This is a genomic window from Streptomyces sp. CB02959, assembly GCF_002803155.1.
Classification (GTDB): Bacteria; Actinomycetota; Actinomycetes; order Streptomycetales; family Streptomycetaceae; genus Streptomyces.
Genome location: NZ_NNBP01000041.1, coordinates 1 through 57,671 on the forward strand (window position 1 = coordinate 1; position 57,671 = coordinate 57,671).

At 68.6% G+C, this 57,671-nt stretch carries 51 protein-coding genes and 8 pseudogenes (1 of these 59 running past the window's edge); 33 read left to right on the forward strand and 26 right to left on the reverse strand.

The window, feature by feature from the left end; translation table 11 throughout:
* A partial coding sequence (locus CG747_RS48935; RefSeq protein WP_219621623.1) for a hypothetical protein occupies positions 1–275 on the reverse strand: 275 nt, incomplete at its 3' end.
* On the opposite strand from CG747_RS48935, the gene CG747_RS41660 reads away from it, so the two are divergent.
* Positions 274–1,449, forward strand: coding sequence for an acyltransferase (locus CG747_RS41660; protein ID WP_100607112.1), 1,176 nt, complete (start codon positions 274–276; stop codon positions 1,447–1,449). The genes CG747_RS48935 and CG747_RS41660 overlap by 2 nt on opposite strands.
* 171 nt (positions 1,450–1,620) lie before the next feature.
* On the opposite strand, the gene CG747_RS41665 is transcribed toward CG747_RS41660, so the two are convergent.
* Entirely contained in the window at positions 1,621–1,929 is a 309-nt protein-coding gene (locus CG747_RS41665) for a hypothetical protein (protein ID WP_100607113.1), read from the reverse strand.
* Between the two features lie 519 nt (positions 1,930–2,448).
* Here CG747_RS41665 and CG747_RS41670 point away from each other — a divergent pair.
* Positions 2,449–3,654: an aromatic acid exporter family protein gene (locus tag CG747_RS41670; RefSeq protein ID WP_180985944.1), complete on the forward strand. Its 1,206-nt coding sequence runs from the start codon at positions 2,449–2,451 to the stop codon at positions 3,652–3,654.
* A 1,214-nt stretch (positions 3,655–4,868) separates the two neighbouring features.
* Here CG747_RS41670 and CG747_RS41675 read toward each other — a convergent pair.
* Genes CG747_RS41675 through CG747_RS50845 form a run of 3 tightly spaced genes read right to left on the reverse strand, consistent with a single transcriptional unit; the run spans position 4,869 to position 7,675 of the window.
* Positions 4,869–7,115, reverse strand: a complete 2,247-nt coding sequence (locus tag CG747_RS41675; RefSeq protein WP_100607162.1) for a GH92 family glycosyl hydrolase — start codon at positions 7,113–7,115, stop codon at positions 4,869–4,871.
* Positions 7,116–7,146: 31 nt separating this feature from the next.
* The gene (locus tag CG747_RS50840) at positions 7,147–7,299 is read right to left on the reverse strand and encodes a hypothetical protein (protein WP_219621624.1); all 153 of its coding nucleotides are present in this window, start codon (positions 7,297–7,299) and stop codon (positions 7,147–7,149) included.
* A complete protein-coding gene (locus CG747_RS50845) occupies positions 7,277–7,675 on the reverse strand; it encodes a D-arabinono-1,4-lactone oxidase (protein WP_308303842.1) in 399 nt (132 codons plus the stop codon). Before CG747_RS50845 ends, CG747_RS50840 begins: the two co-directional genes overlap by 23 nt.
* Before the next feature lie 236 nt (positions 7,676–7,911).
* Here CG747_RS50845 and CG747_RS41685 point away from each other — a divergent pair, with 236 nt between their 5' ends.
* Both CG747_RS41685 and CG747_RS41690 read left to right on the forward strand, forming a co-directional pair.
* Positions 7,912–8,670, forward strand: a complete 759-nt coding sequence (locus CG747_RS41685; RefSeq protein WP_100607116.1) for a heparin lyase I family protein — start codon at positions 7,912–7,914, stop codon at positions 8,668–8,670.
* Positions 8,671–8,909: 239 nt separating this feature from the next.
* Positions 8,910–10,442, forward strand: coding sequence for a lyase family protein (locus CG747_RS41690; RefSeq protein WP_100607117.1), 1,533 nt, complete (start codon positions 8,910–8,912; stop codon positions 10,440–10,442).
* A gap of 647 nt (positions 10,443–11,089) precedes the next feature.
* Here CG747_RS41690 and CG747_RS41700 read toward each other — a convergent pair.
* The gene (locus CG747_RS41700; RefSeq protein WP_100607119.1) at positions 11,090–15,010 is read right to left on the reverse strand and encodes a DUF6531 domain-containing protein; all 3,921 of its coding nucleotides are present in this window, start codon (positions 15,008–15,010) and stop codon (positions 11,090–11,092) included.
* The gene (locus CG747_RS41705; RefSeq protein ID WP_100607120.1) at positions 15,007–15,732 is read right to left on the reverse strand and encodes a WXG100 family type VII secretion target; all 726 of its coding nucleotides are present in this window, start codon (positions 15,730–15,732) and stop codon (positions 15,007–15,009) included. The genes CG747_RS41700 and CG747_RS41705 overlap by 4 nt, the downstream gene beginning before the upstream one ends.
* A 487-nt stretch (positions 15,733–16,219) precedes the next feature.
* On the opposite strand from CG747_RS41705, the gene CG747_RS50290 reads away from it, so the two are divergent.
* The 6 genes from CG747_RS50290 to CG747_RS41740 all read left to right on the forward strand — a co-directional run bounded on the left by CG747_RS50290 (position 16,220) and on the right by CG747_RS41740 (position 22,218).
* Entirely contained in the window at positions 16,220–16,429 is a 210-nt protein-coding gene (locus CG747_RS50290; protein ID WP_257981079.1) for a hypothetical protein, read from the forward strand.
* Between the two features lie 480 nt (positions 16,430–16,909).
* Positions 16,910–18,262: a molybdopterin-dependent oxidoreductase gene (locus CG747_RS41720; RefSeq protein WP_100607121.1), complete on the forward strand. Its 1,353-nt coding sequence runs from the start codon at positions 16,910–16,912 to the stop codon at positions 18,260–18,262.
* 2 nt (positions 18,263–18,264) lie between these two features.
* On the forward strand, positions 18,265–18,768 hold the full coding sequence (locus tag CG747_RS41725; RefSeq protein ID WP_100607122.1) for a hypothetical protein: 504 nt from the start codon (positions 18,265–18,267) through the stop codon (positions 18,766–18,768).
* The gene (locus tag CG747_RS41730) at positions 18,765–19,442 is read left to right on the forward strand and encodes a bifunctional 2-polyprenyl-6-hydroxyphenol methylase/3-demethylubiquinol 3-O-methyltransferase UbiG (RefSeq protein ID WP_100607123.1); all 678 of its coding nucleotides are present in this window, start codon (positions 18,765–18,767) and stop codon (positions 19,440–19,442) included. The genes CG747_RS41725 and CG747_RS41730 overlap by 4 nt, the downstream gene beginning before the upstream one ends.
* 261 nt (positions 19,443–19,703) lie before the next feature.
* Positions 19,704–21,548, forward strand: coding sequence for a glycoside hydrolase family 15 protein (locus CG747_RS41735; RefSeq protein WP_100607163.1), 1,845 nt, complete (start codon positions 19,704–19,706; stop codon positions 21,546–21,548).
* An 85-nt stretch (positions 21,549–21,633) separates the two neighbouring features.
* Complete coding sequence (locus CG747_RS41740) at positions 21,634–22,218, forward strand: YbhB/YbcL family Raf kinase inhibitor-like protein (RefSeq protein WP_100607124.1); 585 nt, start codon at positions 21,634–21,636, stop codon at positions 22,216–22,218.
* Between the two features lie 384 nt (positions 22,219–22,602).
* Here the strand turns inward: CG747_RS41740 and CG747_RS41745 are convergent.
* Positions 22,603–23,180, reverse strand: a pseudogene (locus CG747_RS41745) (solute carrier family 23 protein); the annotation flags it as partial.
* A gap of 920 nt (positions 23,181–24,100) precedes the next feature.
* On the opposite strand from CG747_RS41745, the gene CG747_RS41750 reads away from it, so the two are divergent.
* Positions 24,101–25,294 (forward strand): VCBS repeat-containing protein, encoded by a 1,194-nt coding sequence (locus tag CG747_RS41750; protein ID WP_180985945.1) that lies wholly within the window; start codon positions 24,101–24,103, stop codon positions 25,292–25,294.
* A gap of 555 nt (positions 25,295–25,849) precedes the next feature.
* Here CG747_RS41750 and CG747_RS41755 read toward each other — a convergent pair.
* Both CG747_RS41755 and CG747_RS41760 read right to left on the reverse strand, forming a co-directional pair.
* Complete coding sequence (locus CG747_RS41755; protein ID WP_100607126.1) at positions 25,850–26,272, reverse strand: RidA family protein; 423 nt, start codon at positions 26,270–26,272, stop codon at positions 25,850–25,852.
* Positions 26,273–26,319: 47 nt separating this feature from the next.
* Complete coding sequence (locus CG747_RS41760; protein ID WP_100607127.1) at positions 26,320–26,994, reverse strand: HD domain-containing protein; 675 nt, start codon at positions 26,992–26,994, stop codon at positions 26,320–26,322.
* 71 nt (positions 26,995–27,065) lie between these two features.
* Between CG747_RS41760 and CG747_RS41765 the strand changes: the two genes are divergently transcribed.
* Positions 27,066–28,046: a GlxA family transcriptional regulator gene (locus tag CG747_RS41765; protein WP_100607128.1), complete on the forward strand. Its 981-nt coding sequence runs from the start codon at positions 27,066–27,068 to the stop codon at positions 28,044–28,046.
* A gap of 91 nt (positions 28,047–28,137) precedes the next feature.
* On the opposite strand, the gene CG747_RS48550 is transcribed toward CG747_RS41765, so the two are convergent.
* Positions 28,138–28,308, reverse strand: a complete 171-nt coding sequence (locus tag CG747_RS48550) for a hypothetical protein (RefSeq protein ID WP_180985946.1) — start codon at positions 28,306–28,308, stop codon at positions 28,138–28,140.
* A gap of 378 nt (positions 28,309–28,686) precedes the next feature.
* Here CG747_RS48550 and CG747_RS41770 point away from each other — a divergent pair, with 378 nt between their 5' ends.
* Positions 28,687–29,307, forward strand: coding sequence for an ROK family protein (locus CG747_RS41770; protein ID WP_257981080.1), 621 nt, complete (start codon positions 28,687–28,689; stop codon positions 29,305–29,307).
* Between the two features lie 2 nt (positions 29,308–29,309).
* Here the strand turns inward: CG747_RS41770 and CG747_RS48555 are convergent, their stop codons facing one another.
* Entirely contained in the window at positions 29,310–29,543 is a 234-nt protein-coding gene (locus tag CG747_RS48555) for a hypothetical protein (RefSeq protein ID WP_180985953.1), read from the reverse strand.
* Here CG747_RS48555 and CG747_RS41775 point away from each other — a divergent pair.
* From CG747_RS41775 to CG747_RS41785, 3 genes and pseudogenes are all read left to right on the forward strand, one after another.
* Positions 29,523–29,660, forward strand: a pseudogene (locus CG747_RS41775) (IS5/IS1182 family transposase); the annotation flags it as partial. The gene CG747_RS48555 and the pseudogene CG747_RS41775 sit on opposite strands and share 21 nt — an antisense overlap.
* Positions 29,661–29,824: 164 nt before the next feature.
* Positions 29,825–30,538 (forward strand): SDR family NAD(P)-dependent oxidoreductase, encoded by a 714-nt coding sequence (locus CG747_RS41780; RefSeq protein ID WP_257981081.1) that lies wholly within the window; start codon positions 29,825–29,827, stop codon positions 30,536–30,538.
* 109 nt (positions 30,539–30,647) lie between these two features.
* Positions 30,648–31,061, forward strand: coding sequence for a hypothetical protein (locus CG747_RS41785; protein WP_100607130.1), 414 nt, complete (start codon positions 30,648–30,650; stop codon positions 31,059–31,061).
* 11 nt (positions 31,062–31,072) lie between these two features.
* Here the strand turns inward: CG747_RS41785 and CG747_RS48560 are convergent, their stop codons facing one another.
* Positions 31,073–31,243 (reverse strand): hypothetical protein, encoded by a 171-nt coding sequence (locus CG747_RS48560; protein WP_180985947.1) that lies wholly within the window; start codon positions 31,241–31,243, stop codon positions 31,073–31,075.
* Positions 31,215–31,406 (reverse strand): annotated as a pseudogene (locus CG747_RS50295) (IS701 family transposase); the annotation flags it as partial. The gene CG747_RS48560 and the pseudogene CG747_RS50295, both read right to left, overlap by 29 nt.
* Positions 31,407–31,539: 133 nt before the next feature.
* Here CG747_RS50295 and CG747_RS41790 point away from each other — a divergent pair.
* Both CG747_RS41790 and CG747_RS41795 read left to right on the forward strand, forming a co-directional pair.
* Complete coding sequence (locus CG747_RS41790; RefSeq protein ID WP_257981082.1) at positions 31,540–32,133, forward strand: lipoprotein; 594 nt, start codon at positions 31,540–31,542, stop codon at positions 32,131–32,133.
* A gap of 99 nt (positions 32,134–32,232) precedes the next feature.
* Positions 32,233–32,373: pseudogene (locus CG747_RS41795) on the forward strand (IS5/IS1182 family transposase); the annotation flags it as partial.
* 40 nt (positions 32,374–32,413) lie between these two features.
* On the opposite strand, the gene CG747_RS41800 reads toward CG747_RS41795, so the two are convergent.
* The 5 genes and pseudogenes from CG747_RS41800 to CG747_RS41820 all read right to left on the reverse strand — a co-directional run.
* Positions 32,414–33,574 carry an ISAs1 family transposase gene (locus tag CG747_RS41800; protein ID WP_308303843.1) on the reverse strand — a complete coding sequence of 387 codons (1,161 nt, stop codon included), beginning with the start codon at positions 33,572–33,574 and terminating at the stop codon, positions 32,414–32,416.
* A 115-nt stretch (positions 33,575–33,689) separates the two neighbouring features.
* Complete coding sequence (locus CG747_RS41805) at positions 33,690–33,887, reverse strand: hypothetical protein (protein WP_374701887.1); 198 nt, start codon at positions 33,885–33,887, stop codon at positions 33,690–33,692.
* A gap of 100 nt (positions 33,888–33,987) precedes the next feature.
* Complete coding sequence (locus CG747_RS51180) at positions 33,988–34,203, reverse strand: hypothetical protein (protein ID WP_374701888.1); 216 nt, start codon at positions 34,201–34,203, stop codon at positions 33,988–33,990.
* A 230-nt stretch (positions 34,204–34,433) separates the two neighbouring features.
* Complete coding sequence (locus CG747_RS41815) at positions 34,434–35,303, reverse strand: alpha/beta fold hydrolase (protein ID WP_100607132.1); 870 nt, start codon at positions 35,301–35,303, stop codon at positions 34,434–34,436.
* Positions 35,304–35,582: 279 nt separating this feature from the next.
* A pseudogene (locus tag CG747_RS41820) lies at positions 35,583–35,891 on the reverse strand (histidine kinase); the annotation flags it as partial.
* A gap of 141 nt (positions 35,892–36,032) precedes the next feature.
* Here CG747_RS41820 and CG747_RS51185 point away from each other — a divergent pair.
* The 3 genes and pseudogenes from CG747_RS51185 to CG747_RS41835 all read left to right on the forward strand — a co-directional run.
* A pseudogene (locus CG747_RS51185) lies at positions 36,033–36,189 on the forward strand (DNA cytosine methyltransferase); the annotation flags it as partial.
* A gap of 11 nt (positions 36,190–36,200) precedes the next feature.
* Positions 36,201–36,698 (forward strand): annotated as a pseudogene (locus CG747_RS41830) (potassium-transporting ATPase subunit B); the annotation flags it as partial.
* Between the two features lie 19 nt (positions 36,699–36,717).
* Positions 36,718–36,939, forward strand: a complete 222-nt coding sequence (locus CG747_RS41835) for a potassium-transporting ATPase subunit C (protein WP_100607133.1) — start codon at positions 36,718–36,720, stop codon at positions 36,937–36,939.
* Here the strand turns inward: CG747_RS41835 and rpiA are convergent.
* A complete protein-coding gene (gene rpiA / locus CG747_RS41840; RefSeq protein ID WP_100607134.1) occupies positions 36,872–37,420 on the reverse strand; it encodes a ribose 5-phosphate isomerase A in 549 nt (182 codons plus the stop codon). The genes CG747_RS41835 and rpiA overlap by 68 nt on opposite strands.
* A gap of 69 nt (positions 37,421–37,489) precedes the next feature.
* Complete coding sequence (locus CG747_RS41845) at positions 37,490–38,293, reverse strand: Cof-type HAD-IIB family hydrolase (protein ID WP_100607135.1); 804 nt, start codon at positions 38,291–38,293, stop codon at positions 37,490–37,492.
* Between the two features lie 324 nt (positions 38,294–38,617).
* On the opposite strand from CG747_RS41845, the gene ppgK reads away from it, so the two are divergent.
* From ppgK to CG747_RS41905, 12 genes and pseudogenes are all read left to right on the forward strand, one after another.
* Positions 38,618–39,358, forward strand: a complete 741-nt coding sequence (gene ppgK / locus CG747_RS41850; RefSeq protein ID WP_257981084.1) for a polyphosphate--glucose phosphotransferase — start codon at positions 38,618–38,620, stop codon at positions 39,356–39,358.
* 53 nt (positions 39,359–39,411) lie between these two features.
* On the forward strand, positions 39,412–41,478 hold the full coding sequence (gene tkt, locus CG747_RS41855) for a transketolase (protein ID WP_257981085.1): 2,067 nt from the start codon (positions 39,412–39,414) through the stop codon (positions 41,476–41,478).
* Positions 41,475–42,548: a transaldolase gene (tal, locus tag CG747_RS41860; RefSeq protein ID WP_100607137.1), complete on the forward strand. Its 1,074-nt coding sequence runs from the start codon at positions 41,475–41,477 to the stop codon at positions 42,546–42,548. The genes tkt and tal overlap by 4 nt, the downstream gene beginning before the upstream one ends.
* A gap of 47 nt (positions 42,549–42,595) precedes the next feature.
* Positions 42,596–44,224 carry a glucose-6-phosphate isomerase gene (gene pgi / locus CG747_RS41865; protein WP_100607138.1) on the forward strand — a complete coding sequence of 543 codons (1,629 nt, stop codon included), beginning with the start codon at positions 42,596–42,598 and terminating at the stop codon, positions 44,222–44,224.
* Positions 44,225–44,234: 10 nt separating this feature from the next.
* Entirely contained in the window at positions 44,235–45,266 is a 1,032-nt protein-coding gene (gene gnd / locus CG747_RS41870) for a phosphogluconate dehydrogenase (NAD(+)-dependent, decarboxylating) (RefSeq protein WP_100607139.1), read from the forward strand.
* 5 nt (positions 45,267–45,271) lie between these two features.
* Entirely contained in the window at positions 45,272–45,769 is a 498-nt protein-coding gene (locus tag CG747_RS51190; RefSeq protein ID WP_180985948.1) for a 6-phosphogluconolactonase, read from the forward strand.
* Positions 45,661–47,100: a glucose-6-phosphate dehydrogenase gene (zwf, locus tag CG747_RS41880; protein ID WP_257981086.1), complete on the forward strand. Its 1,440-nt coding sequence runs from the start codon at positions 45,661–45,663 to the stop codon at positions 47,098–47,100. The genes CG747_RS51190 and zwf overlap by 109 nt, the downstream gene beginning before the upstream one ends.
* Before the next feature lie 104 nt (positions 47,101–47,204).
* A pseudogene (locus CG747_RS50300) lies at positions 47,205–47,552 on the forward strand (helix-turn-helix domain-containing protein); the annotation flags it as partial.
* 17 nt (positions 47,553–47,569) lie between these two features.
* Positions 47,570–48,151 carry a hypothetical protein gene (locus CG747_RS50305; protein ID WP_257981087.1) on the forward strand — a complete coding sequence of 194 codons (582 nt, stop codon included), beginning with the start codon at positions 47,570–47,572 and terminating at the stop codon, positions 48,149–48,151.
* Positions 48,152–48,331: 180 nt separating this feature from the next.
* Entirely contained in the window at positions 48,332–51,430 is a 3,099-nt protein-coding gene (gene ileS, locus CG747_RS41895; protein WP_100607142.1) for an isoleucine--tRNA ligase, read from the forward strand.
* 19 nt (positions 51,431–51,449) lie between these two features.
* A complete protein-coding gene (locus tag CG747_RS41900) occupies positions 51,450–53,048 on the forward strand; it encodes an amino acid adenylation domain-containing protein (protein WP_100607143.1) in 1,599 nt (532 codons plus the stop codon).
* Positions 53,045–54,085, forward strand: coding sequence for a GNAT family N-acetyltransferase (locus tag CG747_RS41905; protein WP_100607144.1), 1,041 nt, complete (start codon positions 53,045–53,047; stop codon positions 54,083–54,085). Before CG747_RS41900 ends, CG747_RS41905 begins: the two co-directional genes overlap by 4 nt.
* A 99-nt stretch (positions 54,086–54,184) precedes the next feature.
* On the opposite strand, the gene CG747_RS41910 is transcribed toward CG747_RS41905, so the two are convergent.
* The 5 genes in view from CG747_RS41910 to CG747_RS41930 are tightly spaced (at most 56 nt apart) and all read right to left on the reverse strand, a layout consistent with a single transcriptional unit that may run on beyond the window.
* Positions 54,185–55,189 carry a class I SAM-dependent methyltransferase gene (locus tag CG747_RS41910; RefSeq protein WP_100607145.1) on the reverse strand — a complete coding sequence of 335 codons (1,005 nt, stop codon included), beginning with the start codon at positions 55,187–55,189 and terminating at the stop codon, positions 54,185–54,187.
* A gap of 43 nt (positions 55,190–55,232) precedes the next feature.
* Positions 55,233–56,015: a class I SAM-dependent methyltransferase gene (locus CG747_RS41915; RefSeq protein ID WP_100607146.1), complete on the reverse strand. Its 783-nt coding sequence runs from the start codon at positions 56,013–56,015 to the stop codon at positions 55,233–55,235.
* Positions 56,016–56,071: 56 nt separating this feature from the next.
* Entirely contained in the window at positions 56,072–57,034 is a 963-nt protein-coding gene (locus CG747_RS41920) for an LLM class flavin-dependent oxidoreductase (protein ID WP_100607147.1), read from the reverse strand.
* A 44-nt stretch (positions 57,035–57,078) separates the two neighbouring features.
* Positions 57,079–57,336 (reverse strand): acyl carrier protein, encoded by a 258-nt coding sequence (locus tag CG747_RS41925; RefSeq protein ID WP_100607148.1) that lies wholly within the window; start codon positions 57,334–57,336, stop codon positions 57,079–57,081.
* A 50-nt stretch (positions 57,337–57,386) separates the two neighbouring features.
* Positions 57,387–57,671, reverse strand: partial view of an aldose epimerase family protein gene (locus CG747_RS41930; RefSeq protein ID WP_100607149.1) — the 3' portion only. It continues 720 nt past the right edge of the window; the window shows 285 of its 1,005 coding nt (coding positions 721–1,005); the start codon falls outside the window, past its right edge; the stop codon is at positions 57,387–57,389.

Genomic DNA, 57,671 nt, shown 5'->3' on the forward strand with positions numbered 1-57,671 from the left:
CCTGACCAGCCGAAGTCAGTACTGTTGCTCCGTCCCGGCAGGTACGCCGGATGGCGGTCACGATTTTCGGGACATGAATTCCTGGCGTCAGCTGCCTGGCCCAGCTGTCTGGTGGAATTTTTCAGCGAGCCGAAGGCTTCATCGCAGAGTAACGTCGCGGAGAGTGTTCCGGCAGTAGTCGCGAGATGGTCGGCCTTTTTGTGGCTGGCTGGGCCGTCTCCGCTGGGCCTTGCAATCGTCGAGGTGGGGGATTTCGCGCGCCTGAGGAGCCTCATGCAGATCTCCCTCGTCTCGTTCACCCGGCTTCCTTCGCTCACCGGGCTGAGGTTTTTTGCGGCGCTAGGTGTGTTCGTATGCCACGCCGCGCTCTTGACAGCCAGAGACGAAGGTGGCTGGCCTCCGCCTGTCCTCTTCCTCTTGGGGGCGGTGGGGGTCTCGCTCTTCTTCGTGCTCAGCGGTTTCGTGCTCACCCTCTCGGCGCAGTCGACAGACACGGCTCGGTCCTTCTGGCGGCGGCGAATAGCGAAGATCTACCCCAACCATCTCGTGGTATGGGTGGCGCTCATATCGCTCTTCCGGTGGGCGGGAATGCCCAGGCAGGATAACGAATTGCCGCATCCTGCGCCTTCGTGGCTGGGTGACCTGGCTAACGCCCTGCTCATCAATAACCTGATCCCGCTGCCGAAGTTCCTCTTCGCCGGCAACCCTGTGACCTGGTCCCTGACATGCGAGTTGGTCTTCTACCTCTTGTTCCCGCTACTGATTCCGATGGTGATGCGGCTCCGTCAGCAGTGGCTCCTCATCGCGGCGATTGGCGCTGTGGCGGCCACCTGGGTGATCCCGCTGATCTCGCTGGGACTGCACGGGCAGCTACTTCCCCATGGCTTCATGAATGGCAGACTCACTGCGCCTCAGTTTGGACTCGTTTATGGGTTCCCGCTAAGCCGATTGCCTGAATTCATCTTGGGAATGACCCTCGCCCGGATGCACGCGAACGGGTCCGTAGGTCGAATCGGAGTCATTCCCTCCGTCACCCTGTTGGCGGTCTGCCTGCCGTTGGGCATCGCAGTACTCCCCGCGCCCTTCTACTTCAGTGCGATCACGATCATCCCGGTCGCATTGACCGTGCGGGCTGTGGCTTCGGGAGACGCACACGGCGCAAGGTCCCTGCTCCGCACGCCAGGAATGGTGCTGCTGGGTAACGTCTCCTACGCCTTCTACCTGGTCCACGCAATGATATTGGCCGTCACCCTCTACTACTGCAGTGGGTGGGGAGCGGTGACCTCCGCGTGCGTCGCTTTCCTTGTGGCCCTGGTGGCGTCCTGGCTGCTGTACACACTTATTGAACGTCCCTGCTTCCAGCGCTTGACCACCGTAAATCACCGACCCAGCAGCCAACCCAAACAAATTGCACAGTCACCCATCACCGAACCCTCTTCACAGGGTTGATCGACGCCGAGGGCACCCGCCACGCCACTGGCGGAACTCCCAAGAAGGGTGGGCGCGGCATCGGGCAGGCGACTGCAGCCATCACCGCGCCCGCCATCGCCCACCGAGCCCGCCGTCGCCGAGACCTCCCTCGGAGTTGATCTGGTGCGGTCAGCGGTCAGTGGGGGTCGCCTATCCGGCCTGGTGGCTGGTGCCTGATTGGCGCTTCGGCCGGCCGGGCGGCTTCCGTACCTCCGCGCACAGACTGAGGGCTGCGCCGGCGAGGGCTGTGGTGTCCAGGAGGGGGCCGGTTGCGGGTGGGAGGTATCCGGCGGTGAGGGAGTTGTAGGTGAAGTGGGCTGTGGCGAAGGCGGCGACGACTGGGGCGGGCAGTGCGCGGGGGAGCCAGCGGGGCAGTGTGGCGGCGTCGCCGGTGAGGCAGATCCAGAGCGCGGCAACGGTGGAGAGGCCGAAGGCCGCGCGGTAGCCGCCAACGACCACCAGCCCGGCGCGGCGGGGGAACGGGGCGACCTCACGCAGCGAGAGCGCCTTGAGGTGTGCATGCTCTCCGAGGATGACACGAGCCCGTGCCGCAACACTTTTGCCGCGAAGACCCCAAAGAGGCTTACCCGCAAATGAATTGCTGCCTCGCAACCAGGTTGCGGATGTGTCTGTGCGGACGGCGGTTGACTCTTCTCACGTCGCCGGGGGCGCGTAAGGCCGGCCACTCCTCGCGCCGGGCGGCGGTGGTTGAACCCCCGCTTTCGAGGAGTCGCATCATGGGAACCACCCCGACCGCCCTGTCCACGCCATCCGCGGGTACTGGTGGTGACCATCTCCAGGCCGGCATCGCCGCTGCACTGTGCACCAAGGCCACGCTGCCGGCGTATGACGAAGTCCTCCGGCTGATCGACACCCAGGCTCACTCCCGGCTCACACCTGAGCCCCCGCTCGGCATTGACAGTGACGGGCGGGCGCGACAGCAGCGAAGACGGTGCGCCGGGGGGTACCACGGTGACCGTGGCCGACGTCACCCGTTCAAAACGGACAAACGATGCCATCATCGATGTCGTGCAATATTCAACCATTCGACTGAGGTGCGCGCCAGTGACGACGACAGGGCCGCCACCTCGCCTCGCCGGCCGGCTCGGCGCCAAACGGGCCGACCATGTGGTTCACGGCGCCAAAACCCTCATCGCGGCACTGCTCACCTGGGGCATCGTGGGCCCATGGTCCCCCGAGGGTCGGCCCTACATGGCGGTCGCCACCGCTCTGCTCATGGTCAACGCCTCCACTGTGTACCAATCCGTGACCAAGGCGACACAGAATGTTGTGGCCAGGGTGGCCGGGCTGGTCCTCGCCCTCGCGACGGCCCGGCTGCTGGGACCGACCGCGGGCGCCGTCGCGGTCATCGCAGTCATCGCGGTCCTGGCAGGACCCCGCCGCACCGCTGACGACCGTCTCCAGATCGCCTCCACCGCAGTCATCGCACTGGCCGCCACCGCAACCAATCCCATGGGCAGTCTCGTGTCCCCCGCGCTCCAGACACTCACCGGCGCGGCCGTGGGCATCGCGGTGAACGCCCTCGTCCTGCCACCGCTCTACCTGAACGAGTCCGATTCCGCCGTACGCGATCTCGCCCGGTCCATGGGACTCCTGTTGCAGGACATGGGTGGCGGCCTCTCTCGGCGGCAGCTCACCCCGAAGGCCCACAACTGGCTGCACCAGGCGCGCAACCTGGACAAACACCTCACTCGCGCAGAGGAACAGGTGCGACAGGCCGACGAGAGCCTGCGGTGGAACACACGCTGCGTCGCGCGCACGCGACGCAAGGAGACGAACTTCAACGACACATTCATGGCCTTGCGCGGCATGTCGATGCAGGTACGCGGAATTGCACGGACCCTGGCCGACAACGCACATGACAACCACGCCGATCACCACCTGGGGCACCAGTTCCTTGATCAGTACGCCGAAACCCTCCAACTGGCGGGAGCCGCCGTCCAGGCATTCGCCGAACCGGGCCCGGCGAGCGGCTCACCGGACGCATCTCCCCGTGAACGCTTGCGCGGAGCGATCGACGGCACGCTGGCCTGGCACGACACCATGACCGACATGATCGCCCGGGGCACCCTCGCCGAGCCGGGCGCCTGGCACGTCTACGGCTCACTCATGACCGACGCGGAAAGGCTGCTGGCCGACCTCGACCGCGCGGACGCGCACTGACCGAGGTTTTCACCGGTCCGCGCGGCCTTCGACGCGCCGGACTTTCAGGTCGGATCCGCAAATGCACCTGGTGTCGCCCCGTAGCGGATCAGTCACCCCGCATCCCGCCCCACCGGCACCCTCACGCCCCCTGCCCCACGCAGGGGCCCAAGGAGTCATGAGCCGAGGGCTACCGGCGCGCCCTGACGGGCAGGAGCTCCTGGGTCGCACCGCGACTTGCCCGACCGGGTGGTGGCGCCGTGAACGCCATCCGGCCGCTGGCCGTCGCACAGGCCTGCATCGCCCACTGGAGCCGGAGGGAAACAAGGCGTCACCTCCGGCCGCAGCCGTCGTCGATCAGGCATGGCGGCTCGGAGTAGTGTGCGGTCAACCGACCGCGCGTTTGGTGGCGTTGTGCTGCTGCCCTTGAGCGAGGGGCAGCATCGGCCGGCGCCGGAGACCGGGGCGGCGCTGCTCGGGTGCGACGGTGTACAAGCCGTTGCCCATGTCGCCGCGGCGAGCGAGTACGGCGGCCGGGCCGGGGCGCAAGCTCGCCGAGGAGCTGATCCGTCGGGGTCGCCCGTCTCGGCGGTCGCGGCCGGTCGGTCGGTGAAAGGGGTACGGCTTCAGCCTCAGGCGAGGCCAGGACCCTGGAGGGTCAGCAGCACCCGGACCGCAACACCCCGTTCCACTCCATCAACGGGCAGGTCACGTAGCGCCAAGTCGACGGCGAGCCGGTCGTCAGCATCGGCGCGAAGAAGAAGGAGCCGCTCCGCCAACCACTCGGCCCCGCGCGGCAGTCGACCGATGAAGCCACTGCAAATATTCCGACGCGACGGCTCTTCGGGGCATGGCGCACCTCACCCTCCAGATGGTTCATAATTCAACCACTTCCGTGTGCTGTCGTCAGTGCTTGACCGAAGGCAAGCCCCCGCGGCCTGTTGCGCAGGTCATGCGGTAAGCAAGGAGGAAAGATCACGGCATTCAGGATTACGCGACGCGCTGCTGTCGCGGCTGCTTCTGTGACGGTCGCAGCAGCCGGGCTCCTCGCGACGGGTGGTCCCGCCTCGGCAGCGGCCCCCCCGACCGACGACCGGACAGCCCCGTCTCCTGCCCTCGAACGAACGGGGTGCAGGCACGGGCCCGGTGACCATGAGGGTGTCGAATCCCATGAGTCCCGAGCGAGCCCGTGCCTGCCTCTCCTTCGCCTCCTGCCTCGTTCGCGCCGGCGCCGGTCAGGAGCCCCAGCTCTGCCGGGTGTCGCTCATCGTGAAGCGCAGCTTGCCGCCCTTCAGGAGGTCGGTGTGGCTCAGTACGGGCTGGTTGACGCTTCGGCCGTTCAGGGACAGTGACTTGATGTAGGGGTTCTTCGCCGCCCCCTTGGCGGTGATCACCAATGGGCGTTCAGCGGCCGGTAGTTGAACTTCGGCACGGTCGAAGAACGGACTGCCCACGGCGTACTTCGCCGATGCGGGGTTGACCGGATAGATGCCCAGCGAGGACAGCACATACCAGGCGGACATCTGCCCGCAGTCCTCGTTGCCGCTGAGGCCGTCCGTGCGGTTCGCGTAGTTCGCCGCGGCGATCTCGCGCACCTTCGCCTGGGTCTTCCACGGCTGGCCCGCGTCGTCGTACAGGTAGGCGGCGTGGTGGCTCGGCTCATTCGTGTGGTTGTTGTGTCCGCCGGCGAAGTAGCTGTCCAGCCACGACGCGAACTTCTTCTTGCCGCCCATCAGATCGATCAGGCCCGGCACGTCGTGCAGGACGTCGAGGGTGTAGACCCACTTGTCGCCCTCGGTCCAGCCCGACTCGTCGCCGGCCCAGGAGCCGTCGAGGTTGCGGGCCTGCATGAAGCCGGTGGCCGGGTTGTAGAGCTTCTTGTAGTTGGCGCTGCGCCGGAGGAACATTTTTGCGTCGTCGGTCTTGCCGACCGCCTTGGCGACCTGGGCGACCGCCCAGTCCTCGTACGCGTAGTCAAGCGTGCGGGACGCGGATTCGGCGGTGTGGTCGGCGGCGACCCAGCCGTTCTGCTTGTACGTGGTCAGGCCCGCCCGCGCTTCGACCGGAGTGCCCTCCTGGCGGTCGTAGTAGGCGAGTTCGGTGTCCTTGTCCGGCGGGGATGTCGCGTCCTTGTGCACCGCCTCGTACGCGAGCTTGCGGTCGAAGCCGGTGAAGCCCTTGGCGATGTCCTCGGCGATCACCGAGTCGGCGTTGGTGCCGACCATGATGTTGGTCTCGGTGAGGTTCTTCCACATGGGCAGCCAGCCGCCCTCCCGGTAGTCGTGGAGCATCGACGTGACCATGCCGTTGATCCGCTCGGGGGCGAAGAGCGTGAGGAAGGCGTTCTCGGCACGGTAGGTGTCCCACAGTGAGTAGCCGGTGTAGCTGACGCCGGAGTGGACCTGGTCGTCGTACGCGCTGTAGTAGCGGCCGTGTTCGGAGTTCTCCGACGGGTACTGCAGGGCGTGGTACATCGACGTATAGAAGATCGCCCGCTGATCGGCGGTCGCGCCTCGCAGGTTGACCCGGTTGAGCTTCTCGTTCCACTGTGCCCGGGTCTTTCCGGCGATCTGCTCGAAGGGCCGGTCGTCCGGGGCCTCGGCGGCCAGATTGGCGCGTGCCTGCGGCAGCGAGATGAACGATGTCGCGATGCGCACCTGGACGGTCCGGGTGCCGGAGGGGAAGCGTACGTACGCGGACAGGTCGCCGTCGGTACGGTCGTCCTGGCCCTCATGCAGCGCCGCTCCGGTGGCGGTGCCGTAGCTGTCGAAGGCGGTGTCGAAGCGGGCGACGAAGTAGCCCTTGAAGTGCGACGCCTTGAACGGGCCGAGGTTGCTGTCCTGGCGGTCGGGGTTGTAGCCGGTGATCTCCCTGGCGGCCGGATCGACGTGCACGTTGCCGGTGATGCCCGAACGGGTCGCCTGTAGAACGAAGTTGGTGTCCGTGCCCTCCGGATATGTCGTACGCAACATGCCCACGCGCGACGTCCCGGTCAACTCCGCCTTCAGCGTCCGGCCCGAACCGGCCTGCAGGAGAACCGAGTAGCGGTCGGGGGCGGCGTGCTCGTCGGCGTGGCTGAACGGCAGTGCCCGGTCGTCGACCGACGTCTTCACCGACCCGACGCCGGGCATTCCCGTCACGTAGCCGGAGTCGCCCATCCAGATCGCGGGCTGGTGGGTGCCGATGAAGCCGCTGATCTTTGTGTCGCTGTAGTGGTACGGGGTGTGGCTGACGTAGTTCTGCCGGGTCATCGGCGACCAGCGGGTCATGGCGAACGGCGGGGCGGTGCTCGGGATCATCCCGCCGTACTCGGTGTCGCTCTCGCCCGATGTGCCGATGAACGGGTTGACCAGGTCCACATTGGACCGCCCGGTGTCCGTCCGGTCGGCGACGGCGGACGACGGCGGGGCGAATGCCGCCACCAGCGCCATCGCCACAACAAAGGCCCACGCCAAGGGGATTGGGGGTCTGCCGTTGCGCATGAAGAATTCCTTCACTGGGTTGACATCGTTGTCAATTGCTCCTACGAGGGTGTGACGCGCCGGGATAGCCGACGATGGGTGTTGCCTCCAGGACGAGGACGAGGACGAGGACGAGGACGAGGACGAGGTCGAGGTAAGGGTTGGCGAAGAGGCCGGTCGGGTCAAGGGGGTCGCGCAGGGCCACGAAGTCGTCGAAGTGGGGGAGCGGGGCGCAGGGCCGCGGCGTCGAGGGCGTGCATCTTGCCCCAGTGGGGGCGGCCGCCGTAGGAGCCGAGGATGTCCTCGCAGGCCCGTCCCGGTCCGCGTCCCTGACGGCTTCGGCCACCTCGGCCGTGCTCTCCGGCCGGCGGACGAGCGCGGGCCGGGCCTCTTCGTTGCCGGTCCAGTTGCGCCATGTCTCGGTCGTGCCGGGGAGTCCGCTCTTGTGGTCCGACGGCTGCGGATGAGTGCATGCCCGCAACGCTGGCCGAACGCGAGGAACTGAAGAAGCACGAGCCAGCCACTGCCGCACCCGACGCAACCGACAGTGACACCACCGGCTGTAGTACTAGTCTGCTCATCTGCTCACCTGTCACGATAGGCACCGTTGCAGTACTAGGCGCGGGCGGGCCGCCGTGCGGCTCCCGAACCGGGCCTGAGACGAACGCAGTTCGCCAGATGCCCTCGTCGGGTGAACCATCGCCTTCAATGCGGAACGCACGACCGGCGCAAGCGCAGTGCGCAGCAGGAGGACACCGATCCTGTATGCCAGCGCCAACAGACCGCTCCCGTAAGGGAGTCACACAAGGAGGAATTAGTGATACGACGCCCTCGTTCCACCGCCGGCCGACTCTGTACGGCGGCGCTGCTGGCCGGCGTGCTCGGCGGCGCGACCGTGCTCGCTTGGCCCGTCCAGGCCGTCCCCGCCCGCACCACTGTGACCGTGGGACCCAGCCCCAAGGGACTGCTGTGGTCAGCTGACCCGCACGAGGGGGCGAGTGAGTTTTCGTCCGTCGAGTGCCCTACCAACGACTTCACCACGAAGACCGACACCGAAAAGGGTCTGGTGTGGCAGGCGAAACAGCGGGCGAACGTCGAACGTTGTGAACCGGTCGGCCCAACGGTGGCTTCGGGCAGCACCTACTACCTGGGCTGGTCGTCCAAGTTCCACATCACCGATTCGACCAGCCGTTACATCTTCCAGCTCAAGTGCAGTCCGAGCGACGGGACCGCGAACCACCCCGTCGTACTGGAGGTGAACCGCGGCTCCATCCAGCTTCAGAGCTGGACCCACCAGCACACGCGCATCGTTTTGTGGAGCACCAAGGCAGTTAACGACCGATGGAACGATTTCGCGTTGCGGATCTCCGAGGACCGGAAAAACGGCTCGATCCAGTTCTGGTTCAACGGCGTGCCACAGAAGCTGTCCAACGGGTCGTTCACCTTCACCGGAACGACCTACGACGGCACCCGCGATTACCTCAAATGGGGCCTGTACCACCCGGCACCAGAGACCGCGACCCAGTGGCTCACCACCATCAAGATGGGGCACACGCTGGCAGATGTGACGGGCTGACAGGGCGGTCGTCGGATTCGGTTTCCTCAACCGGCTGGCCTCCGCCTTTCAGGGCCTTCGGTGGTGGGGACGAGCGGGTGGGGCATGAGGTTATCCTGCAGTGCGCGGGTGCGCCATCAGGTGGGTGGTGCTGGATCAAGCGGCACGCACGGGGTCAGCGTCGGAGTGGGTGGGTGTTGTCGGGTTCGTCGCCCGCCCGGTGGCGGCGGGGCGGGTCTCATCGCTTCACCGCAATTCCGATGGCAAGGCACGCAACGACGAAGATCCGCGACATCCCCATCGGACTGCACGCGACCGGCACCCGCCGGGAGACCGACTCCATGGGGGCCATCGACGTCCCCGCGGACCGCAACTGGGGCGCCCAGACCCAACGCTCCCTGATCCACTTCTCCATCGGGGACGACCGGATGCCCAAAGCGGTCTACCGCGCCTACGGCTACGTCAAGAAGGCCGCCGCCTCCGTCAACGGGCGCGCCGGACGGCTACCGGCCTGGAAGTCCGACCTGATCCAACGGGTGGCCGACGAAGTCATCGCGGGCGAACTGGACGATCACTTCCCGCTCTACGTGTGGCAGACGGGCTCCGGGACGCAGTCCAACATGAACACCAACGAGGTGATCAGCAACCGCGCCATCCAACTGGCCGGCGGGGAACTGGGCAGCAAGTCCCCGATACACCCCAACGATCACGTCAACACAGGGCAGTCCTCCAACGACACCTTCCCCACCGCCATGCACATCGCCGCGGTCAAGGAGATCCACGAGCACCTGCTGCCCAGCGTGCAGGCGCTCCAGCACGCCATCGAGAACAAGGCCCGGCAGTGGCACGACGTAGTGAAGATCGGCCGCACCCACCTGGAGGACGCCGTACCCCTCACCGTGGGACAGGAATGGTCCGGCTACGCCCACCAGCTGCAACAAGCCATCGACCGGGTGACCAGCGCCGCCGCGGGCCTGTACGAGCTCGCCATGGGCGGCACCGCAGTGGGGACGGGGCGCAACGCCCCACCCGGATTCGGCGAGGAGGTCGCGGCGGAGATCGCCGACGCGACCGGCTACCCGTTCACCACCGCGCGGAACAAACTCGCCGCCCAGGGCGGTCTGGACGCCATGGCCGGCGCCGGCTGTTACGCGACGGCCCATCCGGGTACGCGTCTGCGCACTGAACGGACAAGTGCGCGGATCAGTCCTCACGACTGCGCAGAAAAGAGTTCAGTTCCCAGGCCAGAGGCTCGGGTACTGAACTCTGACTCCCATCCCTCCAGCAGATGGAGAATCAAACCTCTCTTCTGCGACCCCGGCTGCTCAGACCTGCACGCGCTGCCAGTGGCCCCGCCGGCGCCACTCGCCGTCGTCCTGCGCCCAACTCGTCACGAGGGCCGCGACCTCGTCGTGGCCCTTCATGGCGTAGGGCGGCGCCACGATGGTGCGGAAGTGCTGGTCGGGTCCGCCGTCGCGGTACTCCACGAGGCAACTCCCGTCCTCCGCGAGGTGGACCTGGATGTAGTGCTGCTCCGGATCGCGGCCGTCGGCGCGTTCCACGACGAGGAACGGAAGTGCCAGATTCAGTTCACTGAGGAGGTCGTAGAGGGTTTCCGGGGTGGGGTTGTCGTGGACGGCCCCGGTGGCGGTGTGGGCGCGGGTGGCGGTCACGAGGCTTCCTCCGGGCGCAGCACCGACTGCTCGGCCAGCGTGACGAGGTCGTCTCCGGTCGTCCGGCTCGATCCGTCCGGTCCGTGCACCGTCAGGTCGTCCCCGCACTCGGCCCGGTAGACGGCGCCGAGGCGGTTTTCCCACTCGACGTGGCTGCCGGGGGAGCCGGGCAGGAGGGACAGTTCGTGCCGCAGGATGTCCAGGGTCGCCAGGCCGCGGTCCGGGCCTTCGCTGTGGCTGCCGGTGCGCTCGTTGCGGTAGCGCATGCGCAGGAAGGGGACCGGGTCGCGCCGCAGTCGCGTCGGCTGGAGGCCGCGGTCGAATTGGTGGCGGGCCTCCGCGAGGGTCTCGGAGCCCGAGAACTCCTGCCGCCAGGCGGGAAAGAGCGCCACCGTCGCCTTGTGCAGGTCGGTGTCCTCCTGGCCGTGGTACTCGTGCACCTCCGGTCCGACGGCGGCGACCGTGTCGAAGTCCCACCCGGGGCAGGTGAGTCCGTCCAGTGTCACGAGCGGACGGTCGCCGCCGATGACCTCTTCTGCGCGGTCGCGGGCGAGTTCCAGCACGGCGCGGGCCAGTGCCGGGTCGTACTCGCCCATGACGCGCATCTCCAGTACGCGGTCCCCCGCGACGGTGGCGTCGAACGCGAAGATCATGCGTGACCAGTGCCAGGCGTCCGACACGCCGGGTACGGGCTCGGCGCCGGGCTGGGCGGCCAGCTTCGACGTCAGGTCCATGGTGGGTGGCTCCTCTGGGGGTGGGGTTCGTGCTCAGGTGCAGGAGTAGTTCGGGCCGGTGTTCTGGGTGTAGGTGGACGTCATCTTGCCTCCGCCGCTGGAGTTGTTCTTGCGGGACATGGGCTCCATGTTATTGGCGTCGTTGTAGAAGTCATTGCGGGTGGCGCGGTCGGAGTTGTAGCCCGTTTTGTTCCAGTGGTCGACGACCGGGTGCAGGTGCTCGTAGGTGAGCTGGTCCTTTCCGGCGGGCACCGACTCGCCCTTGGAGTTGAACCAGGTGAGCTGGTCCCTCGGGATCCGCTGGCCGGCCTCTGGGTGCCCGGCGGGGAAGCGCGGGACGCCGCCCTGTGCCTGGCCCTCGACCGTCCACTTGCTCGTCATGGCGTCGTGGGTCGACTGCCGGTAGCTGCCGGGGTATTCGGTGTCGCGGTTGTGGTTCGCCGGGCCGTTCGGGTTCGGGAGGAAGCGGCCGTTGGGCCCCCGCTGCGGCGTCAGTCCGAGGGGGTCGGCGACAGTGAGCGGGTTGTCGACGTAGGCGTAGTGGTTGGGGGCTGCCACCAGCCCCAGCGGGTCGGAGGTGAGGTACCGGGCCGTCTCCGGGTCGTAGTGGCGGAAGTAGTTGTAGTTCCACCCGGTTTCGGGGTCGGCGTACTGGCCGGGGAACCGCAGGGGGCAGGTGTCCGCCGGCCCGTCGCCGACCGGCATGCCCCAGGCGGTGGTGCGCAGCCGCCAGGTGATCCGTCCGTCCGGGGTGACCAGTTCCGTCGGGGCGCCCGAGACGTCGGTGACCACGGTGTGGAAGTCGACGCGGCCCCCGGCGTGGACGACGGTCTGGGTGAGTGGCCGGTGGGTGCCGGAGTGGTAGTCCCAGGTGGTCGCGGTGCCGTCCGACGTCACCTGCTCCGCGAGGCGGGTGCCGTCCCAGACGAAGCGGATCTCCTCGACCGCGTGCCCGTCGTCGTCGAGGCGGCGCTTGGCGGTGCGCCGGCCCGCCGTGTCGTACTCGTATGTCCAATGCGTGCCGTCGGCCAGTACGGCGTCGGTGAGCTGGTCTGCCGTGTTCCACGTGAAAGACGCGGTGCGGGTCTGGCCGTTGAGGAGCCGCGTGATGCGGCGCACCATGCGGCCGTCCTCGTCGTACGCGTAGGTGTGACGTCCGCACCGCTCAAGGCGGTTGCCGGTGAACGTGCGCTCCGTGCCGGCGTTCTCGTCGCCGGGGACCTCGGCGTGGGTGAGGTTGCCGGCGCTGTCGTAGGCGTAGGTCTCGGTCCAGTCCTGGGCGCGCACGGCGGTGACCCGGCCCTCAGGGTCGAGTTCGAAACGCCGTGTGCCGCCCGCCGAGTCCGTGATGCCGCGGAGGTGGCCGTCCGCGCGGTAGGCGTAGGCGCGGTGCTGGAGGGTGTCGGCACCGCGGGTGACGGCCTGCAAGCTGAGCCGGCCGACGGCGTCCCACTCCTGGGACAGGACGAGGTCGGGGCCGATGAGCCGCCGTACCTCCCGGTCGGCGTCGTCGAAGGTGAAGCCCACCTGGTCACCGCCGACGTCGAGGGCGGCCGGCCGGCCCGCGGCGTCGTACGACCACGTGGAGAGCACCCCGCTGGGGGTGCGCCGGCTGGTGCGCCGTCCCAGCGCGTCGTAAGTCCAGCTCGTCGTACGGCCGTTGATGTCCTCGGAGAGCTTGCGGCCGAGGACGTCGTAGGTGTGGGCGACGGTGGTGGTCGCGTTGGCGGACCCCAACAGGCAGCCGGCCGGGTCATACGCGAAGGTGGCGATGCCGTCGGGCGAGTGCTCCTCGACGGTGCGGCCCAGCTCGTCGCGGACGAACACGGTGGTGCGGCCGACAGCGGTGGTGCGGGCGGCGAGTTCGCCGGTGGGGTCGGGCCGGTACTCCACGGCCCGGCCCTGGAAGTCGCTCTCCCGGACAAGGTGGCCGAGCACGTTGTAGGTGTAGTCCCAGGTGTGGCCGCGCGGATCGGTGACGCTGGTGAGCCGCAGCTCGGTGTCGTGCGCGAAGGTGTGCGTGGTTCCGTCGGGAGCGGTGCGCGTGAGGGGGAGGCCGAAGTGGGTGTAGCTGAACCGGGACTCCTGGCCCAGGCGGTCGGTGTGGGCCACCATGTTGCCCTCACCGTCCCACTCCCATGTCTCGGTGGCGCCGTCGGCGAACTCCCGCCAGGCGGGCTTGCCTTCAGCGGTCCAGCCGAAGCGTTCGGTGCGGCCGCAGGCGTCGGTGTAGGAACCCACCCGGCCGAACGCGTCGCGCTCGACGACCGTGGTGTGGCCCAGCGGATCGGTGACGGTCAGCGGCAGGCCGGCCGCGTTGTTCGCCACCGTGCGGGTGTGACCGAGGGCGTCGGTGATCGCGGACAGCCGTCCGTCGTCGTAGGCGAAGCTGGTGACGGCGCCGGCCGGATCCGTGGTACGGACCTGGTTGCCGCGGGCGTCGTACTCGTGCCGCCAGGTCGCGCCGTCCACCTCGACGATCTCGACGGGCAGGCCCAGTGCGTTGTAGGCGGCACGGGTCGAGTGGCCGTCCGGGCGGGTGACGGTGGTGAGGTTGCCGTCGTCGTCGTAGGTGTAGCTGCTGGTGTGGCCGAGCTCGTCGGTGACCGAGGCCAGCAGGTCCGGGCCGGTCCAGGTGCGGTGCGTGCGGTGGCCCTCGGCGTTGGTCCAGCCAGTGAGGCGCCGCTGCTCGTCGTAGTGGTAGACGGTGGTGCGGCCGAGGGAGTTGGTGTAGTGGTTGGTGCGGTTGAGCGGGTCGTAGGTGAGGGTGCAGGACAGGTAGCCGTCGGATCCGGTGCCGCGCACGCAGCGGTCGGCGCCGTCGTACTCCCAGCGGTACCAGCCGCCGTTGCGGTCGACGCGTTCGAGGATGCGGCCCGTCTCGTCGTAGTGGAAGCGCGCGGTGTGGCCGAGCGCGTCGGTGACCGCGGTGAGTTGGCCGTCTTCGTAGCCGTAGCGGCGCAGCACGGTGCCGGCCTCGCCGTCCTCGGTACCGAGGAGGCGGAGTGCCGTGACGCGGTCGCTGTCGGTGTCGACGGCGATGCGGTACCCGCCGCTGTGCCGGATCTCGAAAGGGGTGCCGTCGTCGTCGCGCCAGATGTCAACCCGCTGGCCGTTGCGGTCGGTTATCGCCTGGAGGGGGAGGGTTACCCGGCCGGCCGCGGCCTGTGCCGGGGTCACGGTCGCCGGCAGGAAGTGCAGGGTGTGCCCGGTGCCGGGGTCGGTGACGAGGATCTCGCCGGCCGGTGTCCCGTCCCAGCGCAGCTCCCGGCGCGGGCCGCGGTCGGGGAGGACCGCGGTGTCCGGGGACGGGACGTCGTACGAGAGCAGCATGCCGTCGGCAGTGGCGAGCACGAGACCCCGCTCATCGGCCTCCAAGCGCTGGTCCAGGGTGGAGGCCCAAGAGCCGCCGAACCACTGGCCGTACCGGTAGGACGACAGGTGGGTGCGCTCGACGACGAGATCGAGCAGACCGGGCAGGCGGACGTCGGTCTCGGTGAGGATCATCTCGCCCGACACCAGGTCGATGGGGTCGCCGCCCTTGCAGCGCCCGCCCGCGGGTTTGGACGATCCGACCCCATCCCGATTCGCCCCGTCCCGCAGTGGTGCGGGGCCGGAGGAGTTCGGCCGACCCGATCCGGACCCCTTCACAGGCCCCTTGGGGCCCTTCAGAGGATCCTTGGGGCCCCCGCCCCCAGGCCCACCCGACGTGTGCGGTGACGAGGAGGGGGATACATGGGGACCCTTGGGCATGTCACCGTGCCGGCCCTTGAGGATGCCCTGCATCGCCGACGCGTGCTTGGCATCCGTTTCGGCGTGGTTCTTCGCCACCTGCCGCAGGCGGTCGCCGGTGTCGTGGTAGAGGTTCTTGACCGACTTGCCGGCGTCTTCGCCGAGGGTCTTGCCGAGCCGCTTCGCGCCGTCCTCCAGCGCCTTGACGATGCGGTTCGTCATGCGAAGCTCACCCCGCTCAGCTTGCTCTTGAAGTCCTCGGCGTGCGCCGACACCGTCTCGGCGTGCTTGGTCAGTGCCTGCGAGCGAGCGTGCAGTTCCTCGGGATGGACGCTGAAGCTTTCTCCCGCACCCCCGCCGGCGGGCGCACCGAGGGCCTTGGTGGTGCCTTCGTAGACGAGCCCGCTCACCGCGTTGCCGACCACTTCGACGAGCGGGGTGATGGCGGCCTCGATCACCTGGCCGATGACGTACTGCTCCAACTGCTGTTCCAGATAGCTCGTCGCCTTGCGGGCCGCCGCGATGATGCCGGCCTCCGCGACCTCGGCCAGACCGAAGGTGAAGGCCGCGGCGGCCTGGTCCGCGACGAACGACACGGCGAGCACGACCAGTTCGGCGATGGCCGCCGCCTTCATGCCCACGATGACACCGGCCGCGACGTCCAGGGCGGTCGCCACCGTATGGCACCCGGTCACCAACTCGTTCATGTGACTCGACGACATCTGGCCCCACTTGGCCATCAGAGCGTCGTAGGACGCGCCCTGGTAGACCGCGGACAACTGCTCCACCGACGAGGTGGCATCCTGGTGGCTCTGCTGGATGTTGTTCGCGAAATCCCTTACGTGGCCGCCGAATTCCCGGACCTTGTCCTCGTTGACATTCGGCCACTGGACGCCGATGAAGTCCAGAAGCGACACCACCGCGTCGGGTAGTTCAAGTGCCACCGCATTGCCCCCAGGTGAGAACCCGTCAGCTCCGTCGTCGCAACGTATCGCCGCCGGTCAAAGGGGAGGCAAAGCAAGGGTCAGTTTTGGTCCAGGCCCGTGGTGGAGCGGGTCGGGCGTGCCGAGCGAGACGCAATGCGGCCATCACCCCTGCGTGGTCTGCGCCGAGGACGACAACAGCGACGAGGGAGAGGGGCTGTGCCGGAGGGGAGTTCTGGTCCTACGCCACTGACCGTCTCGGTGCCCATCTGGAACGGCCGGACCGCAAGGACGAACCGGCCCGACGGCGTCCGGCGCGGCACCCCCACGCACCGTTGCCGAACCATCCCGATCGCTCCGCTATCGGGATGGTTCGGCGTCTTGCGCTCCGCCTGGGCCCTTTGGCAGGTCACCGGAAGCCGCGCTGCACCGCATGAGACGCTGCGGTCTTCCGACCCTGACCCATCGGGCAGGCCTCGGCGCCAGCCTGCGCGCCCCGGCGCACTCCATGGCCAAGCACATGCTCACCGCCCTCACCCGCGTGCTCGCCCGCGCACTGGAAGACACCCCGATCCTCGTCAACGCAGTCGACCCCGGAAGTACCGCCACCCACCCCGTGCCGTCGGTGGCCGAGACGGCGCAGCGGATTCTGCTGCGGCCTCCGCCCCGCCGGATCGGGCCGTTGCGGGTGGCCTGGCTGAATCTGGCCGCGGAGTAGGAGGCCCAGATCGGGGGCGACCTGTTGGCGGTCGCCCGCGCCGCTCATCCCTGCACTCGGGTGCTCATCGCCTGCCGCCCCCGGCCCGGCACTCCCATCGCGGCGGTACACACCGCCGCCGCCCTTGCAGCGGTCCGTACGGTCACGGTGATCGGCCGCTTGCTCGGCGCGGCCGTCGTCGGGGCGCGCATGGGGCATGCCCGGCAGTCGTCAAGGCTCCTACGGCGCCGGTGCCGAACCGGGGCCGGGTGCCACCGTTCGGCTGGCTAGGTACGTGCAATCGGTCGAGGAGTAGATCTTTGTGACTGTTCCTGTGGTTATGTGCTGAAGGCGTGACGGTGGCTGCCTGCTCCCCTCCAGGGGGGAGTGGCCCTGAGATGGAGGAGACGGCTGATGGGCAGTGGCGGACAGCCGTCAGCTCCCGGCCCGGCCGGGGGACCAAGGCGCCCGGCCTCGGACGAGGCGCACGCGCGGGGCCTCATGAAGCAGATCGCCACCGCGGCGGCCGCACGTGCCGCCGCGGTCGCCGCTCGCCTCCGGGCTGTTGCGCAGCGGGTCAGGGAAGTGCCTGCGCCTCCGGGGCCGTTCCGCCCTGGGTTCTGGCGTAGTCCGATCCGCGGGCCGTGGCTGACGTCGGTCTTCGGACTGGTGCTGCTGGTCGGCATCCCGGTGGTCTTCGTCACCGGGATGCTCTCCTATGCCGCCTACAACCCGGATCTGGGCCCGCTCAACGACATGACTCCCGACAAGGGTCTGCTGGGCTTCTACCTTTTCCACTGGCCCACGCATCCGTATTGGCTGTACCGGCTGACCCAAGGCGTGCACGTGACGCTCGGCGTCGTTCTCGTCCCCGTACTGCTGGCCAAGTTGTGGTCGGTCATCCCGAAGCTGTTCGAGTGGCTGCCGGTCCGGTCGGTCGCCCACGGGCTGGAGCGGTTGTCCCTGCTGATGTTGGTGGGCGGGGTCATCTTCGAGTTCGTCACCGGCATCTTCAACATCCAGCTCTTCTACGTCTTCCCCGGCTCGTTCTACACCCTGCACTTCTATGGTGCCTGGGTCTTCATCGCCGCCTTCGTCGTCCATGTGAGCCTCAGGCTCGGCCGGATGACACGCGCTCTGCGCTCTCGCAGTCTGGCGACCGAACTTCGCACCGACCTCGCACACACCCGGCCCGAGCCCCCCGACCCCGACGGACTGGTGCCGGCCGCACCCGCGGCACCGACGATGACCCGGCGCGGCGCCGTCGCGATGGTGGGGGCGGGGTCGCTGCTCCTGCTGGTGGTCACCGCAGGGCAGAGCATCGGCGGCCGGTTGCGCAACACTGCCCTGCTCGCCCCGCACAACCGCAACCCCGGCGGCGGCCCGACCGGTTTCCAGATCAACAAGACGGCGGCTGCGGTCGGTGTCAACCCTGCGCACGTCGGCCCGAGCTGGCGGCTAGAGCTCCACGGTCCGCGGACGACGCCGCTGGTCTTCACCCGTGAGCAGCTCCTCGCGATGCGCCAGCATGCGGCCGCGCTGCCGATCGCCTGCGTGGAGGGATGGTCCACCGATGACCAAGATTGGAGCGGCCTACGACTGACCGATCTCGCCGCTCTGGCCGGCCTTCCTGACGCCGGAAGCGTCCTGGTCGAATCGGTCCAACCGCCCGGCCCCTACAGTTCGGTGGTCCTGCGCGGCAACCAGATCCACGATCCCCGGGCCCTGCTCGCCCTCCGCGTCAACGGCGCGGACCTCTCCCTCGACCACGGCTACCCGGCCCGCGTCATCGTCCCGGCCAACCCCGGTGTGAACAACACCAAGTGGGTACACCGGCTCACCTTCAGGACGTGACCATGGCACGCTTCGTCCGCTGGTACGGCTCCGGGCCCCTGCACCTTCTCGTTCTGCTCTGCTCGTTCGCCCTCACCGCCTACGCCATGGTGCGCCTGTTCGCCGTCCGGCCGCTCGGCGTGGCGATCTGGTTCGTGGGAGCGGCGATCGTCCACGACCTGATCCTGCTGCCTCTGTACTCGGTCGCCGATCTGTCGGCCTACTCCGTCCTGCGGCACCGTCCGGGCCGCGTACCGCAGATGCCATGGATCAACTACCTGCGCGTTCCCACCTTCCTGTCCGGGGTGCTGCTCCTCGTGTGGTTCCCCCTCATCCTGGATCTGGCGATCCCCTACCGAGGCGACACGCGACTGCCCGAAGGCGTTTACCTCAGCCGTTGGCTGGCGATCACCGGTGTGCTCTTCGGCGCCTCGGCGCTGGCTTTCGCACTCAAACTGCGCCGCGCCAGTCGTGCCGCCCGCGCCGACGAGAAACGCCCCCCGCCCGGCCCCGACGGACGGCCGTGACGACCGAGGAGAACCGACCCCAAGCCGCACACCAGGATCCCTACGCACTGGCCCTGCGAACCGGCGGCGGGCCGGTGTACCTACGGCTGGCGGACGGACGGTGGACCTATTTGCCGGTGCACCGCTGGCACGCGCAGCCCACCACGGCCGACGAGACACTGCTGGTGCGATGCGACAGCCCCGTTCTGGACGTCGGCTGCGGACCGGGCCGGCTGTGCAGGGCGCTCCTGCACCAGGGCATCTTCGCCCTCGGCATTGACGTCGCCCCGCAAGCGGTCGCCCGCACCATCGGTCTCGGTGGGACGGCACTGTGCCGGTCGGTGTTCGGCCCCCTCCCTGGTGAGGGAGCCTGGCAGACCCTCCTGCTGGCCGACGGGAACATCGGTATCGGCGGCGACCCCCGTGCCCTGCTTCGACGGTGTACCCAGCTCGTCGCTCCGACAGGTGTCCTGCTCGTCGAGGTGGAGCAGTTCGACGTTGCAGAGCGCTGCACCGCATGGGTGGAAGACACCCATGGCCGTCGGGGGGCGCCCTTTCCGTGGGCACGGCTGGGCGCAACGGCGCTTGGCCGCATCGCGCCGGAACTCGGCCTCAGCGTCACCGACGAGTGGCAGAGCGATCACCGCAGCTTCCTCGCTCTCAGCCCGCAGGGCTCTTCCCGGCGTCCCGGCTGACCGGGGAACGGCGATGCGGTGGCGAAGACATCGATCGGGACCCGGTGACAACCGAGCAGGTGGCCTCGCCGGATCGTGGCACTCCGTCATGACAACAGCGGCGGCGGGAGGTGCGGCCCGCCGATGGTGCCGCTTGTGTGAGATCAGTTCGCCGCGCAGGGAGGCTGCGATGGATCAACGACCGGCACCTCATGTGGGCCTGCCCCGATGGCGGCCCCCCAGCAGGTCCTGGCCGAGCCCGAGTCAGACGGGTTTCGATCGGTGAGCGCGCGACCGATCGGTGACCATGCCCTGCTGTCCGACTGCCGCTCGGCCGCCCTGGTCACCTCCGACGGCTCGGTGGACTGGCTGTGTTTTCCCCGCTTCGACAGCCCGGCGATCTTCGCCCGGCTCCTCGACGAGGACGCCGGCCACTGGTCCATCCGCCCCGTAGGACCCGTCGATGTCAGCCGCCGCTACGTCGAGGAGACCCTCGTTCTGGAGACGACCTTCCGCGCAACTGGAGGCACAGCAGTTGTACGGGACGCCCTCGCCCTGGGGCGGCGCGAGCGCGGACACGCAATCGGCGAGGCTTCCCCCGGAATTCTGCTGCGTCAGGTCACCTGCACCGAAGGAGAAGTGACCCTCGACATCGCCTACGCGCCACGCCCGGAGTTCGGACTGATCCATCCGCTCCTGTCACCAGTCCGGGGCGGGCTTGCCGCGTACGGCGGCGCCCACGTGCTCCTGCTGTCGAGTCCTGTCGAGCTGGCGGTGAGCGGCTCCACCGCGCACGGACGGTTCGCACTGCGGGCATCGGACCGCCTCGGCTTCGGTTTGCATGTCGTGCCGGCGTGGGGAAGCGAGCCACTGCGCTGGCGGGCGGGGCGTATCCGGCGGCGCCTGAACGACACCGTCGAGGGCTGGCGCTCGTGGTCCCGACTCCACCGCGGCTACGTCGGACCCTGGCAGGACGAGGTGGCGCACAGCGGACGCGTGTTGCGGGCACTGACCTTCGCCCCCTCGGGGGCCATCGTCGCCGCGGCCACCACCTCACTGCCCGAGTGTGTCAGCGGTACACGCAACTGGGACTACCGCTACACCTGGGTCCGCGACGCGAGCTTCACCCTGCAGGCACTTTCCACCGCCGCCTGCGAGAAGGAGAAGGACAAGTTCTTCGGCTTCCTCGCCCGGGCCGCGGCAACCCAGCTCCACCGCGGAGTGAACCTGCAGATCATGTACGGCATCGGCGGTGAACGCGACCTCAGTGAGCGGCTGCTACCCCACCTGGCCGGCTGGCGCGACAGCACTCCGGTGCGCACCGGCAACGACGCTTGGCGCCAACGCCAACTCGACGTCTACGGCGAACTCCTCGACGCCGCCCACGAGACCCTCCCACCCCGAGAGCACCTGGATCCGCCCACCCGCGCCTTCCTGGTCCAGGCGGCCGACACGGCTGCCCGTCGCTGGACCGAGCCCGACCAGGGCATCTGGGAGAGACGCGGGCCGAGCAGGCATTTTCTGCACTCGAAGCTGATGTGCTGGGTCGCCCTGGACCGCGCCATCGCCATGGCCCCCACGCTTCAGGCCGACGAACGCGTACCCCACTGGCGGCAGGAGCGAGACACGATCCGCCAAGCCATCGAAGAGCGCGGCTGGAGCCCCCGTTCGGGTGCCTTCACCCAGGCGTTCGGCAGTGACGAACTCGACGCCTCGGCGCTGATGCTGCCCATCGTCGGCTTCCTGCCTCCGCAGGACTCCCGCGTCCAGTCCACCGTGCTGGCCGTCACCACCCACCTCACCGACCGCAACGGCCTGGTCCGCCGCTACCTCGGCGACGAGATCGAGGAAACGGAAGGAGCCTTCCTGCTGTGCACCTTCTGGCTCGCCCACGCTCTGGCCGTGACCGGCAACGTCGTCCGTGCACGGCAGGTGTTCCAAACCGCCCTCTCACACGCCAACGACGTCGGTCTGCTCGCCGAGGAGACCGACCCCGTCACAGGAGAGGCCCTCGGCAACTTCCCGCAAGCCTTCAGCCACATCGGACTCATCAACGCCGCCCGCGCCATCCGCGATGCCGGGCAGCAGCCCCCACCGCAAGGAGCCGAGCACCAGCCCCCGGCATGAATCGACGACTTCCGCATGTACGCCGTCAGGGAGAGACCAGCGTGGATGACTCATCCTGCGCGCCCCTCTCCCTACAGTGAGCGGCATGCGAGGACTGCCACCTCTGGCGATCGCAGTGGCCACGGCGGCACTGCTGACGTGCGCTGCCTGCTCCGGCACCTCAGGGCCTGCCTCCGGTGCACACACGCCCACCACGCGCACCACCACTGCGGCCGCCGGCCCGTTCACCCTCACCCGGGGGCAGGGCTTCGACCGCTCCGGAGCGTTCACCTCACTCATGACCTGCGACGATCCAAGGGACTACTCGCCGGGCCTGAACTTTGCGAACGTGCCGACCGGAACAGCCGAACTCGCCCTGACCATGGTCGACCTCGATATCCACAAGATTCACTGGCTCCAGCTCGGCATCCCCGCACGTGCCCACGGCATCAGCGCCCACCACCTCCTCCCCGGTGCTCGTGAGGCACTCAACGACTTCGGAGAAGCCACCTATGACGGACCGTGCCCACCGCACGGCAGCACCCACAGGTACCAGCTGACGCTATACGCGCTCCACGAGCCGATGCCGACAGCCTTCGACGGCAGCACGCCGCCTGCCCGGACCCTGCAGGAGATCAAACGGCGCGCATTCGCCTCAGCGGCGCTCGTGGCCCCCTACACACGCCACTGACGCAGGCTCCGATCGCCATCGACCGAACCGTGAGGACCGCGGACCGCGCCTGGGCTAAAGGCCTGCAGGGGGCGGGCATGCCCGGAACTTTGCCGGGGGTCTCGTAGAGGCGAAGGCCACCGAGGTCTCCCTCGCCGCCGCCTGACCATCCTGCCAACTCGCCGAGGGCCGCGCACCGCAGAGGTGCGCGGCCCTCGCTTCGGAGCGAATGCTCACACCCACGAGGTGTGAGACGTGAGCGGACCGGAGCGCAATGGCAATCCACTTGGCGGCGGCTGGGAACGACCCGGGCCGACAGTCGTGTTCATGGTTTCCGCGACTGCCATCACCCGCCCATCACCGAGGCATGCTCGTACTGCACGGCGTCTGGGGGTGGTTGCGGGGTCAGTGCACCGGCTGGGGGTCGGCCTCCGCGGGTGACGGCTCGGATGTCCGTCCCAGGTGGTTGACGGCGAGGTTGAGGAGGACGGCGACGACGCAGCCCGTGCTGATCCCGGAGTCGAGGATGATGCGCAGGCTCTCGGGGAAGGCGTGGTAGAAGTCCGGGGCGGCCAGGGGATGATGCCGGCGCCCAGGGAGATGGCGACGATGAGGACGTTGTCGCCGTGTTCCACCGAGGACTTGGCGAGGGTCTGCACTCCGCTGGCGGCGATGGTGCCGAAGAGGGTGATGCCGACGCCGCCCAGGACGGGCTGGGGGATGAGGGCGACGAGCGAGGCCAGCATCGGGCAGAGCCCTAGCAGGATGAGGATGCCGCCGGCTGCGGCGACGACAACGCGGCTGCGGATCTTGGTGATGGCTACCAGGCCGAGGAGGATCCAGAGCTGCTTCAGGAAGCCGCGCAGCACTCGGCGGAGGACGACCGTGATCAGAAGGCTGGCGGCGGCCAGGCCGATGTTGGTGAGGCTTCCGTAGTCGTCGGCCTTGCGGTTGCCGCCCTGGGCCCAGTTGAAGGCGACGGGTGTACCGGTGAGAGTTCTGGCCTCGGCGGCGGCGCGCGGATGAGCTGGGCGTCGACAGGACTCCCTGACCGGAGGCCCCGGCGGGGCCTGATGCAGCGGGAATCCGGCGTACGCCCGGATAGTGGATCGGCGGCCGGAACGATGATGGTGCCCCGGGTGGTGCCGTCGACCGGAGACGCCTCACGACCGTGGTGTCCACGGGATCAGGGCGGCTCCGGTCTCACGAGCCGAGTCAGTCCCTCACGGTTTCAAGACTCTGTCAAGGACCGCAAATCTCCGACCAGTTCGACGAATTGCGGTCCACCCGTAGGGCGTGTGTCGATCCGTGCCAGTCGTTGGCTCCGACCACAAAAGTGGCTGGAAAATCACGGCTTTTTTCATTGGATCGTACGTAGCCGGGAGGCAGACATTTTTGCGATCTCGAAGGGGTCGCAGTCGATGAGTGCGATGCCGCGTGGTCGCTCGGGTCGGTGGTTCGTGGTTTTCTCCAGACCCGTCGGGTGCCGTCCTCGGATTTTCAGTGTTCTGGCTTGCGGTTCGCCCTGGACCCGAGGGCGCATTGCCCACGGCGTCCCATCCTCCGCGCGGTGGCGCACCGCTCTTGAAGCCCATCCACGCTTCGGCTGCCCGGCGTTCTCATGAATGCCGGCCGGATCGGCAACGACCGGCACAGCACTTTGCCAATCGGCGGTCGTACTGCCGAAGTGCGTCACCCACTCTTGTTCATCAGGCCCTGAGGAGGGGCCTCACCCATGGACAGATCACCACGTCGGCACCTCACGCCGGACGGCCGCTCAGTTGCGTTCACGCGCGGTCGCTCACGCCGAGTTCTGGCGCTCATCTTCGCGGTAGCGACCGTCGTGATGGCCGGGAGCCCGGCCTCGGCGGCCGCCGCCCACACGACCAGGTTCGGTACCGCGGTGAACCTCGACGACAACGGCCGCGGCAGCTCCGCCGTCGCGATCGGCGATCTCAACAACGACGGGATACCAGACCTCGTGACGGCGATCCGCACCGAGGGACTCGGCGTGTTCCTCGGCTCGGGTGGCGGCCGCTTCGGCGCTGTGACTAAGTACGCGGCGCCACGCACCATGTGGAGCAAATTTCTCCACTCGGCAGTGATCCGCGATGTCAACGGCGACGGCCACATGGACGTCATCAGCCACGACGGGCGCGGCAATGTCGCTCTGGTCTGGCTCGGCGACGGCTCTGGCGCTCTCGGCGCCGGAGCGGAGGTGCAACTCAACCCGAGGCCCGGGTGCGACACCACGGGCGACAACCCGTGTGTCGCGCGCTTCCCGACCGACGTCGCCGTGGGCGACTTCGACGAGGACGGTAAGCCGGATCTCGCGACGTCCAACGCGAACACGAACAACGCCTCGGTAGTGCTCGGCAACGGCGACGGCACATTCGGCGCGGCGACGCAGTTCGGACTGGGCGGCGGTACCGGCCCACAGGGCATCGCGGCCGCCGACCTCAACGGCGATGGCCATCTGGATCTCATCACGTCAAACTCATCGAGCGGCACGCTTTCCGTGCTGCCGGGCGACGGACACGGGGGCTTCGGCACGGCGTCGAGCGTCTCGGCCGGTATGACACTGCCGTCCACGCTCAAGCTCGCCGACGTCAACGAGGATGGCAAGCTGGACGCCGTCATCGCGGCGCCCGGCACGCCGGGGCGCATCGCTGTCCTGCTCGGCGATGGCGCGAGCGGGTTCGGCACCGCGAGACTCCTGTCGGCGGGGGCGAACCTCACCTCCGCGTCGGTGTCCGACCTGAACGGCGACGGCCACGCCGACCTGGTTGCTTCCAGCTCCAGCTCGAACGAGGTCGTGGTGCTCGAGGGCAACGGCACTGGTGCGTTCGCCAGCCCGCGTGCATTCGGGCTCACCAGCGGTAGCAATCCGCAGGCCACAGCAGTAGCCGACCTCGACGGCGACGGACGTCCCGATGTCGCCACGGCCAACAGCAACAGCTCGGCGACGTTCGTCAACGACGCGTCGGTGCTGCTCAACGCGACGAAGCGGCCGCGGCCGGGAACACACCAACGGCCGTCCGACGCTCCCGGGAACGGATTCGACAGCGGCCGGCGGCTCCTGCGAGACCATCGTTGACGTGTCGTAGCCGCCGAGTCATTTCCGGCGGCTGCCCATGACACGCTGACGTGCGTCGCGGGCTCGGCGATTGCGATGATGCGATCGCCGAGCCCGTCCTCCTCATCCGGGCCCAATGCTGGCCAAAGGGCCGGAACCTGATGTGGGCTGCTGAGGAATCCGGCGATGGGGCCGAGTAGGCCAGTGAGCGCGATCGCGAGAACGTCGACCGTGGGGTCTTCGGCGGCGCAGGGCGTCCGCTTGGCGAGCGCCCACGTCTGGCCGGGGACCGCGCTCAGCGCGCCGCTGCGCGTTGGGGTGTCGTTTCCTCTACCGGTGGCCGGGCCTTGGGATCCGGCCACCGGCGTATGCGGGGCGACGGCGGGGGCATCGGACGAAGAGTCCGAGGCCGACCAGCAGGGGCACGGCCCGACACCAGAGCCCGAACGGGTCAGGAGACGGTAGTGCTCACCTGCTGGCAGCCATTCATCGAGTCTCACTCACGACCCGATGAGCCTCATTACCTAATGAACCTCACTTCCGTCGTGACGGGCTCCTGGGCCCGGGAGCGGCGGTCTACCGGGACGCGTCGGGGTACGCGGCGGTCGCGCGGATCTCGACGAGGAGCCCCGGGCTGGCGAGGCCGCTGACCCCGATGATCGTCCAGGTCGGGTAGGGGGCTTCGACGAGGCGCTGTTTGGCCTCGATGAAGCCGGGCAGGTGCTGGCGGATGTCGACGTGGTAGCTGGTGACGTCGACGAGGGCGGACATGTCGAGGTTCTCCAGCCGAAGGATCTCTTCGATCTTCCGGAGGGCGATCTCGGTCTGCTCTTCGATGGTGTCCGGGATGGTTCCGTCGGCGCGGCGGCCGATCGTTCCGGCGATGAACAAGAGGCCGTGCGCGCGGACCGCGGCGGAATAGCCGAAGCTTGCGAAGGCGCTGGTGGTTTGCCCGAAGACTGCGTTGTCCTCGGGGACCTCGACGGTGTGGATGGTCATTGCGGTGCTTCCCTTTCCTTGTTGACGGGGTCGTAGGCTCCGCGGAGTCAGTTGCCCCAGCGGAACGAACGGCAGGTGTGCTCCAACCGGGTCCGGCCGAAGGTCTCGCGTTCGCGGAGGAGTTCGCCGGGGAGCGAGTACCGGGGGGCGTTCTTCGGGTCTTTCGCGGCCTGCGCGACGATCGCGTCGGTGAGTGAGCGGCTCATGTCCAGCCGTGGATAGGCGGCGTGCAGGGCGTCGGCCTGCTCGTCGGTGACGGCGTCGACGTGGTTGGCTTCCAGTGGGTTGGCGAAGTCGAGGGCGACGCCCTTGCGGACGAGCACGCACAGCGTGCCGCGGCGTTCCGCGATGCCCGGGGAGGTGTGCAGGGCGATGGCCTGCCAGACCTGGTCGGCGTCGGCTGCGGATACTCCGCGGTCGGTCAGGAATGAGGCGGCCCGGTCGGCGCCTTCGACCTCGAACCGCTGGTTGTTCGGTCCGTCCGACGCCACGCCGAGGTCGTGCATCGCGCACGCGGCAAACAACAGGTCGTCTTGGTAGTCGTGGCCGGGGGCCAGGCCGAGGCGGCCGGCCACCAGCCGGGCGAACAGGTAACTGCGGATGCTGTGGTTGAAGACGGACGGCGTCTCCACCGGCCGGATGAGGTTCACGACGGCGTCGGCAAGCGGTGTGCCGGGCAGCGTGATCAGGTCGGCGGTTGCCTCGTGGGTAGGTCCGGTCATGTCTTCAGCCTGGCCGTGACCCCCCTGACCTGGTGAGAGGCAAAATTTCCATACTTCGATAGAATCTTGCCATGACAGTGCATCAAGTCGCGGTCCTGGCGCTGGACGGGGTCACCCCGCTCGACCTGGCGATCCCGACGCAGATCTTCACCGCCCGGCCGGAAACCGCCTACGAGATGACCCTGTGCGCGCTGGACGAGAAGGTGGCCACCACCGCGGGTTTCGCCCTGGTCGCTGGCGGGGGCCTGGAGCAGGTGCGCACCGCCGACACCGTGATCGTGCCGGGATTCGAACCGATCCTCCCGTTGCCGGACGCCGTGCTCGACGCACTGGCCGAAGCCCGCGACCGGGGCAAGCGTGTGGTGTCGATCTGCACGGGCGCCTTCGCGCTGGCCGCGGCGGGCGTACTGGACGGGCTGCACGCCACGACCCACTGGAAACACATCGACGAGTTCGAGCGGGGCTTCCCGGCCGTCACGGTCGACCGCGACGTGCTCTACGTCGACGAGGGCGATGTGCTCACCTCGGCCGGGGTGTGCTGCGGCATCGACCTCTGCCTGCACATCGTGCGCCGCGACCTGGGTGCGGAAGTGGCCAATGAGATCGCCCGCGGTCTGGTCGCCGCCCCGCACCGAGACGGTGGGCAGGCCCAGTACGTGCCGGCTCCCGTCGCGGTGGCCGGTGAGGCGTCGCTCTCCGGTACCCGGGAATGGGCCCTGCAACGGCTCGGCGAGCCGCTCACGCTGCGCGCGCTTGCCCGGCACGCGGGCGTCTCGCAGCGCACCTTCATGCGCCGGTTCGCCGAGGAGACGGGCACGACCCCGTTGCAGTGGGTGCTCAACGCCCGGCTCGGCAGGGCGCGGGAAATGCTGGAAACCACGGAGCGCTCGGTGGATCAGGTGGCGCGGGACTGCGGGCTCGGCACGGCAGCCAACCTGCGGCTGCACTTCCGGCGTGCACTGGACACCACCCCCACCGCCTACCGCCGCACCTTCACACGCTCGACGTCGCACAGTCCGGCCTTTTCACCTGCGGTCCCGCGCTCGGACTGAGAATGGCCACCACGACGCTGAAGGGTTTCGGAGGCGGGTCGCTGCCGTCCAAGCCGCCGAGCGGGCAAGGAGAAACGTTGGACCCTAGCCGTCACGAGAACGAGCTTGTGCTCGTGCCTTTGTGCTCTCCTTTCCGGACCCAGCCGTAGGCGATGCGACCTTGGACTTGGCCGTTCTGGGCGGCGGAGAGGTGCTGGCGGGCGACGCGGCGGGCGGTGTCCTCGGAGGACTTGAGCGCCAGCACGCACATCATGCGGGCCATGTGGCGCCATCAGGCCGCCGGGCGACCACGAGCCACGCGGGTTGCTCTCCGCCCTCCCGCTCCAGGTCGCGCACGGGCACGGGCAAGCCGGCGTACAAGTCCCTGGTCAAGCGGGCCTCCGCGTCCGGTTCGCCATCGTCCGCCACGCAGATGTTCGTCGGCAGGCCCATCGGGCGGCTGCTCCTCTCGTTCGCGTTGCTTGCCTCCACTGATAAGGACGCGCGGCGGGTGTTTCACGTTCACCTGAGCAGGTTTGCCCGGAAATTCCAGCGTACGAATGCCGGGCACTGCACGGGTGGTCGCTCTGGAACGGGTGGCAGTGGCAGTGGCAGTGGCCGTGTCCCTTGCGCGCCCTTCCTGGTCGGCGACCTCGACCCGGTGACAGCGCTGTCGCCGTTCGTCGCCGGGCCCGTCCTGGTGGACAACGACGTCAACTGGGCGGCCCGCGCCGAAGGCCACAGCGGCTGCGCCACAGACATCGACGACTTCGTCTACGTCCACCTGGGAGAAGGGCTGGGCTGCGCGGTGGTCCAGGACGGCGAGGTCAGGCGCGGCCATCACGGACTGGCCGGCGAGATCGCCCACCTGTACACCGCCGGCCCGGACGGCACCGCGATGCCCCTGACCGAAGTGTTCGCCACCCTCGGCCTGCGCCGGCCTGCATCAACCGCCATCGACGTCACAGCCCTACGATCCGCAATCGCAGGCGAGGACGAGTCGGCGCACCGGACCCGGACCGCCTTGGCCCGGGCGATCAGCGGCGTGCTGGCAGCCGCCGTCTCCCTCACCGACCCGGAACTGATCGTTATCGGCGGCGAATGGGGCAACTGCCCCGACATGATCGCCGCGATCGACCAGCACTTCAGCCACAGCCCGCGCCCCGTCCGCGTCGCTGCAGCCCAAATGACCGCCCCCGAACTGGCCGGAGCACGCACCCGCGCCGTGGAAGAGCTGCGGTCCCTCGTCGTCCACTCGGCACAGCCCGCCACCTACGACTGACCTCAGCCCGCGCGCGGCAGCTCCACGCGGCCGCGGTTCGCGCGCCCTTCACCGAGTGGGGTGAAGACCGACCAGCAGATGGATCGCTGGAGGCGGCGGATGGTGGGCCGGGCGTCCGAGCGGTAGAGCTTGGTCGCGCGTCGAGGACCACCGCAAACGAACAGCGCCGCCGCCAGCAGCAACTGGAGCCCGCCGATCAGGCGGCCCCAAGGGAGGTGGAACGGGCATTCGCGCACCTGCACTGGTTCCGCCGCCTACGGATCTGCTGGGAGATACGCGACGACATCCACGAAGCCTTCCTCACTCTCGGATGCACACTGATCTGCTGGCGACGCCTCAAGCTATTCCTGTAGGAGATTCAAAGGTGGCTCTCGCACCCAGGTGGACCAGAAGCGGCAGGCCGGGGGCTATGCGCGCCTTCTGCGGAGAGGACAAGTCCCCTGGCAACCAGAGCGGCTGACGAACCGTAGGCGTCTACTCTCCTCGTGGGACCAGTCTTGAGAGGATCATGTCGAGCATGACGATTGCGGACATAGCCATGGTGACAGGCGCGAACCAGGGGATCGGGCGAGAGGTGGCCCGGCAACTCGCCGCTGCGGGCATGGTCGTCTATCTCGGTGCCCGCGATCCGGAGCGGGGCCGCACGGCCGCACGCGAGTTGTCGGCTGCAGGCGACGTGCGGTTCATGCCCCTAGACGTGGCAGACCAATCGCAGGTCGACGCCGCGGCCCGGAGGATTGAGGCGGAGTGGGGCAGGCTCGACGTACTGGTGAACAACGCGGGTATCGGCGGCACCCGCCCGGCAGTGGAAGAGACCACCGCGGACGATTTCACGGATGTCATGGACGTCAACCTGCTCGGCGCGGTCCGGACGACGCACGCCCTCCTGCCGCTGTTGCACAAGGCCCAGCGTCCGCGCGTCGTGAATGTGACGAGCGGACGCGGATCGTTCACCATGAACGGTGATCCGCAGCGCATGGAATCCCGGTTGCGCGGCCTGGTCTACCCGGTCTCGAAAGCGGCCTTGAACATGCTTACCTACCAGTACGCCCGCGCCCTTCCCGGCTTCCGCATCAATGCCGTCGATCCGGGGTTCACCGCGACCGCAATCAACAACCACACTGGCACCAGCACGCCCGCGCAGAGCGCCGCGACGATCGTGCGGCTCGCCCTGGCGATCGACGGGCCCAGCGGACGGCTCTTCGACTCCACAGGTGAGATTGGCTGGTAGCGAGCTCGGATGCGCACCGACCTCCTGGCGGCGTCCGAAGTCATTTCGTTAGGAGCTCTAAGCGCGAACTGCGCGGGTATGCCTGGACCGAGAGAAGGGAAGTGGCCCTGTGGTCAAGTGGATTGTACTGGGGCTGATCCTGGCGCCGTCTGTGCTGTTCATCGTGATGATGATCGCCGTGGCGCTCAGCGCGATGCGGCCCCGCCGCGCCGCCGCGTCGTTTAGCCGCCCGAAGTCGCCTCCGGAGCCCCCGCCGAGGAACCGTCCGGCCGCATCGGCCGCCCCACCGGCACCGCCACCCACGGGCGACGAGCCGAATTCGTCACCCGAGACCACCGCCTGGCTCGATGCGTACCGACGCGCGCACCCCAACGCCACCCATGAGATGGTGATGGCAGCCGTACGCGAGCGGCGCGACGACCAGACGAAGTACCGCGGCATGTCGCCGGGCATGAAGTCCGCTTTCAAGGAGATCGAGAGGCAGCGCCGCGGGACCGGCTGGGACGGCGACTGGGCCCGGTGAGGGTGCCCCGCTCAGGCGGAGGCGGCGCGGATCCGCCCAGCGAAGTCGAAGACGCTGAGGCGTAGGGCCCGTTCCGCGTCCACGCCGCGAGGCAGATGCGTCTGGTCGCAGCCGATGGCCAGCCCCGCCAGGAACGCCGTCCGGCCCGCCTCCACGCTGCATTCCAATCGGATGCGCTTCACCGGCTCGTTCCACCAGCGACCAGCCGTTCTTGCGTTCCAACGGCGCAACCAGCCCAACCATGTACTCCAGTGCCCGGCCTCGCGGCTCCGAACGGGCAAACCGTGCAGCAAACCGCGCGTGTAGCCCCGCCAACTCCCCACGCCACGACTCGACTTGCCGCACGCCAGGCCCACAGACACTGGGACACTCAATCACACCAAACCCCACAACTGTGATTGCGGTATTAACTGAATCAGTTGAGTCGTTTTGCGGTAGTCGGCTGCCGTTCGGCGCTACCAGAGGGAGGGGGACCCGGGTGTCGAGCTGCATACGACGACGGATCGCGGGGGTGCTGGTCGCCGCGCTGCTGGCCGGGGCAGCCCTAGGCTGTTCACTGGACGAGGGCGAGCACGTCGCGGCGGTGGGCGGTGCAGGTTCGGCGTGCGAACTGCCGGTGACCTTCGAGATTCCAACGTCGTGGAAGAAATCGGAGCATGGGAACGTGGTCGACAAGGAGCGGTCGACCCGGTACGCCTCCTGCGACCTTGAATGGGGCGTTGGGAAGACGCAGATGGGTCTTTGGGCCAAGGTCTACGACAAGGGCAGGACGAGCGCGGATCCGCTCAAGGCTCTGTTCGACTACGACGGCCAGGGCATGAGCAACTACGGCGAGTACTACCACGACCAGTACACCAGCCGGCTGACGATCGCGGGGCACCCCTCCGCGGAAATGGGCTACACGGTCCAACCGCCGGCCCCGAACGTCCCGACCTTCCGAAGGCGGACGATCGCGGTTGTCACGTCCGATGCCACGATCCTGCTGGGAGTCGGCGCCAACAACCCCGGCGCCGACGAGCGCACCCGCAAGGTCTTCGACCGAGTGAAGTCCTCCCTACGGATTACCTCCTGACACCTGCAGCCTGCATGCGGTGGGGAACACTCACCTTCAGCGGGTGTCACGGTCCCCAGTGCATGGAAGTAGCGAGAGGCCCGGCCCACGCGCTGGGCCTCCCACGGCAAGGTCCGTGCCCGCGTCGAGCACGCCTTCGCCGTATGAAGACCTGGAAGATCCTGCACGACTGTCGGCTCAAGGGCGATAGCGTGCGCCATGCTCGGGATCGCCCGCCTACACAACCTCATCCTCGCCGGGCGACAGAGAACGGGCAGGTCAACACGATGCCGTAGACCATTTACGGGACAACGCTTAGGTCCCCGGAATCCTTCCGTATTCGGGCCAGATCTCGCAGTGCTTTGGTGTCGCCGCGGGGCCGTTGCAAAGTCCGGTGATCTTGTAGTCGCGCTGGTCGGACGATGCCCAGTAGGTCGAGCGGGCGGGTGAAGGGCTCGTAGGAGACGTGCCGGATGCCGGCCGCGATGTTGCGGAGTCCGGCGGCGTGGAGCGCGTTGATCGCCAGGTTGCGTAGGGTCGACATGTTTTCGGGGCCATGGCCGGTGCGAATCTTCGAGGCGTCCTCGGCGAAGGTGGTGTCGCGGACGAAGTGGAACCGATTCTCGATGGTCCGCTGCGACCTGGCGAGTTGGCCCAACCGCTGGGGCGATGCCTGATGCGAGGTCAGGTCTGTGATCGCGTAGACGGTCTGGCGGCTGACGGTTCCGGTCGTGCGGTCGGTGCGGTGGCGCAGGATGCGTACAGCCTGGGCGGCGTGGGGGAAGTCGAGGCCGAGGTCGGTCACGGTGAGGGCCCTGGTCACTCGGGTCTCCCGGCGGCCGTGGCCGATCTCCCGGTCGTAGCGGCGGGCGGTGACGTCCTTCCACGGCAGTGATCGCAGCCTGCGGTGCAGTTCGGGCTGGTTGGCCTTGACCACCAAGAGGTAGTGTGCCTTCTTCTCGTCCACCAGGAAGCGCGCATGCGCGCGCTGGGTGTGCAGGGCGTCGGCCGTGACGGTGACCCCGGTCAGGTCGAAGGGCGCCAGTAGCGCGGCGAAGCAGGTGATTTCGTTGGTCTTGTCGGGGACCCGCAGCTGGGTGACGGTTCGGCCGTCGCCGGTCATCGCGGCCGGCAGCTGGGCGGCGGGCGTCTGGCCGTGTCGGGAGCCGCGGGCGGCCTTGCCGTCGAGCGCCACCGAGTCCGAGCCGGCAGGATCAGCGCCGGTCAGATCGGCCAGGGCGTGCTGCGGCGCGTTGGCGGACCACTGGCCGACAGCCGTATACGAGCGTGCGCCGGAGACAACCGCGGAGGCGGCAACCAGCAGCACTGCCACGCACGGGTGACCCACCGCTCGACGTCGACGGGGATCCGGCAACAGCGGCAACCGCTCCACCAGCGAGAACCCGCAGTGTCCTCCAGAGCGGGCGACTTGATCAGGCAGACGGTGGCAGGCTGACGACACATCGAAGCTCCGGTGGTGCGAGGCGACTTGGGAAGGTCACCCCGTTCAACCGGGGCTTCGCTGCGTGCGTGACGGCCCAGCCCGCGCTCCTTGGACCGCCGCGACCTGCGGACTCTCAGGGCTGGTCGTACCAGGAGAACGCCGCGATCCGCCAGCCCTCCGGGGTGCGGACGAACTGGATGGTCTTGGTCCCGCCGCCCTCGAACGGCTCGCCGTCCAGGATGCCGGCCTTCCGGTACTCGCCGAAGCGCGACGCGATGTCGCCCGCGATCTCGGTTCGCTCGGAGGTCTCCCACTCCGAGAACTCGACCAACCGGCCGTCGGCGAGCAGGCGTTCGCGCGGCTCGATGAACTCGTTGCAACAGCCCTGTGCCCTGGGGTGATCTCCAGAACGTCTCTGGGATAGCGGCCAGTTAAGCCCAGGGCAGGTCGGACTCGATGATGGCGACATTCGAGGCCGGCACCCGCGTGTATTCGGCGTAACTGCCGTGGATGGTGCGTCCGAGGCCGCCCATGAGCGCCGCCACCTTAGCGCCGACGGGGAATTCACCGCCAGAGCAAGCTTTTACCAGGCCGACGCACTCGATACCGCTGACCTTGGCGGCCTCGGCCCATTCGCCCCTGAGCATGTGCAGTTAGGCGTGGTTGAGGCTGAAAGCCTTGATTTCGATCACGACGTGACCGGCCTTGGGTTCGGGTTCCGGTAGCTCCGTGTAGACGAGACTATCCGGCCACCGAATTTCTCGATCACGATGGCACGCATAACCCTCCTCCTGAAATGGCGAGGCAGCCTGCTCGTTCCCCCGGCGCGGGTCAGGTTGACGTGAGGCCGGCCGTGCCACGGCCTCCTGCGACCGGGTCAGGTGATAGTGCGGCTGAGGAAGTCGCGGATGTGCTGGGTGATGGTCTCCAGATGGCTCTCCAGGGCGAAGTGTCCGGATTCGATCAGGTGGATCTCGGCCTTGGGCAGGTCCCGCTGGAAGGCTTTCGCGCCCTCCGGGCCGAAGATCTCGTCATTCGCGCCCCAGACGGACAGCAGCGGCACCTGGGAGTCGCGGAAGTACTGCTGCACGGCCGGGTAGAGGTCCACGTTGGTGGGGTAGTCGCGGAAGAGCTTGAGCTGGATCTCCTCGTTGCCCGGCCGGTCGAGCAGTGCCTGGTCGTGGACCCAGTTGTCGGGGCTGACGAGGCTTTGGTCGGCGACACCGTTCACGTACTGCCAGCGGGTGACCTCGGCGGTCAGCGCGCCGCGCACCGGAGCTTCGGTTTCCGCGCTCGGCGCCTTGGCGTAGGCGAACAGGCCGTCCCAGAAGGGCTTGACGAAGCCCTCGGTGTAGGCATTGCCGTTTTGAGTGATGATCGCGGTGATGCGCTGTGGGTCCCGCAGCGCAAGCCGCCACCCGATGGGTGCGCCGTAGTCCTGTACATACATGGCAAACCGGCTAACACCCAGGCGGTCGAGCAACCCCGAGGTGATCGAGGTGAGGGCGTCAAAGGTGTAGGAGAACTCATCGACGCTCGGCATCGCCGACTGGCCGAAGCCGATGTGATCGGGTGCGATGAGCCGGTAGCGATCCGAGAGGGCCGGGATCAGATTCCGGAACATGTGCGAGCTTGTCGGAAAGCCGTGCAGCAGGACCACGACGGGCGCCTGAGCGTCACCGGCCTCCCGGTAGAACACCTCCAAGCCCTTGACGGCCACAGTACGGTGATGCACGGCGTATGCCATCGTTCTGGCCCTTTCGTTCAGCGCGACACGAAAGCCGAACCGGACAGCGGCACCGCCCTGAACTGGGCGGGACGACGTAGAAGCGGGCCGGCAGCGGTGAGCCGTCCGCGTGATCGAAACTCCTGCACGCGGTGGTCATCCGATGCTTGCTGTAGCCCGCACGCGATTGCCGCCGGCCAGCCGACCGGCTGATCACCAAGCGAACCTCAGCGACCGTCCCGCGGCAAGTCGGGGCCAACATGTTTGAACCGTCAACTACTAGGATTCGGCATGTCCCCGCGTGTGCGGCAGCTCGTCGACGAGCGCGACCGCGGGGCGGCGCTCGAGGACGGCATCGAGATCCAGCTCACTGAACGACGTACCACGGTATGCGCGGTGCTCCCGCGGCAGTATCTCCAGCCCGTCGAGCTTCTCCTCGGTGTGCGGCCGGCCGTGGCACTCGGCGTACGCCACCACCACGTCCGTGCCGCGCCGCGCGGCGACTCCCTCGTCCAGCATCCGGTAGGTCTTGCCGACCCCCGGAGCCGCCCCGAGAAACACCTTGAGCTTTCCTGGCTGCTCGGCGCCACCCCCGGCGTCGTCGAGCACGGCCTGTTCCCTCCGACTCTGGTCGCCGACGTGTTCGTCGCCCGCGGCGACTCAGTCAAGCACCACAATCATGCCAAGCCCGGAGCCTGAGAAACGTGCAGCACGGTGTGACCGTGGTGCACCGCAGTGGCGCGCACCGCGTTGCAATCCTTCCCCGCCAACTACCCCCGGCGGGGCTACAAAGGCCCGATCCTCCGCTCGGATCGGCAACGCGGTTCCCCCTCGGCTCGCCGCACACCTGCTGGCACCGCACGTTCGCGTGCCGTTGAACCCCGACGGCTTCACCCCAGCCGCCTAATGCCACTGACCGACGCCCCCGCCCTCGCCCAGGCGGACGTCGGCGTCGCCATGAACACCGGCGCCTCCGCCGCCAAAGAGGCCGGCAACATGGTCGACCTCGACTCCAATCCCACCAAACTCATCGAGATCGTCGAGATCGTCGAGATCGGCAAGCAACTCCTCATCACCCGCGGTGCGTTGACCATCGTCTCCATCGCCAATGACGTCGCGAAATACTTCGCGATCATCCCGGCCATGTTCGCCGGCGTCTATCCGGGCCTGGACCGTCTCAACATCATGCGGCTGCACAGCCCGACCTCCGCGATCTCGTCAGCGATCGTCTTCAACGCCCTGATCACCGTCACGCTGATCCCGCTCGCGCTGCGCGGCGTGCGCTACCGCCCCTCTTTGGCCGCCAAGCTGCTGAGCCGCAACATCTGGCTGTGCGGACTGGGCGGCCTGGTCCTGCCGTTCCTCGGCATCAAACTGATCGACCTCCTCATCCAGTTCGTCCCCGGTCTGCGCTGAAGGAGACGACGACCCCACGATGCGTACCCACGGCCTCCCGCCCGCCCTCCGGCAGCATCTGACGGCCCTGCGGATACTGCTGGTCTTCACCGTGCTGACCGGCCTCGCCTATCCCCTGCTGGTCACCGCCATCGCCCAGACCGCGTTCCCCCAAAAGGCCAACGGCTCCCTCATCACGCCCGACGGGGGACCGTCGCCAGGCCCGCGACGTCGTCGACGGCACCCTGGTAGTCCGCGATAACGCCGCCGTCGGGGCTGCGTGGCGCGTCGCGCAGGGTGACCGGGTGGAGCAGGCGCATGGTCGCGGCCAGCCCGAACTCGAGCAGCTCGAGCGGGACCGGCGGGTGCAGCGCTGTCACTTGTTTGCTCGAGTCGGCGACCGCGACGAAGCGGTCGGCGGCCGCCGCGACAATCTTCTCCCTGGTGTGCGCGGCGCCGCCGCCCTTGACGAGCCAGCCGTCCGGCGCTATCTGGTCCGCACCGTCAATCGTGATGTCGAAGCGGTCGATGCTGCCGAACGGTTCGACCCGCAGGTCGAGCGCCAGGGCCGCCTCCTCGGTCCGCGGCGACGTCGCGACACACCGCAGTGACAGACCGCGGCGGGCCAGCGCAGGCAGGAGGTAGGCGACGGTCGAGCCGGTGCCGAGGCCGACGGTCATGCCGTCCTCTACGAGCTCGGCCGCAGCCTCGGCGGCACGTTGCTTCTCAAGCTCGACGTTCACGGTCCTCCTCCTTGACCAGGCCGGGTCTCAGACTCAGGGCGGCCAGGCCCGGGCATGCGGTGACGCGGGTCATAGGATGAACTGCTCGACCGCCTTCGCGAAGCCCTCCTCCTCGTTGCTCGTCGTCACCCGCCTCGCCGCGCGCTGGACCTCGTGGCTGGCGTTGCCCATCGCGATGGATAGTCCCGAGTGGGCGAACATCAGTACGTCATTGGGCATGTCGCCGATCGTGGCGATCTGTTCGGGGGGAATCCGGAGCTTGGCGGACCAGTACTTGACGACACCGCCCTTGTTGGCCTGCGGATGGGTCACATCGAGGTAGTAGGGCTGCGAGCGGGCGGCCGAGACATGGTCGCCGAACTGCGCGCGAGCTGCGACCGCGGCCGCCTCGACGACCTGGTGGTCATCGCTGACCCCGACGACCTTGGCGGTGCCCTGCTCGAGCCCGTCGAAGCCGGGAACGGGCGTGGGCGCGAACTGCACCGTCCAGCTCTCGCGATCCACGTGCGGCCCCTTCACGTCGCGGACGTACCAGTCGGCGCCCCGGTAGATCCAGACGCTGAGGCCGAACGACTCCATCAGCGCGACGACCGGGGCCACCACCTCCGTGGGAATGACCTGCTGCTCGACAACGGTCATATCCGGGTTGACGATGAGACCACCGTTGAAGGCGGCGAGTTCAGTGGTCAGTGCCAGGGGCTCGATGATCATGGACATGCCGCGGGGTGGTCGCCCGCTGGTCACCGCGAAGAGGACGCCGGCGTCGTAGAGCTTGTGGACCGCCCGGACGGCGCGGTCGGTGAGGACCTTGTCGCTCGTGACCAAAGTGCCGTCGACGTCGGCAAGAAGCAGGCGGATCGGGCGGGTTGGCATCACGCCTCCGTAAGCTCTGGTCGCGGCCGGTTTCCGGAAGTCGCGGGAGGTTACTGTCGCGGCTGGCATGAGTCGTATTCGCGTTCCTCTCGAACGGAGAGGAAGGTCAATGCCAGGGCGCACAATGCTTGGGTATACCCCTTATTCTTCGATATAACCCGATTAAGAGTGATGTAGCGAATATAAGGGATATGTGCTAATGTTAATTTTTGTATGGGGAATTTCTTACGGGGTTTGACGTCCAATATTTACACAACACATTTTTGGGCCAGCCCCTGAGGGGAGCGGGCGGTGGTGCAGGAAGGTCTGGACAAGGCGGCCCAGGTGCTGGGGGTCGACATCGGCGGGACCGGTATCAAGGGAGCGCCGGTCGACCTCGAGTTCGGCAGCCTCATCGGTGAGCGGGTCCGGATCCCGACCCCGCATCCGGCGACCCCGGAGGCAGTCGCGGACGTGGTCGTGCAGGTGCTCTCCCGGATCGGCGTCCCAGGACCGGTCGGGCTGACGCTCCCGGCCGTCATCCGGGGCGGCAAAGTCCAGACGACGGCCAATATCGATCCGGCCTGGATGGAGACGGACGCGGCCCAGCTCTTCGCACGAGCGACCGGCCGCGACGTGAGGGTGGTGAACGACGCCGACGCGGCCGGGATCGCCGAGATGCGCTTCGGCGCAGGCAAGGGACGCAAGGGCGTCGTCGTGATGGTGACGCTCGGCATCGGTATCGGCAGCGCCGTCTTCTCCGACGGGTACCTGGTGCCCAACAGTGAGCTGGGACACCTGCCGCTGCACCACGGGGATGCCGAGGACTGGGCCGCGGAGTCAGTGCGCGAGCACGACGACCTGTCCTGGAAGAAATGGGCGCACCGTCTGGAGAGGTATCTCGAGCTCGTCCAGCGGCTGCTGTGGCCCGACCTGATCGTCATCGGCGGCGGCGTCAGCAAGAAGGCCGACAAGTTCCTGCCGTACATCGAGCTCAGGACCGAGATCGTGCCGGCGCAGCTGTTGAACGATGCGGGCATTGTCGGCGCGGCGCTCTTCGCCCCGGCCGGGAAAGCTCAGCCTTAGTCTGCCGCGCTCTCGATATGAGCGCAGGGGCAGTACCTTCAGGGAGGCTCGCATTGAGCAGCAACGACCTGGCAACCCTTTCCGTCAACACGATCCGCACGCTGTGCATGGACGCCATCCAGGCGGCCGACTCCGGCCATCCGGGGACGCCGATGGGGATCGCCCCGGTCGCGTACACGCTCTGGCAACGCTTCCTGCGCTTCGACCCGGCCGACCCGATCTGGCCCAACCGCGACCGTTTCGTGCTGTCGGAAGGACACGCCTCCGCGTTGCTCTGGTCGCTGTTGCACCTCACCGGCGTGCAGGCCGTCGACCCCGACTACGAGGTCCTCGGCCGACCCGCCGTGAGTCTCGACGACCTCAGGACGTTCCGCCAGCTCGGCTCGCACTGCCCCGGGCACCCGGAGTACCGGTGGACCAGCGGCGTGGAGACCACGACCGGCCCGCTCGGCCAGGGCGTTGCGACCTCGGTCGGGATGGCGATCGCCGGGCAGTGGCTCGCCGCCCGGTACAACCGCGACGACTTCACCGTCTTCGACTTCGACGTGTACGCGATGGCCGGCGACGGCTGCATGATGGAGGGGGTCTCCTCGGAGGCTGCCTCGCTCGCGGCCCACCAGCGGCTGTCGAACCTTTGCTGGATCTACGACTCCAACCGGGTCACGATCGAGGGCCACACCGACATCACGTTCACCGAGGATGTGGCGGCCCGGTTCATCGGCTACGGCTGGAACGTCACCACCGTGGCCGACGCCAACGACCTCGAAGCGGTGGCCCGCGCGCTGCACACCTTCAAGTCCGAGAATGAGCGCCCGACACTCGTCGTGGTGCACAGCCACATCGGTTACGGGTCACCGGTCGAGGACACCGCCAAGGCGCACGGCGCGCCGTTCGGCGTGGAGGGCGTCAAGTCGACCAAGCGGTTCCTCGGGATGCCGGAAGACAAGGACTTCTTCGTTCCCGGCGGCGTCTACGAGCACTTCGCCGCAGGAGTCGGCACGCGCGGTCGCGAAGCCCGGACGGGCTGGGAGGCTCGAATCGAGGCATACCGAACTACCTATCCCGAGCTCGCCGACGAGCTGGTGCGTATCCAGCGGCGTGAGCTGCCGGAGGGCTGGGAGTCGGCGCTGCCGACTTTCCCGGCCGACCCCAAAGGCATCGCCAGCCGTGAATCCAGCGGCCAGGTGCTCAACGCGCTTGCCCAAGCCGTGCCGTGGGTGCTTGGCGGGTCGGCGGACCTTTCGCCGTCGACCAAGACCAACCTCATGTTCTCCGGCGCCGGCGATTTCCAGGCCGATGACCGCTCGGGGCGCAACCTCCACTTCGGGATCCGCGAGCACGCCGCCACCGCGATCACGAACGGGATGGCGCTGACCAAACTGCGCTCGTACTGGTCGGGGTTCTTGATCTTCTCGGACTACGCACGCGGCGCGATCCGGCTTTCAGCGCTGATGGAGATCCCGGTCGTGCACATCTTCACCCACGACTCGATCGGGGTCGGCGAGGACGGTCCCACCCATCAGCCGGTCGAGCAGCTTGCGTCGCTGCGCGCGATGCCGGGGCTGCTGGTGTTTCGCCCGGCCGACGCGAACGAGGTCGTCGAGACGTGGCGGGTCGTCGCCGCGCTCAGGCACGAGCCGGCGGTGCTGGTCCTTTCCCGTCAGGCACTGCCGACCCTCGACCGCTCCGAGATGGGGGCCGCATCCGGGGTGGCCAGGGGAGCCTATGTTCTGGTCGACGCGGCGGACGGCAAGCCCGACGTCATCCTGCTCGCCACCGGGTCGGAGGTGCAACTCGCGCTTGCGGCCCGTGACGAGCTCGCCGCCGAGGGCCTCGCGGCTCGCGTGGTCAGCATGCCCTGCTGGGAATTGTTCGACCGTCAGCCCAAGGAATACCGCGACTCGATCATCCCGCCCGGGGTCAGGGCCCGGGTCGCCGTCGAGCAGGCGGCGACTCTCGGCTGGGACCGTTACGTCGGCGACGGCGGCGCGGTCGTCGGCATGCACACGTTCGGGGCATCGGCGCCGCTCAAGATGCTGCTGACCAAATTCGGCTTCACTCCCGAGAAGGTCACCCAGGTTGCCCGCGAGTGCGTGGCCGCCGGTAGGGAGCAGGCATGAACGTAACCCAGGCGCTCCATGAGCAGGGCCAGAGCATCTGGCTGGACAACATCACCCGTTCGATGCTCGATACGGGCCAGATCCAGCACTACATCGACCAGTACTCGGTGACAGGGCTCACCTCCAACCCCTCGATCTTCGACAAGGCGATCGGCTCCGGTGACTACGACGACGCGATCCGCGCGAAGGCGGCGGGCGGACGCAAGGGCGAGGAGCTGTTCTTCGAGCTGGCCATCGAGGACCTGCAGCGGGCCGCCGACCTGTTCCTGCCCATCCACGAACGCACCGACGGCGTCGACGGCTGGGTCTCGCTGGAGGTCTCGCCACTGCTCGCCTACGACACGCAGCGAACGGTGGAGGCCGCCAAGGCGCTGCACGCCAGGGCCGACCGGCGCAACCTCTTCATCAAGATCCCCGGGACACCCGAGGGGCTGCCGGCGATCGAGGAGGCCATCGCCTCGGGCGTTCCGGTGAATGTGACGCTGCTGTTCTCGGCAGACCACTACCGGGCCGCGGCTGACGCCTACCTGCGTGGCGTCGAGCGCCGGGTGGAGGCCGGCCAGGACCCCGCTGTCGGCTCGGTCGCGTCGGTGTTCATGTCACGCTGGGACGTGGCGGTCAAGGACACCGCACCGGCCGACCTCACCGACACCCTCGCCCTCGCCGTGGGCCTCGACGTGTACCGGACGTACCGCGAAGTGATGGGCTCACAGCGCTTCCAGCGCCTGGAGAACGCCGGCGCGCGAATGCAGCGGCTGCTCTGGGCCAGCACGAGGACGAAGGACCCGGCCGCCTCCGACACGCTTTACGTCCACGGTCTGGCCGCGCCGTTCACGATCGACACGATGCCCGACGACACCCTGAAGGCCTTCTTCGACCATGGCGAGATCGGAGAGACACTGCCGTCGGACGGGGGCGAATCCGAGGCAATACTGGCCCGCTTCGCGAGCGCGGGCGTCGACGTCAAGGCGCTTGCCGCCCATTTGCAGAGCGATGGCGCCAAGTCCTTTGTCGCGGCCTGGAACGACCTCATGGAGCGAATCGACGTGCAGAGCAAGGCCGTGGCCTGACCTCGGCGCCGAGCGGCCGGACTGAACCCATCAGAGAGGAGCGAGCCATGCCATCGACCGCGCTGCGCGAGCGTTCTGCGTGGAAGGCGCTCGCGGACCATTACTCCGAGATCGCCGGGCGCCACCTACGCGAGCTGTTCGCCGCCGATCCGGGACGCGGCGAGCGGATGGCGGCAGAGGCCACCGGCCTGTACCTGGACTATTCGAAGAACCGGATCACCGACGAGACCTTGCGGCTGCTGCTCCGGCTCGCCGAGGAGTCGCGACTGCGCGAGCACATCGACCAGATGTTCGCCGGCGATCGGATCAACGTCTCAGAGCACCGGCCGGTGCTGCACGTGGCGCTGCGGATGCCGAAGGAGTCCTCGCTCGTCGTCGGCGGGGTGGACGTCGTCGCGCAGGTGCACGAGGTGCTCGACCGGATGGAGGCGTTCGCGGACCAGGTCCGCTCGGGCGCCTGGAGAGGCGCCACCGGCAAGCCGATCCGCAACATCATCAACGTCGGCATCGGCGGCTCCGACCTCGGGCCCGTCATGGCCTACGAGGCGCTGCGACATTACAGCCGGCGCGATCTCACGTTCAGGTTCGTGTCCAACGTCGACTCGACGGACATCGTCGAGGCGACCCGTGATCTGGCCGCCGAAGAGACGCTGTTCATCATCGCCTCGAAGACGTTCGGGACGCTGGAGACGATGACCAATGCCCGCTCTGCGCGTGAATGGGTCCTGGCGCAGCTCGGTGACGAGGCGGCGGTCGCCCGGCATTTCGTGGCGGTGTCCACGAACGAGCAACGGGTCACCGAGTTCGGCATCGACACCGCGAACATGTTCGGCTTCTGGGACTGGGTCGGCGGGCGCTACTCGATGGACTCCGCGATCGGTCTCTCGACGATGCTCGCTGTCGGCCCCGACCATTACCGCGATCTCCTCGCCGGGTTCCACGCGATGGACACGCACTTCCGCACCGCGCCGTTCGAACAGAACCTGCCGGTTTTGATGGGACTGCTCGCCGTCTGGTACGGCGATTTCTTCGGCGCCCAGACCGTCGGCGTGATGCCCTATGACCAGTACCTGAAGCGCTTCCCGGCCTACCTGCAGCAGCTCACCATGGAGTCCAACGGCAAGCACGTGACGCTTGAGGGCGTGCCGGCGGACTACCAGACCGGCGCGGTGTACTGGGGGGAGCCGGGGACCAATGGGCAGCACAGCTTCTACCAGCTGATCCACCAGGGCACCAAGCTGATCCCGGTGGACCTGATCGGCTTCGGCAAGTCGCTCAACCCTCTCGGCAGCCACCACGACATCCTCTCGTCGAACGTCTTCGCCCAGGCCCAGGCACTGGGCTTCGGCAAGACCGAGGACGAGGTGCGCGCCGAGGGGACGGCGCAGGACGTGGCGCCGCACCGGGTGATGGAGGGCAACCGCCCGACGAACGTGCTGCTGGCCGAGGTGCTCACCCCGTACCGGCTCGGCACGCTGGTCGCGCTCTACGAGCACAGCGTGTTCACCCAGGGGACGATCTGGGGCATCGACTCCTTCGACCAGTGGGGCGTCGAGCTCGGCAAGGTGCTTGCTGTCGCGATCATCCCGGAGCTCGAGAGCGCGACCGAGCCTGAGCTCGGCCACGACTCGTCCACGAACGCGCTGATCCGGCACTACCGCACGCTCAAGGACTAGGAGGCACCCCATGGCGACAGACAAGCCCATGCAGCTCGGGATGATCGGGCTCGGCCGGATGGGGGCGAACCTGGTGCGTCGGCTGATGCGAGACGGTCACCATTGCGTCGTGTCCGACGTCAACGCGGCCGCCGTCGCCGAACTGGCCGGCGAGGGTGCGACGGGCGCAGACTCACTCCCGGATTTCGTTGCGAAACTGGACAGGCCACGGGCCCTGTGGCTCATGCTGCCGGCTGCGATCGTCGATTCCATCCTCGACCAGCTCGAGCCGTTGCTGGAACCCGGCGACATCGTCATCGACGGCGGCAATTCCTACTACCGCGACGACATCACGCGCGCCAGGCGTCTTGCCGACAAGTCGCTGCACTATGTCGACTGCGGGACCAGTGGTGGGGTCTGGGGCCTGGAGCGCGGCTACTGCCTGATGATCGGCGGCGAGGAAGAGGTCGTGGCCCATCTCGACCCGATCTTCAAGACGATCGCTCCTGGCGAGGGCAGCGCCGAGCCGACGCCGAGCCGGACCCGGACCGACGGCACCGCCCCGTTCGGGTACCTGCACTGCGGGCCGAACGGCGCCGGGCACTTCGTGAAGATGGTCCACAACGGGGTCGAGTACGGGATGATGGCCGCGATCGCCGAGGGCCTCGCCATCATCAAGCGCGCGGACGCCGGCAAGAGCCGGCAAGAGGTCGACGCGGAGACGACGCCGCTGCGCGATCCGTGGGCCTACCAGTACGACATCGACGTCGGTGAGGTGGCCGAGGTCTGGCGGCGTGGCTCGGTCGTCGGCTCGTGGCTGGTCGACCTGATCGCCGACGCCTTCGCCAGGTCGCCTTCCCTCGACGACTTCGCCGGGCGGGTCTCCGACTCCGGGGAAGGCCGCTGGACCGTCCTCGCAGCGGTGGACGAAGGCGTCCCGGTACCGGTCATCACCACCTCGCTCTACGAACGCTTCGAGTCCAGGCAGGCCGGGGAGTTCGCCGACAAGATCCTCTCGGCGATGCGCTCCGAGTTCGGCGGGCACGCAGAGAAGAAGGGCTGACCGCTGTGCATCACGAACTCGAGGTCGTCGCCGACCCCGATGCGGTCGCCGGCACCGCGGCGGCGTTCGTGGCGCGGCTGGCCCGGGCCTGCGTGCAAGCCCACGGCCGGTTCACGTTCGCAGTCAGCGGGGGGCACACCCCCTGGGCGATGTTCGCGCGGCTCGCACATGAGGACGTCCCCTGGGAGCGCGTGGCGGTATTCCAGGTCGACGAGCGGGTCGCGCCCGACGGCGACCCGGACCGTAACCTCACGCACCTGCGGGAGACCGATCGATGCCCGCCGGCCGGGTCGAGGCGGCGGCGTCGCTCGTCCTCGCGGACGCGACGGCGGCCGGCCGGGGTCCTGACCGCGTCGGCGCCCAGCCGTCGGCAGAACCATGATGCCCGAGCCTATTGCCGTGCCGGCTCCGTAAGGAGGATGAGGTGGCTTCGAACTCGTCGAACGTTCCTGCAGACGTGCTGGTCATTTTCGGGATCAGTGGTGACCTCGCTCGTAAGATGACGTTCCGCTCGCTCTATCGGCTTGAGCGGCGCAAGCTGCTGACCTGCCCGATCGTCGGAGTGGCGCGCGACGGATGGTCCGACGACGCGCTGCGTGACCACGCCCGCGCGGCGATCGAGGCAGCGGGCGAGCCGCTGGACGCAAGCGTCCTGGCCCGGTTCGCCGCCCGATTCAGCTATGTGCAGGGCGACTACGCCGACCCGGAGACGTTCCATCGCCTCGCCCGGGCGGTCGACGGCAAGCGGCACCCGGTCTTCTATCTGGAGATCCCGCCGTCGCTGTTCGCCCGGGTGGTCGAGGGCCTGGCAGGCGTCGGGCTGACCAAGGGCGCCCGGGTTGTCGTGGAGAAACCATTCGGGCATGACCTCGCGTCGGCGCGCGCCCTCAACGCCGAGCTGCGTCAGCTCCTCGATGAGGATCAGCTGCTGAGGATCGACCACTTCCTCGGCAAAGAGCCGGCGATGGACATCCAGTTCCTGCGGTTCGCCAACTCCGTGTTCGAGCCGGTGTGGAACCGCGACCACATCTCCTGCGTGCAGATCACCATGGCCGAGGACTTCGGGGTCGAGGACCGCGGCCATTTCTACGACCCGGTCGGCGCGCTCCGCGACGTCGTGCAGAACCATCTGCTGCAGCTGCTCGCCCTGGTGGCGTCCGAACCGCCATCAGCCGCCGATGCGGACGCGCTCCGGGACCGCCGGGTCGATGTGTTCCGGGCGATCCCCGACGCCGACCCGGCCCACTACGTCCGCGGGCAGTACGAGGGGTACCTGCAGGTCCCCGGCGTGCGGCCGCACTCGCGCACCGAGACCTTCGTCGGATTGCGGCTGGAGGTCGAGAACTGGCGCTGGTCCGGGGTTCCGTTCTTCATCCGCGCCGGCAAGTCGCTCCCCGAGCGTGTGACCGAGATCCGGATCGTGTTCAGGCGCCCGCCGCGGCTTGCGTTCGCGGAGCGGTTCGCGCCCGAGCCCGACCAGTGGATCCTGCGCATCGACCCGAGCCCTGGCGTGAACTTCCGCATCCAGGCCAAGCAGCCAGGCAAGCAGGACACGCAGCTGGTGGACCTCGACCTCCTCTTCGAGGCGGCGCTCGGTGAGGCACCCGAGCCGTACGAGCGCCTGCTCAGTGATGCAATGCAAGGCAACGCGAGCCTGTTCACCCGGGAGGACTCCGTGGAGGAGACGTGGCGAATCGTCCAGCCACTGCTGGAGGCGCCTGGCGACCCCGAGCGCTACCGGCAGGGGACCTGGGGACCGGCGGAAGCGAGCAAGCTCGTCGCCGGATATCCGCACTGGCACGAACCATGGCTCCCGGCGAGGTCTCCGGACTGACACAGCCGCGTTTCTTGATCAACAACCTCTTGGCCGACGCCTACTGAAACTTTCGGCGTGAAGTCGGTGGTGGCGGGCGGTGATCCCTGCGGTACGCCTTGTTCATGCGATATGCGCAAGGGGGTGGCCTGAGTGCCGAACGGCGGCAGGCCCGGGAACAGGTCAGACTGGAAGCCGCGGAACGGTTCACGCGGGGTGAGAAGAACTCGCAGTTCGCGAAGGAACTGCGAGTCACCGAGCGGTCGGTGGAACGCTGGCGACACGCATGGCGCCAGGTCGGCGTGCAAGGACTGGCCTCCAGGGGATCGCCCGGGCGTCCGAAACTGACCGACGCACAGTTCGCGTTCCTGGAAGAGGAATCGGCCCTGGGGCCTGCGGCGCATGGGTGGGCTGACCAGCGATGGACCCTGCCCAGGGTCAGGACCGTGATCGGCCGGCGCTTCCATGTCACCTGCTCGGTGTCCGCTGTGTGGCGGCTGCTGACCGGGCACGGCTACGTGCCAACACCTGGAGTCGGCGCGGGCAGACGCCCGTGGTGCGGGTCCGCGGGCGGTCCTGGCGATGCTGGTCCGTCGCCACCCTGGCCGGACCCGCGCTTGCCGCACTGCTGCTCCAGTTTGCCGGGGCTACCGGGATGCTCTCCGCGATCGCTGGATTCTCGCTGCTCACCACCGCCCTCGCCCCGCGCCAGTTCCACCGCGAGCAGGCAGCCGAGCAGCCCGTGTTCCAAGGACTGCGCACCGGCTGGGCAACCCTGCGATCGCTGCCGACCCTTGGCTGGCTGGTGACCGGACTGACCGTGTCAAACCTCTCCGTGGGCCTTCTGCAGGCCGCTGCCCCGGTGATCGTGGTCAACCAGCTCGCGCACTCCACCGCCGATGTCGGCCTGGTCTGGTCGGCCGCCGCAGCCACCTCCCTCATGGCGGTCGCCGTGTGCCGCCGAGCCATTGGCCGCTGGGGTCTGTGGCCGGTCGGTGCGCTGTCCGCCACACTCGCCGCCTCCGCCTGCCGCAACCTGCACGGCATGAACCTCCCTGCCTGGAAGGGCTGACCGTGGCAGCAGACCTGACCGGTGACCTCGCCCGCGGTTCCGGCCCCGGGAATCGGGAGGTAATTGCGCGGCGGTCGTGAGCGCCTGCGCGATGTGCCGGCGATTACCGGACGTTACCCGCAGCGTCGTTAGAGTCGAGTCCCCTTGAATGCGGGCCGACCCTGCGAGGTTTACTAAGCAATGGCATATCCGAAAGCCGGGTCCGACAACGTACCCGCGAGACCACACTTTCCGGACATCGAACTCGATGTGCTGGATTACTGGGAACGCCACGGCATCTTCCACGAGACGGTGGAAGCGCGGAAATCCGACGAAGAATTCGTGTTCTACGACGGACCGCCGTTCGCCAATGGCCTGCCGCACTACGGACATCTGCTGGCCGGGTACGCCAAGGACGTGGTGCCGCGGTACCAGACCATGCGGGGACGCAGGGTCGAGCGACGATTCGGCTGGACCTCGCACGGGCTGCCCGCCGAACTCGACGCCGAGAAGCAACTCGGTGTCACCGCGAAGTTCGATATCGAGCGCATGGGCGTCGCGCGATTCAACGAGGTCTGCCGCACCACGGTGATGCGCTACACCCATGAGTGGCGCGACTATGTCACCCGGCAGGCCCGTTGGGTCGACTTCGACCAGTCCGTCAAGACCCATGACCTCGACTACATGGAGAGCGTCATGTGGGCGTTCAAGACCATGTGGGACAAGGGGCTCATCTACCAAGGACATTCGGTTTCCTGGTACTGCCCGCACTGTGAGACGCCGCTCGCCAATGCGGAGAGCAGCGGCCGTATCGACGGCAGTGACACCCATCGCGAGGTGCCGGGCACCACGGTGATCGTGGGCGTGCGGTTGGACGGCGGCGAGCTGCTGCTGGTGGAGTCCGACGCGCCCTGGGCGCTGCCCGCCACCACGGCGGTGGCCGTGCATCCCGACGCCGCATACGCCGTGGTCGAAAAGGCCGGGGAGCGCTACGTGGTGGCGGCCGACCGGCTCGACACGCACGCCGACCTGGTGGGCGGGCAGGTGCGGGAACGGTACCGCGGTGCCGAACTGGCGGGACGCCGGTACCAGCCGCTGTTCGACTTCGTCGCCCCCGCGGCGGACACCCACCTCGTGGTGGCGGAGCGGCATGTGGACGTCGGCGAGGGCACCGGTGCCGTCGCCGTGACCCCTTGCTTCGACGAGCGGGACCATGCCGTCGCGACGGCCGCTGACATCGGCCGGACCTACCCGGTCGACTCCGTCGGCAGGTACACCGACGAGGTGCCGCCGTGCGCCGGAACGCCGGTACTGGAGTCCACCGGGGCCGTGCTCGGGCTGCTGGAGGTGAGCGGTGCGCTGCTGCGCAGCACACCGCACGTCCGCTCCCGGCCGTACTGCTGGCGCTGTGGCACACAGCTGCTGCAACAGGCCATCCCCTCCTGGTTCGTGGCCGTCACGCGGCTGCGCACCCGGATGCTGGAGCTCAACGAGCAGGTCAACTGGACGCCGGAACACGTGGCGGACGGCCAGTTCGGCAAGTGGGTGCGCGGCGCCAAGGACTGGAACATCTCCCGCAACCGCTACTGGGGCGCTCCCATCCCGGTATGGGTGTCGGACGATCCCGCATACCCCCGGGTCGACGTGTACGGCTCGCTGGACGAGATCGAGCGTGACTTCGGGGTCCGGCCGGCCGACCTGCACCGTCCGTACATCGACCAGCTCACCCGCCCCCACCCGGACGACCCCACGGGCCGGGCGACGATGCGGCGGGTGCCCGAGGTACTGGACTGCTGGTTCGAGACCGGCTCCATGCCGTTCGCGCAGGTGCACTACCCCTTCGAGAACGCCGAGTGGTTCGAGCGGCACTCACCGGGCGACTTCGTGGTCGAGTACTACGCCCAGACCCGCGGCTGGTTCTACAACATGCACGTCATGTCCACGGCGCTGTTCGACCGGCCGGCCTTCGCCAACTGCACCGTCCTCGGCGTGGTGCTCGGCCACGACGGACAGGCGATGTCCAAGGCCCGCAACAACTACCTCGACGTGAACGACATCTTCGCCCGCGACGGCTCCGACGCCATGCGCTGGTTCCTCATGAGCTCGCCGCTGCTGCGCGCCCGCGACGTGGAGGTCACCGAGGCCGGCAGCAAGGAGGCCCTGCGCCAGGTGCTGCTGCCGCTGTGGAACGCCTGGCACTTCCTGACCCTGTACGCGGACGGCGACGAGGGCCGGGTCCGCGGCGACGCGGCGCATCCGCTGGACCGCTACCTCCTGGCCAAGACCCGGGAGCTGGTCGGCCGGACGACCCGCGCGATGGACGACTACGACCTGTCCACCGCGTGCTCCGGGCTGCGGGACCACCTGGACCTGCTGACCAACTGGTACATCCGCTGCTCCCGCGCCCGGTTCGCGGCCGGCGACCGCGGGGCCCTGGACACCTTGCACACCGCGCTCGAAGTGCTGTGCCGGCTGATGGCGCCCCTGCTGCCGCTGATCACCGAGCGGGTGTGGCGAGGGCTGACGGGGGGCCGGTCGGTGCACCTGGCCTCGTGGCCCACGGCGGACGAGCTGCCGTCGGATCCGGAACTGCGGGTGATGGACAGGGTGCGGGAGATCTCCTCGACCGCGCTCGGGCAGCGCAAGAGCCACCGGCTGCGGCTGCGCCTGCCCTTGGCGCGACTGGTGATCGCCGACCGCGACGCCGCCGCGCTGGAGCCCTACACCGGACTGCTGCGCGACCAGCTCAACGTCAAGGAGATCCAGCTCACCACCGATGTCTCCGCACACGGCCGGATGCGGCTGACCCCCAATCCCCGCCGGTGCGGCCCCCGCCTCGGCAGCGCGGTGCAAAAGGTGCTCCGCGCCGCCGCCATGGACGACTGGACCACGGACGCCGACGGGAACGTCGTGGCGGCAGGCATCGAACTGCTCCCCGACGAGTACGAGCTGCGGCTGGTCGCCGACGGCCCGGGCGCCGCCGTGGCGCTGCCCGGCGGATCCGGACTGATCGTGCTCGACGTCGAGGTGACCGAGGAACTGGCGGCCGAGGGAACGGCCCGCGATCTGGTGCGGGTGGTGCAGCAGGCACGCCGCGCGGCCGGCCTCCAGCTCACCGACCGCATCGCGCTGACCATCGACCTTCCCGAGGCGATGGCGGCACGCATCCAGCCGTACGAGGCGCTTCTCGTGGCGGAGACCCTCGCCGAGTCACTGGTGTTCGGTCCGTTCGCGGACGGCGGCCACGACGGCCTTATCGGCGAGGGCACCGCGGTTCGGGTGCATATCGCCACGCCCTGACCAAGGAAGGAAGCAGCGCATGACGCGCCTCGAAGGGCTTGTGAGCGCACAAGCCGCCCGAACGCCGGAAGCGGACGCGGTCGTCTTCGGCCGGACCCGGCTCACCTACCGCGAGCTGGAGGAGCGGTCCAACCGGCTGGCCCAGGCACTGCGCGCCGACGGACTGCGCCCGGACGACAGGGTGTGCCTGCTGGTGCCGAAGAGCCCGGAAGCGGTGGTGTACCTGCTCGGCGTGCTCAAGGCCGGTGGTGTGTGCGTGCCGTTGGACACCGCGTCGCCGGCGGAGCGGCTGGTGTCCATCGTGAACCGGAGCGGGCCGTGCCGGCTCCTCGCCGACGGCCCGCGCACCGCCCTGGCCGCCGAGCTGTCGGCCGCCGCCGCGCCCGGCGTGGTGGCGGCCGTATGCCTGCCAGACGGCGAGGCCACGGACGGTGTCCCCGGATGCTCGCTCACCGCCGCGGAGGTCGCCGCCGCGCCGACGACCATGCCCGAGCCGGTGAGCGGCGGCTCCGACGTCGCGTACGTCCTGTTCACCTCGGGCTCGGCGGGCGAACCCAAGGGCGTTCCGCTCACCCACGCCGGCATCGTCCACTTCGTGACCTGGGCCAACGAGCACTTCGGGCTCGGGCCGGACGACCGGATCTCCTGCCACCTCCAACTGCACTTCGACGGCTCGCTGTGGGATGTGTACGGGCCGCTGACCTGCGGCGCCGAACTGCACCTGGTCCCGCCGGAGACCAGCCTGCTGCCGACCACCCTGGCCGATTTCATCCGCACCTCACGGCTGACCCAGTGGCTCTCGGTTCCGTCGGTGCTCAGCGCGATGGCGCGGCACGACGTGATGGCGAAGGACGACTTCCCGGACCTGCGACGGGTGCTGTGGGGCGGCGAGGTCTTCCCGCCCCCGGACGTCGAGTACTGGATGCGCCGCCTGCCCCACGTGACGTTCACCGGGTTCTACGGCACCACCGAGACCACCATCGCCAGTTCCTTCCACACGCTGACCGACCTGCCGGATCAGGCGCTGCCCGTCGGCCGGCCCATCCCCGGGGAGTGGCTGGAGGTCGTCGACGACCAGCTGCGCCCGGTCGCCGCCGATGAGGTGGGCGAGCTGGTGATCGGCGGCGCCGGGGTCAGCCCCGGCTACTGGCGCAATCCCGAACGGACCACGGCCTCGTTCGTCGAGCTGCCCCCCGGCAGCGGACGGCGCGCGTACCGCACCGGCGATCTGGGCAGCCGGGACGCGGACGGACTGCTGCGCTTCCACGGCCGTGCCGACCGCCAGGTCAAGGTCAACGGCTACCGGGTGGAACTCGATGACGTGATGACCGAGTTGCACGCGCTGCCCGAGATCACCGCAGGGGCGGTCGTGGCCGTGCCGGGTCGCGCGGGTGGGCCGCTGATCTGCGCGGCCTACACCCTCGGCGCCGGGATTTCGCTGACCACCGTGCAGCTGAAGGCCAGGCTCGCCGGGAAAGTGCCCGCCTACATGCTGCCGACGCGCTGGCTCGTACTGGAGTCGCTGCCCACCAACGCCAACGGCAAGACCGACCTGCGGGCACTCCAGCGGCTCTTCGCCGACGAGGAGACACCGCACGGTGGAGGTGGCGGCGCGTGACCGGGTTCTCCCTCACCGGATGCACGGCCCGCGACCGTCTGGAGATCGCGGACTTCCAGGACTCGTTGTGGCGTGGCGGAACGGCCGCCAATCTGGCGTACATGGACTGGAAGTACGGCGCCAACCCCTACCTCGACGACCGGTACGTCACCCTCGCCCGCGAGGGCGGGGAACTGGTCGGCATGGTGGGCGTCTTCGGGGCGTGCTGGGAGGTGGCGGGGGAGCGGTTCACCCTGCCCTGCCTCACCGACACCGTGGTCGCCCCCCGCTACCAGGGCAGCCCCTTGTTCCGGATCCTGACCGACGAGGTGGTGGCACGGCTGCGCGCCGACGGCGTGCCGTGGCTGCTGGACTTCGGCGACCAGGGAGCCGGCCCCGCCATGCTGATGAACGGCTGGCGCCCGATCGGGCCATGGGGGCAGGCCGTGCTGAAGCGGGCGAAGCCACTGGTGGCGGACCGGCCGTGGCACGAACTGGCCGCTGTACGGGGGGCGGGTTCCGGCCTGGTCGTACGTCCGCTGGAGGCCGTGGACGCGGAGGCCATGGCCGGCCTGGTGGATCGTCTGCCGGCCGGCACCGGCCTGCGCCCGGTACGGGACGCCGGCTACTTCCGCTGGCGCGCGGCGAACCCACTTGCCCGGTACTTCCACCTGGTGGCGGGGGACGACCCTATCGAGGGCTACCTCATCGGACACCGCTCCGGCGTCGACACCGACGACGGCGGGACCCCCACCACGATCGTGGACTGCGAGGCGACGTCCGACGCGGTGTTCGCGGACTTGGTGACGGCTGCGGTCGAGCAACTGCCGGGCGCCGAGGTCCTGATGTGGGTACGCGACCTCCCGGCGGCACGGATCGCGGCGCTGCGCGCGCGGGGTGCCGAACTCGACGAACCCACCGGGCTCTTCACCCGCGACATGTACCTCCCCAACCTGGTGATCCGGGCGACCGGCGCCGATGTGCCGGGGGCGCTCAGCAGCATCCATGGGCCGGACATGTGGAACCTGAGCGGTGTGTCCGGCCGCGCGTGGCGATGATCCGTACGCCCGCCGGCTGACGCTCCCGCCGCCGTAGACCGACAGTGCGCTGCTCGCCTTCCAGAAGTCCGGTACCTCTGGAAGGCGAGCAGCGTTGCGTCAGTTGGGGCGCAGCTCGAAGAGCAGACCGCCGGGCGGCCGGTTGAACTCCTGAACCGCCTCGCACTCCCAACCGGAGGCGGCGAACGCCGTCATCCAGTCCGAGCGCGTCGGCAGGGTGACCCCCATGAGCGCGTGCGCGAACTCAAAGCCCAACGTGAAGATCGGGGTGTCCGCTCCCGGCGCCACCTCGCTGCGCACCACATCACACAGCAGGAACCGTTCGACGTCGGGAAACACCTCGCGGATCCGGCGCAGCACGGTCACACACTTGTCATACGGCCAGAAGTCGTGCCCCATGAACACGCAGGTGACCACGTCGATACCGGCGAATTCGGAAAGTTGGGGCAGGGCGTGCACATCGCCGTGGTGCACGGAGATCCGGTCCGACAGCCCGGCCTCGGCGACCGAGGCCGCCGACAGGTCCACGGAGGCGGTGGCGATGTCCACCCCGACGCCCCGGACATGAGGGTGGTTGCGCGCCACACGGATGAGCCGTTGGCCGGATCCGCATCCGAGGTCGCACACCGCTTGGGGTGGCTGGTTGGCGAGTATCTTGTCGAAGCGCAACTCGACCTCGACATCGCCGATCATCCGGGAGCTCACCGCCACGGCCCGCATGTCCCTGCGGTAGAACTCGCCCTGCCGGTGGCGCTCCAGCGCGACGTGCGGCGCCCGGCTCGTCAGCGCGCCGTTGCCGCCGGCCAGCCAGTAGAAGTAGCCGCGGTCCAGGTAGGCCGCGTCGAAGCCCGGCCCCGGCCGGGCGGCCTGGTCGTCGAGTTCGACGATCCCGGCCCACGCCAGGGGGAGGAGGATGCCGTGCAGCACGGCGCGGTCGATGCGGCCCTCGCCCTCCTGGCGGCCGTCGAACCGGATGACGCCCCGGTCCTTGAGCTCGTCGAGCAGCCCGAGCTCGACGGCTGCCGACAGTGCGGAAACCGCCACGGACGCGCTGAACAGGGAATCGGTGCTCGGGACATGGGCAGCGTGCGGAGTAGTGGTCATCGCTGATCCTTTGTGAGTGGTGGTGTGGTCGCGGCGGTGGGGGTCACCCCTGGTCCAGGGGCTTGCGGGCGCGGTAGATGGTGCGGCAGGGCACACTGGTCAGGGAGCAGGAGCCCGAATCGCATTTGACGTACGCCGCCCCGAAGTCGTGTGCGGCCGGGGCGAGTCCGGCCGACTCCAGTGCACCCGCCACCTCGGCGGCGTCGTACTCCCAGCTGCGCAGCGTCTGGTCCACCCGCTGGACGGAGCTGCCCGTGCCGAACACTCCGGACACTCGCAGCATCCCGGTCCGTGCGCCGTCGTCCCAGACCCCGCGTTTGACGACGACCGCGTCCGGCTCGTCCGTCACGGTGAGGTTGTTCCAGTGGCGGAAGTGCGACGCCTCGTACAGGTCGAAGACGAACTCCCCGCCGGGCAGCAGCGCCTCGCTCACCGCGGTGAAACACCGGGCCAGCTCCGCCACCGACTCCAGATGGTTGAGCGCACCGTCCATGCTCACGCAGGCCGCGGCCCGCCGTGGCGTACGGAAGGACCGGGCATCGGCTTCGATGAGGTGGAGCGCACCGGCATCGAGGGCGGGGGCCAGCTTCTTGCGTGCGATGTCCAGCATGGCTGCCGATCCGTCCACGCCGGTGACCTGCCAGCCGGCCTCGTGGAAGACGGACGCCGTGACGCCCGTGCCGCAGCACAGGTCGATCACCGAACGCTCCGGGAGCCCCTGCCGCCCCAGATGTTCGGCGAGCCGGGGCGAGAAAGTGTGCACCCACCCCGTGTACCGGCTGTCGAAGAAGGACGCGAAACCGTCCGTGTAGTAGTAGTTCCCCATGGTGAGCCTCCGTGGGCCGTGGTGTGGATGAACTCGGCGACCGGGCAGGTGCCTGGTCAGCCGGCCGGGTGGGCGCGCAGCACCGGCGCGACCTGCCGGGCGAAGAGATCGAGGGTCTGCTCGTCTACGGGAGGGCGGGCGCCGAGCAGGAAATCGCGGACACCCAGGTCGAGATAGGGACGCAGCCGCTCGACGCACTGCTCGGGGGTGCCGAACACCAGGTACTCCGGCCACACCGGCGAATCGGCGCCCAGTCTCCGCAGCAGCTGCTCCTTGCGCTCCAGGGCCTCCCGCTCGGTCTCGGCGAGCACCGCCCGGAACGTTACCGATCTGCGGATGGTCCCAGGGGCGCGGCCGACGGCGGCGGCGTGTTCGGCCAGCTTCGTGAGTTTGCGCCGGTAGCCGTCCGGGGTTCCGGCAAGGGTGTTCCAGATATCGGCGTGCTCGGCGACGATCCGCAGCATCCGCCGCTCGCCCTCGCCACCGATCACCATCGGCAGTCGTGGCTGAAGGGGGCGCGGCTCCAGATGGGCGTCCCGGAGCTGAAAGTGCTTCCCGTCGAAGGTCACCGCCCCGCCGGTCCACAGCCCCCGTACCACCCGGCAGGCTTCGTCCAGCATGTCCAGCCGCGTCCCGGCGCCCGGGAACGGGATGCCGTACTGCCCGTAGGCCAGGTCCGCGCCGGCCGCGCCCATCCCGAACTCCAGGCGGCCGTCCGAGACGTGGTCGATGGTCGCCGCGATGGCCGCGGCCAGTGCCGGATGCCGCCAGGTCACCGCCGAGACGAGCACGGCGCAGCGGATCCGGCTGGTGCGCGCCGCCAGCGCCGAGAGCAGCGACATGCCCTCGAAGCACGGGCCGGCCGGGCCGCCGAGCGGCGGACGGAAGTGGTCGAAGAGGGAGACCCAGTCGTACCCGAGTTCCTCCGCCCGCTGCCACAGGTCGAGCGCCTCGGCGAAGGTGGTGTACTGCTGGCCCGAGTGGACGCCGACTCGGACGCTGTCTCCATGGATCTGCATGATGTCCGCTCCGTGAAAGGACTGCCCGGGAACCGGGCCGGGGTTCAGCCCGACTGGTGGCGGCACAGCGCGCGGACCGAGTCGGTGAGGGTGCGAAGGGTGTGGAACACCTCGGGGGTGACCGCATCGGCCGGGAACCGAAAGGAGAATTCCTCCTCCAGATCCACGACCAGACCGGCCACGCCCAGCGAGGTCACACCGAGGGAGGACAGCTCCGCGTCCGGGTCCATGCCAGCGGCCGGCGGCGGCGCCTCCGCGCGACGCCGTACGGCCTGCGCCACGGAAGCCATGAGGGGGTCCATATAGGGGTTACCTCCTGTTGAGGGGTCATGGCCCGGCCGGTGGGGGCGGGTCAGCGGGCCGAGAAGTGGTGAACGGTGCGGTGGCGGTAGGTCTCACCGGGGTCGAGACGGACCGGGGGATAGTCGTCGCGGTTCGGCGCGTCCGGCAGCGGACCCGCCTCCAGACACAGACCGGACCGCCGGCGCCCGGTGAATCCATCGGCGGAGTACACCCCCACCGCGGGCTGGTCGGTGACGACGCGCATGGTGCGCCCCGAGGCGGGGTCGTGCAGCTCCGCCGCCCAGGCCGGGTCGTCCAGGAGGAAGCAGTTGTCCAGCCTCCGGTCGCCGACGGG

Bases quoted from the DNA above. Each gene is read 5' to 3' on its own strand.
- CG747_RS41920 (WP_100607147.1), bottom strand. From the start codon at position 57,034: ATGCAGATCCATGGAGACAGCGTCCGAGTCGGCGTCCACTCGGGCCAG.
- CG747_RS41915 (WP_100607146.1), bottom strand. From the start codon at position 56,015: ATGGGGAACTACTACTACACGGACGGTTTCGCGTCCTTCTTCGACAGC.
- CG747_RS41845 (WP_100607135.1), bottom strand. From the start codon at position 38,293: ATGCCAACCCGCCCGATCCGCCTGCTTCTTGCCGACGTCGACGGCACT.
- CG747_RS41690 (WP_100607117.1), top strand. From the start codon at position 8,910: ATGGCAAGGCACGCAACGACGAAGATCCGCGACATCCCCATCGGACTG.
- CG747_RS41700 (WP_100607119.1), bottom strand. From the start codon at position 15,010: ATGACGAACCGCATCGTCAAGGCGCTGGAGGACGGCGCGAAGCGGCTC.
- CG747_RS51180 (WP_374701888.1), bottom strand. From the start codon at position 34,203: ATGCTCAGGGGCGAATGGGCCGAGGCCGCCAAGGTCAGCGGTATCGAG.
- CG747_RS41760 (WP_100607127.1), bottom strand. From the start codon at position 26,994: ATGACCGGACCTACCCACGAGGCAACCGCCGACCTGATCACGCTGCCC.
- tal (WP_100607137.1), top strand. From the start codon at position 41,475: ATGAACGTAACCCAGGCGCTCCATGAGCAGGGCCAGAGCATCTGGCTG.
- CG747_RS41900 (WP_100607143.1), top strand. From the start codon at position 51,450: ATGACGCGCCTCGAAGGGCTTGTGAGCGCACAAGCCGCCCGAACGCCG.
- CG747_RS41725 (WP_100607122.1), top strand. From the start codon at position 18,265: ATGGCACGCTTCGTCCGCTGGTACGGCTCCGGGCCCCTGCACCTTCTC.
- pgi (WP_100607138.1), top strand. From the start codon at position 42,596: ATGCCATCGACCGCGCTGCGCGAGCGTTCTGCGTGGAAGGCGCTCGCG.
- CG747_RS41660 (WP_100607112.1), top strand. From the start codon at position 274: ATGCAGATCTCCCTCGTCTCGTTCACCCGGCTTCCTTCGCTCACCGGG.
- CG747_RS41780 (WP_257981081.1), top strand. From the start codon at position 29,825: ATGACGATTGCGGACATAGCCATGGTGACAGGCGCGAACCAGGGGATC.
- gnd (WP_100607139.1), top strand. From the start codon at position 44,235: ATGGCGACAGACAAGCCCATGCAGCTCGGGATGATCGGGCTCGGCCGG.
- CG747_RS41925 (WP_100607148.1), bottom strand. From the start codon at position 57,336: ATGGACCCCCTCATGGCTTCCGTGGCGCAGGCCGTACGGCGTCGCGCG.
- CG747_RS41765 (WP_100607128.1), top strand. From the start codon at position 27,066: ATGACAGTGCATCAAGTCGCGGTCCTGGCGCTGGACGGGGTCACCCCG.
- CG747_RS41835 (WP_100607133.1), top strand. From the start codon at position 36,718: ATGCGTACCCACGGCCTCCCGCCCGCCCTCCGGCAGCATCTGACGGCC.
- CG747_RS41675 (WP_100607162.1), bottom strand. From the start codon at position 7,115: ATGCGCAACGGCAGACCCCCAATCCCCTTGGCGTGGGCCTTTGTTGTG.
- CG747_RS41755 (WP_100607126.1), bottom strand. From the start codon at position 26,272: ATGACCATCCACACCGTCGAGGTCCCCGAGGACAACGCAGTCTTCGGG.
- ileS (WP_100607142.1), top strand. From the start codon at position 48,332: ATGGCATATCCGAAAGCCGGGTCCGACAACGTACCCGCGAGACCACAC.
- CG747_RS41720 (WP_100607121.1), top strand. From the start codon at position 16,910: ATGAAGCAGATCGCCACCGCGGCGGCCGCACGTGCCGCCGCGGTCGCC.
- CG747_RS50845 (WP_308303842.1), bottom strand. From the start codon at position 7,675: ATGAGCAGACTAGTACTACAGCCGGTGGTGTCACTGTCGGTTGCGTCG.
- CG747_RS50290 (WP_257981079.1), top strand. From the start codon at position 16,220: ATGGCCAAGCACATGCTCACCGCCCTCACCCGCGTGCTCGCCCGCGCA.
- CG747_RS41740 (WP_100607124.1), top strand. From the start codon at position 21,634: ATGCGAGGACTGCCACCTCTGGCGATCGCAGTGGCCACGGCGGCACTG.
- CG747_RS48550 (WP_180985946.1), bottom strand. From the start codon at position 28,308: ATGGCCCGCATGATGTGCGTGCTGGCGCTCAAGTCCTCCGAGGACACC.
- CG747_RS41910 (WP_100607145.1), bottom strand. From the start codon at position 55,189: ATGACCACTACTCCGCACGCTGCCCATGTCCCGAGCACCGATTCCCTG.
- CG747_RS41815 (WP_100607132.1), bottom strand. From the start codon at position 35,303: ATGGCATACGCCGTGCATCACCGTACTGTGGCCGTCAAGGGCTTGGAG.